This window comes from Alistipes sp. (assembly GCF_048465635.1).
Taxonomy (GTDB): domain Bacteria; phylum Bacteroidota; class Bacteroidia; order Bacteroidales; family Rikenellaceae; genus Alistipes.
Genome location: NZ_DBFWLF010000016.1, coordinates 1 through 57,209 on the forward strand (window position 1 = coordinate 1; position 57,209 = coordinate 57,209).

The 57,209-nt window shown below is 62.8% G+C and carries 51 protein-coding genes and 1 pseudogene (1 of these 52 running past the window's edge); 40 read left to right on the forward strand and 12 right to left on the reverse strand.

Annotated elements, in window-relative coordinates; genetic code table 11:
* Window positions 1-644, reverse strand: a 644-nt coding sequence (lptB, locus tag ACMO9O_RS05800) for an LPS export ABC transporter ATP-binding protein (RefSeq protein ID WP_418982787.1), incomplete at its 3' end; no start/stop codon positions are given.
* Between the two features lie 99 nt (window positions 645-743).
* On the opposite strand from lptB, the gene recQ reads away from it, so the two are divergent.
* The 5 genes from recQ to rsmA all read left to right on the forward strand — a co-directional run bounded on the left by recQ (window position 744) and on the right by rsmA (window position 4,669).
* Window positions 744-2,936: a DNA helicase RecQ gene (gene recQ / locus ACMO9O_RS05805; protein WP_418982788.1), complete on the forward strand. Its 2,193-nt coding sequence runs from the start codon at window positions 744-746 to the stop codon at window positions 2,934-2,936.
* A gap of 164 nt (window positions 2,937-3,100) precedes the next feature.
* Window positions 3,101-3,319 carry a hypothetical protein gene (locus ACMO9O_RS05810; protein WP_418982790.1) on the forward strand — a complete coding sequence of 73 codons (219 nt, stop codon included), beginning with the start codon at window positions 3,101-3,103 and terminating at the stop codon, window positions 3,317-3,319.
* 1 nt (window position 3,320) lies between these two features.
* Window positions 3,321-3,515 carry a hypothetical protein gene (locus tag ACMO9O_RS05815; RefSeq protein WP_418982792.1) on the forward strand — a complete coding sequence of 65 codons (195 nt, stop codon included), beginning with the start codon at window positions 3,321-3,323 and terminating at the stop codon, window positions 3,513-3,515.
* A gap of 1 nt (window position 3,516) precedes the next feature.
* Window positions 3,517-3,762, forward strand: a complete 246-nt coding sequence (locus tag ACMO9O_RS05820; protein WP_418982794.1) for a hypothetical protein — start codon at window positions 3,517-3,519, stop codon at window positions 3,760-3,762.
* Window positions 3,763-3,883: 121 nt separating this feature from the next.
* The gene (rsmA, locus tag ACMO9O_RS05825) at window positions 3,884-4,669 is read left to right on the forward strand and encodes a 16S rRNA (adenine(1518)-N(6)/adenine(1519)-N(6))-dimethyltransferase RsmA (protein WP_418982795.1); all 786 of its coding nucleotides are present in this window, start codon (window positions 3,884-3,886) and stop codon (window positions 4,667-4,669) included.
* A 691-nt stretch (window positions 4,670-5,360) separates the two neighbouring features.
* Here rsmA and ACMO9O_RS05830 read toward each other — a convergent pair.
* Window positions 5,361-6,650: a M16 family metallopeptidase gene (locus tag ACMO9O_RS05830; RefSeq protein ID WP_418982797.1), complete on the reverse strand. Its 1,290-nt coding sequence runs from the start codon at window positions 6,648-6,650 to the stop codon at window positions 5,361-5,363.
* On the reverse strand, window positions 6,647-7,885 hold the full coding sequence (locus tag ACMO9O_RS05835; RefSeq protein WP_418982798.1) for a M16 family metallopeptidase: 1,239 nt from the start codon (window positions 7,883-7,885) through the stop codon (window positions 6,647-6,649). The genes ACMO9O_RS05830 and ACMO9O_RS05835 overlap by 4 nt, the downstream gene beginning before the upstream one ends.
* A 355-nt stretch (window positions 7,886-8,240) precedes the next feature.
* Here ACMO9O_RS05835 and nifJ point away from each other — a divergent pair, with 355 nt between their 5' ends.
* From nifJ to ACMO9O_RS05860, 5 genes are all read left to right on the forward strand, one after another.
* Entirely contained in the window at window positions 8,241-11,783 is a 3,543-nt protein-coding gene (gene nifJ / locus ACMO9O_RS05840; protein WP_418982800.1) for a pyruvate:ferredoxin (flavodoxin) oxidoreductase, read from the forward strand.
* A 190-nt stretch (window positions 11,784-11,973) separates the two neighbouring features.
* On the forward strand, window positions 11,974-13,095 hold the full coding sequence (locus ACMO9O_RS05845; protein WP_418982801.1) for a hypothetical protein: 1,122 nt from the start codon (window positions 11,974-11,976) through the stop codon (window positions 13,093-13,095).
* A 180-nt stretch (window positions 13,096-13,275) separates the two neighbouring features.
* Entirely contained in the window at window positions 13,276-14,046 is a 771-nt protein-coding gene (locus ACMO9O_RS05850; RefSeq protein WP_418982803.1) for a S1/P1 nuclease, read from the forward strand.
* Between the two features lie 16 nt (window positions 14,047-14,062).
* Entirely contained in the window at window positions 14,063-14,494 is a 432-nt protein-coding gene (locus ACMO9O_RS05855; RefSeq protein ID WP_418982805.1) for an META domain-containing protein, read from the forward strand.
* Window positions 14,495-14,889: 395 nt separating this feature from the next.
* Window positions 14,890-16,080: a glycosyltransferase family 87 protein gene (locus tag ACMO9O_RS05860; protein WP_418982807.1), complete on the forward strand. Its 1,191-nt coding sequence runs from the start codon at window positions 14,890-14,892 to the stop codon at window positions 16,078-16,080.
* A 459-nt stretch (window positions 16,081-16,539) separates the two neighbouring features.
* Here ACMO9O_RS05860 and rpmA read toward each other — a convergent pair whose 3' ends face one another.
* Window positions 16,540-16,800: a 50S ribosomal protein L27 gene (rpmA, locus tag ACMO9O_RS05865; protein WP_418982808.1), complete on the reverse strand. Its 261-nt coding sequence runs from the start codon at window positions 16,798-16,800 to the stop codon at window positions 16,540-16,542.
* Between the two features lie 20 nt (window positions 16,801-16,820).
* A complete protein-coding gene (rplU, locus tag ACMO9O_RS05870; RefSeq protein WP_418982809.1) occupies window positions 16,821-17,132 on the reverse strand; it encodes a 50S ribosomal protein L21 in 312 nt (103 codons plus the stop codon).
* Between the two features lie 151 nt (window positions 17,133-17,283).
* Between rplU and ACMO9O_RS05875 the strand changes: the two genes are divergently transcribed.
* The 4 genes from ACMO9O_RS05875 to ACMO9O_RS05890 are packed head-to-tail and all read left to right on the forward strand — an operon-like array spanning window position 17,284 to window position 20,440.
* Window positions 17,284-17,655, forward strand: coding sequence for a response regulator (locus ACMO9O_RS05875; protein ID WP_418982810.1), 372 nt, complete (start codon window positions 17,284-17,286; stop codon window positions 17,653-17,655).
* Window positions 17,652-18,596: a hypothetical protein gene (locus ACMO9O_RS05880; RefSeq protein ID WP_418982811.1), complete on the forward strand. Its 945-nt coding sequence runs from the start codon at window positions 17,652-17,654 to the stop codon at window positions 18,594-18,596. The genes ACMO9O_RS05875 and ACMO9O_RS05880 overlap by 4 nt, the downstream gene beginning before the upstream one ends.
* Window positions 18,593-19,537 (forward strand): glycosyltransferase family A protein, encoded by a 945-nt coding sequence (locus ACMO9O_RS05885; RefSeq protein ID WP_418982813.1) that lies wholly within the window; start codon window positions 18,593-18,595, stop codon window positions 19,535-19,537. Before ACMO9O_RS05880 ends, ACMO9O_RS05885 begins: the two co-directional genes overlap by 4 nt.
* Before the next feature lie 57 nt (window positions 19,538-19,594).
* Window positions 19,595-20,440, forward strand: a complete 846-nt coding sequence (locus ACMO9O_RS05890; protein WP_418982814.1) for a 3'(2'),5'-bisphosphate nucleotidase CysQ family protein — start codon at window positions 19,595-19,597, stop codon at window positions 20,438-20,440.
* 842 nt (window positions 20,441-21,282) lie between these two features.
* Here the strand turns inward: ACMO9O_RS05890 and ACMO9O_RS05895 are convergent.
* Entirely contained in the window at window positions 21,283-21,555 is a 273-nt protein-coding gene (locus tag ACMO9O_RS05895) for a hypothetical protein (RefSeq protein ID WP_418982816.1), read from the reverse strand.
* Window positions 21,556-21,687: 132 nt separating this feature from the next.
* On the opposite strand from ACMO9O_RS05895, the gene trkA reads away from it, so the two are divergent.
* The 18 genes and pseudogenes from trkA (at window position 21,688) to ACMO9O_RS05985 (ending at window position 39,185) form a co-directional block, all read left to right on the forward strand.
* Entirely contained in the window at window positions 21,688-23,028 is a 1,341-nt protein-coding gene (gene trkA / locus ACMO9O_RS05900; protein ID WP_418982817.1) for a Trk system potassium transporter TrkA, read from the forward strand.
* A gap of 7 nt (window positions 23,029-23,035) precedes the next feature.
* Window positions 23,036-24,526: a GH3 auxin-responsive promoter family protein gene (locus tag ACMO9O_RS05905; RefSeq protein ID WP_418982818.1), complete on the forward strand. Its 1,491-nt coding sequence runs from the start codon at window positions 23,036-23,038 to the stop codon at window positions 24,524-24,526.
* Between the two features lie 12 nt (window positions 24,527-24,538).
* Window positions 24,539-25,153 (forward strand): deoxynucleoside kinase, encoded by a 615-nt coding sequence (locus ACMO9O_RS05910; RefSeq protein ID WP_418982819.1) that lies wholly within the window; start codon window positions 24,539-24,541, stop codon window positions 25,151-25,153.
* A 3-nt stretch (window positions 25,154-25,156) separates the two neighbouring features.
* Window positions 25,157-26,722 (forward strand): methyltransferase RsmF C-terminal domain-like protein, encoded by a 1,566-nt coding sequence (locus tag ACMO9O_RS05915; protein WP_418982820.1) that lies wholly within the window; start codon window positions 25,157-25,159, stop codon window positions 26,720-26,722.
* Window positions 26,723-26,732: 10 nt separating this feature from the next.
* On the forward strand, window positions 26,733-27,305 hold the full coding sequence (locus ACMO9O_RS05920; RefSeq protein WP_418982821.1) for a MerR family transcriptional regulator: 573 nt from the start codon (window positions 26,733-26,735) through the stop codon (window positions 27,303-27,305).
* Between the two features lie 679 nt (window positions 27,306-27,984).
* Window positions 27,985-28,785 (forward strand): Nif3-like dinuclear metal center hexameric protein, encoded by an 801-nt coding sequence (locus tag ACMO9O_RS05925; RefSeq protein ID WP_418982962.1) that lies wholly within the window; start codon window positions 27,985-27,987, stop codon window positions 28,783-28,785.
* A 22-nt stretch (window positions 28,786-28,807) separates the two neighbouring features.
* Window positions 28,808-29,569: a zinc ribbon domain-containing protein gene (locus tag ACMO9O_RS05930; RefSeq protein ID WP_418982822.1), complete on the forward strand. Its 762-nt coding sequence runs from the start codon at window positions 28,808-28,810 to the stop codon at window positions 29,567-29,569.
* A gap of 187 nt (window positions 29,570-29,756) precedes the next feature.
* Window positions 29,757-31,337, forward strand: a complete 1,581-nt coding sequence (locus ACMO9O_RS05935; RefSeq protein ID WP_418982823.1) for an NAD+ synthase — start codon at window positions 29,757-29,759, stop codon at window positions 31,335-31,337.
* 5 nt (window positions 31,338-31,342) lie between these two features.
* Window positions 31,343-31,759, forward strand: coding sequence for a SoxR reducing system RseC family protein (locus ACMO9O_RS05940; RefSeq protein WP_418982825.1), 417 nt, complete (start codon window positions 31,343-31,345; stop codon window positions 31,757-31,759).
* Window positions 31,759-32,694: pseudogene (locus ACMO9O_RS05945) on the forward strand (Fe-S cluster domain-containing protein); the annotation flags it as partial. The gene ACMO9O_RS05940 and the pseudogene ACMO9O_RS05945, both read left to right, overlap by 1 nt.
* A gap of 332 nt (window positions 32,695-33,026) precedes the next feature.
* Complete coding sequence (gene rsxC / locus ACMO9O_RS05950; protein ID WP_418982826.1) at window positions 33,027-34,376, forward strand: electron transport complex subunit RsxC; 1,350 nt, start codon at window positions 33,027-33,029, stop codon at window positions 34,374-34,376.
* A gap of 172 nt (window positions 34,377-34,548) precedes the next feature.
* A complete protein-coding gene (locus ACMO9O_RS05955; RefSeq protein ID WP_418982828.1) occupies window positions 34,549-35,514 on the forward strand; it encodes an RnfABCDGE type electron transport complex subunit D in 966 nt (321 codons plus the stop codon).
* Window positions 35,515-35,527: 13 nt separating this feature from the next.
* A complete protein-coding gene (locus tag ACMO9O_RS05960) occupies window positions 35,528-36,181 on the forward strand; it encodes an RnfABCDGE type electron transport complex subunit G (protein ID WP_418982829.1) in 654 nt (217 codons plus the stop codon).
* Complete coding sequence (locus tag ACMO9O_RS05965; RefSeq protein ID WP_418982831.1) at window positions 36,174-36,758, forward strand: RnfABCDGE type electron transport complex subunit E; 585 nt, start codon at window positions 36,174-36,176, stop codon at window positions 36,756-36,758. The genes ACMO9O_RS05960 and ACMO9O_RS05965 overlap by 8 nt, the downstream gene beginning before the upstream one ends.
* Window positions 36,759-36,760: 2 nt before the next feature.
* A complete protein-coding gene (gene rsxA / locus ACMO9O_RS05970; protein WP_418982832.1) occupies window positions 36,761-37,339 on the forward strand; it encodes an electron transport complex subunit RsxA in 579 nt (192 codons plus the stop codon).
* A gap of 373 nt (window positions 37,340-37,712) precedes the next feature.
* Entirely contained in the window at window positions 37,713-38,255 is a 543-nt protein-coding gene (gene hpt / locus ACMO9O_RS05975) for a hypoxanthine phosphoribosyltransferase (protein WP_418982833.1), read from the forward strand.
* Window positions 38,252-38,884 carry a 7-carboxy-7-deazaguanine synthase QueE gene (locus ACMO9O_RS05980; protein ID WP_418982834.1) on the forward strand — a complete coding sequence of 211 codons (633 nt, stop codon included), beginning with the start codon at window positions 38,252-38,254 and terminating at the stop codon, window positions 38,882-38,884. The genes hpt and ACMO9O_RS05980 overlap by 4 nt, the downstream gene beginning before the upstream one ends.
* A gap of 25 nt (window positions 38,885-38,909) precedes the next feature.
* Complete coding sequence (locus tag ACMO9O_RS05985; protein WP_418982836.1) at window positions 38,910-39,185, forward strand: FtsB family cell division protein; 276 nt, start codon at window positions 38,910-38,912, stop codon at window positions 39,183-39,185.
* A gap of 120 nt (window positions 39,186-39,305) precedes the next feature.
* Here the strand turns inward: ACMO9O_RS05985 and thiL are convergent, their stop codons facing one another.
* Entirely contained in the window at window positions 39,306-40,244 is a 939-nt protein-coding gene (thiL, locus tag ACMO9O_RS05990) for a thiamine-phosphate kinase (protein WP_418982837.1), read from the reverse strand.
* 322 nt (window positions 40,245-40,566) lie between these two features.
* Between thiL and aroQ the strand changes: the two genes are divergently transcribed.
* The 3 genes from aroQ (at window position 40,567) to ACMO9O_RS06005 (ending at window position 44,389) form a co-directional block, all read left to right on the forward strand.
* Window positions 40,567-40,998: a type II 3-dehydroquinate dehydratase gene (gene aroQ / locus ACMO9O_RS05995; protein ID WP_418982838.1), complete on the forward strand. Its 432-nt coding sequence runs from the start codon at window positions 40,567-40,569 to the stop codon at window positions 40,996-40,998.
* A 441-nt stretch (window positions 40,999-41,439) separates the two neighbouring features.
* Window positions 41,440-42,912, forward strand: coding sequence for a pyruvate kinase (pyk, locus tag ACMO9O_RS06000; RefSeq protein WP_418982839.1), 1,473 nt, complete (start codon window positions 41,440-41,442; stop codon window positions 42,910-42,912).
* A 4-nt stretch (window positions 42,913-42,916) separates the two neighbouring features.
* Window positions 42,917-44,389 carry a lipopolysaccharide biosynthesis protein gene (locus ACMO9O_RS06005; protein WP_418982840.1) on the forward strand — a complete coding sequence of 491 codons (1,473 nt, stop codon included), beginning with the start codon at window positions 42,917-42,919 and terminating at the stop codon, window positions 44,387-44,389.
* Between the two features lie 527 nt (window positions 44,390-44,916).
* Here the strand turns inward: ACMO9O_RS06005 and buk are convergent.
* From buk to crcB, 4 genes are all read right to left on the reverse strand, one after another.
* Window positions 44,917-45,990: a butyrate kinase gene (gene buk, locus ACMO9O_RS06010; RefSeq protein ID WP_418982841.1), complete on the reverse strand. Its 1,074-nt coding sequence runs from the start codon at window positions 45,988-45,990 to the stop codon at window positions 44,917-44,919.
* A 47-nt stretch (window positions 45,991-46,037) separates the two neighbouring features.
* Window positions 46,038-46,943: a phosphate acyltransferase gene (locus ACMO9O_RS06015; protein WP_418982842.1), complete on the reverse strand. Its 906-nt coding sequence runs from the start codon at window positions 46,941-46,943 to the stop codon at window positions 46,038-46,040.
* A gap of 156 nt (window positions 46,944-47,099) precedes the next feature.
* Complete coding sequence (locus tag ACMO9O_RS06020) at window positions 47,100-48,302, reverse strand: acetate/propionate family kinase (RefSeq protein WP_418982843.1); 1,203 nt, start codon at window positions 48,300-48,302, stop codon at window positions 47,100-47,102.
* Between the two features lie 5 nt (window positions 48,303-48,307).
* Window positions 48,308-48,688 (reverse strand): fluoride efflux transporter CrcB, encoded by a 381-nt coding sequence (crcB, locus tag ACMO9O_RS06025; RefSeq protein WP_418982844.1) that lies wholly within the window; start codon window positions 48,686-48,688, stop codon window positions 48,308-48,310.
* Window positions 48,689-48,877: 189 nt separating this feature from the next.
* Between crcB and ACMO9O_RS06030 the strand changes: the two genes are divergently transcribed.
* Complete coding sequence (locus ACMO9O_RS06030) at window positions 48,878-49,981, forward strand: acyltransferase (RefSeq protein ID WP_418982845.1); 1,104 nt, start codon at window positions 48,878-48,880, stop codon at window positions 49,979-49,981.
* Here ACMO9O_RS06030 and ACMO9O_RS06035 read toward each other — a convergent pair.
* Complete coding sequence (locus tag ACMO9O_RS06035; RefSeq protein WP_418982847.1) at window positions 49,950-50,621, reverse strand: response regulator transcription factor; 672 nt, start codon at window positions 50,619-50,621, stop codon at window positions 49,950-49,952. The two genes, ACMO9O_RS06030 and ACMO9O_RS06035, sit on opposite strands and share 32 nt — an antisense overlap.
* 124 nt (window positions 50,622-50,745) lie before the next feature.
* Between ACMO9O_RS06035 and ACMO9O_RS06040 the strand changes: the two genes are divergently transcribed.
* From ACMO9O_RS06040 to yidC, 4 genes are all read left to right on the forward strand, one after another.
* Complete coding sequence (locus ACMO9O_RS06040; protein WP_418982849.1) at window positions 50,746-52,803, forward strand: DEAD/DEAH box helicase; 2,058 nt, start codon at window positions 50,746-50,748, stop codon at window positions 52,801-52,803.
* 186 nt (window positions 52,804-52,989) lie between these two features.
* A complete protein-coding gene (locus ACMO9O_RS06045) occupies window positions 52,990-55,536 on the forward strand; it encodes a DUF349 domain-containing protein (RefSeq protein WP_418982850.1) in 2,547 nt (848 codons plus the stop codon).
* Window positions 55,537-55,547: 11 nt separating this feature from the next.
* Window positions 55,548-57,164 carry a CTP synthase gene (locus ACMO9O_RS06050; protein ID WP_418982852.1) on the forward strand — a complete coding sequence of 539 codons (1,617 nt, stop codon included), beginning with the start codon at window positions 55,548-55,550 and terminating at the stop codon, window positions 57,162-57,164.
* A 29-nt stretch (window positions 57,165-57,193) separates the two neighbouring features.
* Window positions 57,194-57,209, forward strand: partial view of a membrane protein insertase YidC gene (gene yidC, locus ACMO9O_RS06055; RefSeq protein ID WP_418982853.1) — the 5' end (the start) only. It continues 1,949 nt past the right edge of the window; 16 of the gene's 1,965 nt are visible here — the first part of the coding sequence; the start codon lies at window positions 57,194-57,196; its stop codon lies beyond the right edge, outside the window.

Genomic DNA, 57,209 nt, shown 5'->3' on the forward strand with positions numbered 1-57,209 from the left:
TCGTAGAGCAGGTAGGTGCGGTCGGTGATGGCCAGCGTCTCGTCGACGTTGTGGTCGGTGATGATCACGCCGATATTCTTGTGCTTGAGCGTGGCGACGATCGACTGGATGTCCTCCACGGCGATCGGGTCCACGCCGGCGAACGGTTCGTCCAAAAGGATGAACGCCGGGTTGATGGCCACCGCGCGGGCGATCTCCGTACGGCGTCGCTCGCCGCCCGATAGCTGGATGCCCAGGCTGCGGCGCACCTTCTGCAGGCGGAACTCCTCGATGAGCGCCTCGACCCGCTCGGCCTGATACTCCTTCGAGAAGGAGGTCATCTCCAGCACCGCCCGGATGTTGTCCTCGACCGAGAGGTGGCGGAAAACCGAAGCCTCCTGCGCCAGATAGCCCACGCCCAGCTGCGCGCGCTTGTAGACCGGCAGGTCCGTCAGCTCGGTCACCTGCCGCTCGTCGTTTTCCAGGTAGATGCGCCCCTCGTTGGGCTTGATCAGGCCCACGATCATGTAGAACGTGGTGGTCTTGCCCGCGCCGTTGGGACCCAGCAGGCCCACGATTTCGCCCTGTTTCACGTCGATCGAAACGTGGTTGACCACCGTCCGGGCCTTGTATTTTTTGACGAGTTCGCTGGTGTAAAGGCGCATGGGTTTTCCGCAATAAAATTTTTACAAAGTTATGCTTTTTTCCGAAAAGTTTTTTATCTTTACGTTGAATTTTGATAATTTAAGAGCAGAAACGACGAAATGAAACAAAACGAATCGTCCCTGTTGCACGCCAAACTGAAAGAGTATTTCGGTTTTTCGTCGTTCAAAGGGAATCAGGAAGCCGTGATCCGGAATGTGCTGGAGGGGAAGGATACGTTCGTGCTGATGCCTACCGGCGGCGGAAAATCGCTTTGTTATCAGCTGCCCGCCCTTCTGATGGAGGGGGTGGCCATCGTCATTTCGCCGCTGATCGCCCTGATGAAGAATCAGGTCGACGCCATGCGCACCTTCTCGGCCGAGTCGGGCATCGCCCACTTCCTCAACTCATCGCTCAACAAGACCGCCGTGGCGCAGGTCCGTCAGGACGTGCTCGACGGCAAGACCAAACTGCTCTACTTCGCCCCCGAATCGCTCACCAAGGAGGACAACGTGGCGTTCCTGCGCAAGATCAAGGTGTCGTTCTACGCCATCGACGAGGCGCACTGCATCTCGGAGTGGGGCCACGATTTCCGTCCCGAGTACCGCCGCATCCGCCCGATCATCAACGAGATCGGGTCGGCGCCGCTGATCGCCCTCACGGCCACCGCCACGCCCAAGGTGCAGCTCGACATCCAGAAGAATCTGGGCATGTCCGACGCCTCGGTGTTCAAGTCGTCGTTCAACCGCCCCAACCTCTACTACGAAATACGGCCCAAGCACGACGTCGACCGCGACATCATCCGCTTCATCAAGCAGAACGAGGGCAAAAGCGGCATCATCTACTGCCTGAGCCGCAAGAAGGTCGAGGAGCTGACCGAGCTGCTCGCCGCCAACGGCATCCGCGCCCGCGCCTACCACGCGGGCATGGACGCGGCCACGCGCGCCGCCAACCAGGACGACTTCCTGATGGAGCGCGTCGAGGTGATCGTGGCCACGATCGCCTTCGGCATGGGCATCGACAAGCCCGACGTGCGCTACGTGATTCATTACGACATTCCCAAGTCGCTCGAGGGGTATTATCAGGAGACGGGCCGTGCGGGCCGCGACGGGGGCGAGGGATACTGCCTGACCTTTTACAGTTATAAGGATATTCAGAAACTCGAGAAGTTCATGCAGGGCAAGCCCATCGCCGAGCAGGAGATCGGCAAGCTGCTGCTGCTGGAGACGGTCTCTTACGCCGAAAGTTCGATGTGCCGCCGCAAGACGCTGCTGCACTACTTCGGCGAGGAGTACACCGAGGAGAACTGCGGCAACTGCGACAACTGCCGCAACCCCAAGCCCCGGATCGACGCCAAGGCTGCGCTGAAGATGGCGCTGGAGGCGCTGCGCGACATCGGCGACAAGTTCAAGGCCGATTATCTGGTGTCGGTGCTCACGGGCAAGACCACGGCGCTGATCAAGAGCTACGGTCACAACAAGTCTAAGTGGTTCGGCGCGGGGGCCGACCACGACGCCCGCTTCTGGGGCGCGGTGCTGCGGCAGGCGCTCATTCTGGGGCTGGCGGACAAGAACATCGAGAACTACGGACTGATCTCGATTAACCGCAAGGGCGAGAATTTCATCGCCATGCCCTTCCCGGTGACCGTGACCCTCGACCACGACTACGACGAGGAGGAGCGCGAGGCCGAGGCCGTGGCCCCGATGGGCAAGGGCGGCGCGGCCGACGAGGAGCTGTTCTCCATGTTGAAGGACCTGCGAAAGAAGGTGGCCAAGAAGCACGGGCTGCCGCCGTTCGTCATCTTCCAGGACCCCTCGCTTGAGGATATGGCCGTGCAGTACCCGGTCACTATCGAGGAGATGCAGAACATCACGGGCGTGGGCGCGGGCAAGGCGCGCAAGTTCGGCGAGGAGTTCATCCGCCTGATCAAGGCCTACGTTGAGGAGAAGGAGATCATCCGCCCGCAGGACATGATCGTCAAGGGCGTGGCCAGCAAGTCGGGCAACAAGATCTTCATCATCCAGTCCATCGACCGCAAGATGGATTTCGAGGACATCGCCCGGGCCAAGGACCTCGACTTCGACGAACTGCTCACCGAGATCGAGGCCATCGTCAACTCGGGTACGAAGCTCGACATCTCCTACTACCTGCGAGAGTTCATGGACGAGGATAAGGTGGAGGACATCTACCTCTACTTCAAGGAGGATGCCGAGAGCGATTCGCTCGACGCAGCCATCGAGGAGCTGGGGGCCGACTATACCGAGGAGGAGATTCGGCTGGTGCGGATCAAGTTCATGTGCGAGCAGGGGAACTGATTCCCCGGTGCGCAGTCGCCGGCCCCAACGGCCGGACGCGGTTGGTCGAAAGCGGATGGAGGAAAGTTGGCCGGAGGCAGACGGACGCAGCGGGCCGGAAGCGGATGCAGAGATACGGTATAAACCGGAATTTTGGGAAGGAATCATCGACTAAACCATAGCCTATGAACAAGAAGACTTTTACGCTTGCATTGCTTTTTCTAATCGTGACGCTCGGCTGGCTCGGGGTGAACATCTACTGGGACTGCACCGGAAATGCGCATATTTTCGACACGTTCCTGGCGGTGCTGTTCGTGCTCTTTGCGGCCGCCATGGTCCACAACGAGTTCCACAAGAAGCGCTGCCGCCATCTGGACGAAGTGAACAAACACAAAATACCCTGAAATGACAACAAGACTCGGACGCTTCATGTCGATCATGGCCTTCGTATTTTTCGTGACGGCGATCCTTGCGGCCTGGCGGGTGACCGTCGCCGGCGGCGAGGAGATTTGGTATGTGCCGCTGGTGCTCGCGCTGGCGGCTGCGGCGATGACCGTCGGAGCGCTCCGGCAGCGCAAACGCAGGGAAGAGAACACGTGATATGAATACGAACCTAATGCAGATCATCCGGCTGGTGGTCATGATCCTGGCCGTCGCAGGCATCATCTACGCCATCGAATACATGGAGCGCGGCATCGCCGTGTGGTTTTGGGTCACGCTGCTGGGCGTGGGCTTCGTGGGACTGCTCTATACGTTCCGCGTGACGCAGCGCCGCCTGCGCCGCGAACGCCGCGCGCGGGAGGAGCAGCAGCGCAGGAAAAACCGCAAATCGGGCCGCAAGGGATGACGCTGGTAAGATTGCCGCAGAGATTGGACCGGGTCGGAATCGGGCTTCCGGGGATGGTGCAGATAAAACCGCGGCGGGGATTGAGCGTGATTGGAATTGGGCTGTGGATCGGAGGTGGAAGATGACGGAGGTAAGGGCCAAAAAGGCGCTGGGACAGCATTTCCTGGTCGATCTGAACATAGCACGAAAAATCTGCGACGCCCTGGCGGGCGGCACGGCCGAGGCGCCGGCCGACGTTCTGGAGGTGGGGTGCGGCATGGGGGTGCTGACGCAGTTCCTGCTGCGGCGCACCGACGTCGTAACCTACGGGGCCGAGATCGACGCGGAGAGCGTCGAATACCTCCATGCACACTATCCGGAGTTTGCGCCGCGGCTTCTGGCGGGCGACTTCCTGCAGATGGACCTGCGCGCACGGTTTCCGCACGGGGTGCGGGTTATCGGCAACTTCCCCTACAACATCTCCTCGCAGATATTTTTCAAGATACTGGAGTACCGCGACCTCGTGCCGGAATGTGTCGGCATGATCCAGAAGGAGGTCGCCGTGCGGCTGGCCGAGCCGCCCGGATCGAAGGAGTACGGCATCCTCTCGGTGCTGTTGCAGGCGTGGTACGACATCGAATACCTCTTCACGGTGAACGAGACCGTCTTCAACCCGCCGCCCAAGGTCAAAAGCGCCGTCATCCGCCTGCGCCGCAACGGGGTGGAGCGGCTCGGGTGCGACGAACGGCTCTTCGTACGCGTGGTCAAGGCGGCCTTCGGCCAGCGGCGAAAGATGATCCGTAACGCGCTGAAAGCCGCATTCGGCGATTTCGGCGGCGAGGAGCACCCTTTCTTCACGCGCCGCGCCGAGCAGCTCTCCGTAGCCGAGTTCGTCGCCCTGACCGACTGGGTGGCCGCGAGGATATAACCTTCCCGCTTGTCTTGAACCGAAATTCTGCCCCTGCCTTTTGGCAAGGGCCTTTGAACTGCGCATGTGACGCAGTTTTTTCTTTCTGGAACGTAAGGAAGTGCTTTATTCGGACCGCGGTCAGCGGCGGGGGGCGTTTTGGAAAAGTGTTTGAACGGACAGGAGTTTCGGGCGGCAGCTGGACGTGGGACGCGTTTACGACCGATGTCTGTACGGACAGCTGCGTGCGGACATGGCCTTGGGAGAGCAGGCAGCGAATGGTTTCTTTAAATTGTATTCGGGCGGCAGCCTGCGGAGGAACGCGCCTGAGCGGGCCTCCGCCGCGGGAGGCTGCGGCCCGCCGACCTAGAGGTCGAAAACACATGAGATAAATCGGCCCGCACGGTTCGGAAGCCGCAATCCGGACAAGCCAGCAGGCCGACAACCGAAGAGACCCGACAGGGCCCTTTCCGCCGCAGGCGAATATAAGTCCCCTCCGAGGAGGGGATTTAGGGGAGGGTCAGATTTGTAAATGCGGCGGCACGCCGCAAGGAATCGACGGTCAGGAGCGGACCTGCGTTATCGGGACGCGAGACCGTTCGTATTTTCGAATCTTCCGGGCCTCCGCCGCCGGAGGCTGCGGCCCGCCCGACCTAAAGGTCGAAAAGAAAACGACGCGAATTTTGATTCGCCGCCCTGTCCGCGGTCCGGATCACGCTCCGCCGTGCCGATGGTTCGGGTAGCCCGACCGATCACCGGCCACCACCGTCACCAGCTCCTCGCGCGGCAGGTATTTGCGGGCCAGCTCCTGCACCTCGCGGGCGGTCATGGCTCGGATGCGGCGGATGTTCTCGCCGATGATGCGGTTGTCCGTGCCGCAGAGGATGTTTTCGATCGTAACGTCGGCGATGCCGAACGGCCCGTCGAGAATGCGCATCATCTCGCCGACCATCATGTTCTGAACCAGTTCCAGCTCTTCGGCGGGCATCGGCTCGCGGCGCAGGCGTTCGATCTCGGCGTAAATCTCCCCGAGAGCCGCCTGCGTGACGTCGGTTCCCACCTGGGTGGCGACGGCGAAGTAGCCGGCTCGTTCGAGGTTGACCATCGCCGCCACCGCGCCGTAGGTGTAGCCGTGCCGTTCGCGCAGGTTCTGCATCAGGCGCGAGCCGAAGTAGCCGCCCAGCGCCGTGGCCACGACCTGCATGCCCAGAAAGTCGGGATGCTGGCGCGGGAAGAGCAGCCGTCCGATGCGCAGCGACGACTGCACCGCGCCGGGGTGGTCGATGAACGCCGTGCGCTGCGTTTCGGGCACCGGAAATTCGATCGGGACCGTCTCTCCGGCGGGCAGCTGCGCGGCGATGCGGGCGACGGTTTGCAGTTCGTGCTCCCCGACCCGTCCGCTGCACACCGCGAAGCAGTTGCGGGCGGTGTAGAACCGCTCGTAGAACGCGGCGATCTGCGCGCGGGTCAGGCGGTCGTACTCCTTTTCGTCGGACGAGATGCCGTAGGGGTGTGCCGGCCCGAAGAGCGCCTGTGCGAATGCTTCGCGGGCCTGCGTTTCGACCTTCGTGCGTTCGATGGCGAGCCGCTGGCGGCGCTTGGCGCAGTAGGCGCGGACCTCCTCCTCGGGAAAAACCGGATGGAGAAGCAGCTGTTCGGCGACCTCCATCGTCGCGTCGAAGAAACGCGACAGGGAGGCGAAACTGATATAGGCGTAGTCGCGGTCGACGCTCACGTCGAACCACGAGCCGTAGTAGTCGAGCCGCTCGGCGATCTGCTGCGCGGTCATGTCGCGCGACCCTTCCGCCAACAGATTGGCGGCCGCCGAGGCCGAAAAGGGCGCTTGCTGTCCGGCCGATCCGGCGCGGAATACGAATGTCACGCGCAGCACTTCGAAGTCGTCGGCCGCGAGCGAATAAAGCTCCACGCCGTTCGGAAGCGTGGTCCGGGCGGCATCCGCAAGTTCGACCGCCGCGGGATGGATGAGGGGTGGCTGCATCATTTGCCGGCTCGGTATATAAGGGTGGAACTGTTTTCGGGACGGAAGGTGCGGCGGCAGAAATCGCGGATTTCCTCCACGCCGACTGCGCGGTAGAGCGCCACTTCACGGTTTATGAGCGAAAGGTCGCCCAGCATCTCGTAGAAGCCGAGGTTCATGGCCTTGTTCATCACGTTCAGTTCGCCGAACAGGGTGTTGGCTTCGAACTTGTTCTTGACCTTCTCCAGTTCGTAATCGGTGGCGGGATGCGCTTGCAGCGCTTCGATCTCGGCGAGGAACGCCGCTTCGGCCGCTTCGGGTGTCGTATCGGGCAGCAGCTGCCCCGTGAAGACGAACAGCCCGGGGTCCGCGTCGCCCGTGACGTAGGCGTTGACCGACGAGAGCAGCCGCCGTTCGCGGACCAGCCGCCGGTAGAGCCGCGACGAGTCGCCGCCCGAGAGCAGGTCCGAAACCAGATCGGCCGTATAGAAGTCGGGCGCGGTGCGTCCGCCCATGTGGTAGGCGACGGTGAGCGTCGTGGCCGGCACGTCGCGCACCACCTCCAGCCGGCGCGCCTGTGTCTGCGGCGGTTCCGCGGGCGGTGCGGGCGCGGCGCAGGGACGGTCGGGCAGCGCTCCGAACCACTTTTCGGCCAGCTCGATCATCCGTTCCTCGTCCAGATCGGCCGAGATCGAGAGGATGGCGTTGGAGGGGTGGTAGTGGTCGCGGTAGAAAATGCGCACGTCGTCGAGCGTGGCCGCGGCGATGTGGTCGGGCGTGAGGCCGATGGTCGCCCAGCGGTAGGGGTGCACGCGGTAGGCCAGTTCGCGCAGCAGCATCGACTGGTCGCCGTAGGGCTGGTTGAGGTAGCGCTGGCGGAACTCCTCGATCACCACCTTCTTCTCGGTTTCGAGCTTTTGGGGGGTGATGTCCAGCCCCTCCATGCGGTCGCTCTCAAGCCAGAGGGCCGTCTCGACGTTGTCGCGCGGCAGGGTGATGTAGAAATCGGTGTAGTCGTTGTTCGTAAAGGCGTTGTTGTCGCCCGAAGCCATCTGCACCGGCAGGTCGAAGACCGGGACCTGCCGCGTCCCGCGGAACATGAGGTGTTCGAACAGGTGGGCGAAGCCCGTGCGCGCGGGGTCCTCGTTGCGGGCCCCGACCCGGTAGAGGATATTGACCGCCGCCAGCTTCGAGGTGCGGTCGCGGTTGACCGCGACCCGCAGACCGTTGCCCAATATTTTTTTTCGGTATTCGATCATGGAACGCAAAGATAGTGCATGCCGGGAGCAAAACCAAGCGCCGGAGCGTGTTTTTGCCTGTTGCCGGCCGCGTGGAAAATCCGTTGCCGAACCGTTGCAAAAACCGTGCTCCGCGATTAACTCTTTATTGGTTAACCATTTTTGCAACTCGGTGATCCTGCGCGCATTTGCTGTTAAAGGAATAACAGAATAACTGTTATTTCAATAACATGCGAAAAGTCAAAAAATCACATTTATTTGTACAAAAGTTAAGGTGTTTTCTCGGGCGAAATGCCTATCTTTGCATCGCATATTTTTCGTCCGGAGACCAAAAATGATAGAAACACACACAAATATTCTCTAAATTTCAACAAAAATGGCAGAAAAGAAATTTATCACCTGTGATGGTAATTACGCTGCGGCTCATGTAGCCTACATGTTCTCGGAAGTTGCGGCGATCTATCCCATCACGCCGTCGTCGACGATGGCCGAACTGGTGGACGAGTGGGCTGCGCAGGGCCGTAAGAACATCTTCGGCGAGACCGTCAAGGTCGTCGAGATGCAGTCGGAGGCCGGTGCTGCCGGAGCCGTACACGGTTCGCTGCAGAGCGGCGCGCTCACCTCGACCTTCACCGCGTCGCAGGGCCTGCTGCTGATGATCCCCAACATGTACAAGATCTCGGGCGAACTGCTCCCGGGCGTCTTCCACGTTTCGGCGCGTGCGCTGGCCGCACAGTCGCTGTCGATCTTCGGCGACCATCAGGACGTGATGGCCACGCGCCAGACGGGTTTTGCCATGCTGGCCACCTCGTCCGTGCAGGAGGTCATGGACCTCGCGGGCGTCGCACACCTCGTCTCGCTCCGCTCGCGCGTGCCGTTCCTGCACTTCTTCGACGGCTTCCGCACCTCGCATGAGATTCAGAAGATCGAGCTGATCGACGAGGCTTCGCTCACCGCACTGCTCGACCGCGATGCGCTGAAGGCTTTCCGCCAGCGCGCGCTCAACCCCGAGCACCCCGTAACGCGCGGTACGGCGCAGAACCCCGACATCTATTTCCAGACCCGCGAGGCTGCCAACAAGTTCTACGACGCCGTGCCCGACATGGTGGCCGAGACCATGCAGCAGATTTCGAAGATCACCGGCCGCGAGTACAAGCCGTTCGTCTACTACGGAGCAGCGGATGCCGAGCAGATCATCATCGCCATGGGTTCGGTGACCGAGACCATCAAGGAGACGGTCGACTACCTGAACGCCAAGGGGGAGAAGGTCGGCCTTGTGACCGTTCACCTCTACCGTCCTTTCTCGGTGAAGTACCTGGGGCAGGTGCTGCCCGAGACGGTGAAGCGCATCTGCGTGCTGGATCGGACGAAGGAGCCGGGGGCCAACGGCGACCCGCTCTACCTCGACGTGGTGGAGGCTTTCGCCACCTGCAACGAAATTCCGGCCGACCGCAAGCCGCTGATCATCGGCGGCCGTTACGGCCTCTCGTCGAAAGACACCACCCCGGCGCAGATTCTCGCCGTCTTCGAGAACCTCAAGGCCGCCCAGCCCAAGAACCAGTTCACGGTGGGCATCGTCGACGACGTGACGATGCGCTCGCTGCCCGTGGGCGAGGAGATTTCGCTGGCCAAGCCCGGTACGTTCGAGGCCCTCTTCTTCGGTCTGGGTGCCGACGGTACGGTGGGAGCCAACAAGAACTCGATCAAGATCATCGGCGGCACGACCGACAAGTATTGCCAGGCCTACTTCTCCTACGACTCGAAGAAGTCGGGCGGCTACACCTCGTCGCACCTGCGCTTCGGCGATCTGCCCATCACCTCGCCCTATCTGGTGACCACGCCCGACTTCGTGGCGTGCCACGTACCCTCGTACGTCGACAAGTACGATGTGCTGAAGGGGTTGAAGAAGGGCGGTTCGTTCCTTTTGAACTCGGTGCACGACGCCGCCACCACCTGCGCCACGCTGCCCGACCACATGAAGGTCTACCTGGCCAAGAACCGGATCAATTTCTACATCATCAACGCCACGAAGATCGCCGCCGAGCTGGGGCTGGGTTCGCGTACGAACACCATCATGCAGTCGGCCTTCTTCAAGATCGCCAACGTGATTCCGTTCGAGAAGGCGGTCGAGGAGATGAAGCACGCCATCCTCAAGTCCTACGGCAAGAAGGGCGAGGATATCGTCAACATGAACTACGCGGCCGTCGACGCCGGCGGCAACGCCGTCGTGAAGGTCGAAGTGCCCGCCGAGTGGGCTTCGATCGAGGTTAAGGAGTGCGCGCACTGCGCCGATGCCGAGCGTCCGGCGTTCGTGCGTCAGATCGTCGATCCGATCAACGCCCTCAAGGGCGACCAGCTGCCCGTATCGGCCTTCAACGGCCGAGAGGACGGCACGTGGGACAACGGCACAGCCGCCTATGAGAAGCGCGGCATCGCGGTCAACGTTCCGCAGTGGATTCCCCAGAACTGTATCCAGTGTAACCAGTGCGCCTATGTCTGCCCCCACGCCGTGATCCGTCCGTTCCTGGCCACCGAGGCCGAGGCGGCCGCTTCGGGGCTGGAGTGGAAACAGGGCCTGGGCGAGACGAAGGAGTACAAGTTCCGCATCCAGCTTACGCCGCTCGACTGTACGGGCTGCGGCAACTGCGTCGATGTCTGCCCGGCCAAGGAGAAGGCGCTGGTGATGCGTCCGCTGGAGGAGCAGATGCCCCAGCAGAAGAACTGGGAGTGGATCAACGCCAACGTGGGTTACAAGGAGGTGGTCGACAAGACCAAGTCCGTCAAGAACCTCCAGTTCGCCCAGCCGCTCTTCGAGTTCTCGGGCGCCTGCGCCGGCTGCGGCGAGACCCCCTATATCAAGGCTATTTCGCAGCTGTTCGGCGACAAGATGATGGTGGCCAACGCCACCGGCTGTACCTCGATCTACTCGGGTTCGGCCCCCTCGACGCCCTACTGCACCAACGAGCGCGGGCAGGGTCCCGCCTGGGCGAACTCGCTCTTCGAGGACAACGCCGAGTTCGGCATGGGTATGCACATCGGCGTGGAGAAGCTCCGCGACCGCATCGAGGCTACGATGCAGGAGGCGATCGCCTCCTGCACGAAGTGCTCCGACGAGCTGAAGGGCGCGATGAAGGAGTGGATCGACAACCGCGGTTCGTCGGCCCGCTCGGCCGAGGTGACGGCCCGCCTGCTTCCGATGATGGAGGCGTGCGGCTGCGACTACTGCCAAAAGATTCTCGAGATGAAGGAGTGGCTGGTCAAGAAGTCGCAGTGGATCATCGGCGGCGACGGCTGGGGCTATGACATCGGTTACGGCGGCGTGGACCACGTCCTCGCATCGGGTGCCGACGTCAATATTCTGGTCGTGGACACCGAGGTCTACTCCAACACGGGCGGTCAGTCGTCCAAGTCGACGCCCGTGGGTGCGGTGGCCAAGTTCGCCTCGAGCGGCAAGCGCATCCGCAAGAAAGACCTGGGCGCGATGGCGATGACCTACGGCTACGTCTATGTGGCGCAGGTTTCGATCGGCGCTTCGCAGCAGCAGCTCTTCAACGTGCTGAAGGAGGCCGAGGCCTATCCCGGGCCGTCGCTGGTGATCGCCTACGCTCCCTGTATCAACCACGGCATCAAGGGCGGCATGACCCGCACGCAGACCGTGGGCAAGGAGGCCGTGGCCTGCGGCTACTGGCATCTGTGGCACTACAATCCGCAGCTGGAGGCGCAGGGCAAGAATCCGTTCGTGATGGATTCGAAGGAGCCCGACTGGTCGAAGTTCCAGGACTTCCTCAAGAAGGAGGTGCGCTATACCTCGCTCCAGAAGGCGTTCCCGGCCGAGGCCGAGGAGCTTTTCCAGGCCGCCGAGCAGAACGCCAAGTGGCGTTACAACGGCTACCGTCGCCTCGCTGCGATGGAGTACTAAACCGGAAAGGTATCTCTTAACCGGGCCGCGGCAGCAATGCCGCGGCTTTTTTTGCGGGGCGCCGAAAAGGGTTCGTTGTAAAATTTTCCCTGTCTGTCTGTCGGTTCGCGGCGTCGGTTGAATTTATTTGCAGGGGGCGGGGTAAGGGCTTAGTTTTGCGGTGAAACTGAAACACTAAACAGAAAGCAATATGAAAAAGACTTTGACCGAAGCGGCCCGGCTCCTCTGCCTGCTGCTGCTCATTACCCCCCCCCTTACTTCGTGCAGCAACGACGATGATGAAACCGTGCCCATGATCGTGCCGCAGGCCGAGAAGATGAGTTTCACCAGCGGCAACTACGCCAAGCGCCTGCCGTTGGAAATAAGCGGCGTTGCGGAGTGGAACGCCGACGTAGCCTACACCGGATCGGAAACGGGGTGGGTGAGCGTAAAAAAGGAGGCAGCCGCCGTGCTCCTGACCGTGGAACCCAACACCGGAGCCGCCCGTTCGGCCGCGCTGCGCATCTCCGCGCCGGGCGTTGCCGACATTCTGATTCCCTTGAGCCAGAAGGCGCAGTTCTCGTCGGAGCTGATCGGCAGCTATGTGCCCGACGACGCGATCAACGAGTATTACGGTGCACACTTCGTTACGGAGTGGAACGAGAAGGGCGCTCCCAATCTCACCCTGGCCGGAACGGAGCTTCCCTGGATGCTGATCGAAGCGATGGTCCCGACGCTGCTGGGTGCGTACTATTCGCAGGGGCTGGCGGGTCTCGAGCTGATGGACGACGGACGCATCGGTGTCAAATACCACTCGGTGACCCTTCCCAACGGTATCGAGAGCATTCTCGACCCCGTCTTCGGCAAAGAGGAGCTTGCCTTCCCCGACGCGGTGACGATGCCGACGGTTCCGCTGGATGTGGTGACCTACTATACGAAGGACGGGAAGATCTACCTGGCAGCCGACAAGCGCTTCATCGCGCAGGTCGACCCCGGAACGCTCGGAGCGCCCATCTGCACGATGATCGACGGTATGATCGCCAAGTATTCGCTGCCCGTGGTGAACGATGCGGACATCTACGCCCTGCCGTTCAAGTACACGCTCGACGGGGAGAGCCTGCTGATCTATGTCGACCGCTCGATGATCCTGCCCTTCAAACAGCTGCTCACCGACCTGATCGGCCAGTTGCTGCCGGCGGTCGATGCCGACGGCGACGGCAAGCCCGATGCGGGGGCGGTCGACCCGGCTGCGATCGTGCAGTTCGTCAACGACGTTTTCGACAACTCCACCCGCTTCGAACTGGGTATTTATCTCAAGAAGCAGGCTGCCTGACACCGGATGGTCCGCGAGAACGGCGCCGCGCTCATGGGTATTTACCTCAAAAAGCAGGCTGCCTGACACCCGACCGAACCGATACGAAGCCGCCGGACACGCTCCGGCGGCTTTTTTGCGCCGGTCGGTTGTGCATCCCGATTCCTTTCCGTATCTTTGCAACTACTGATTCCCGAACCGATGAAAAAACACCTCTTCCTGCTTCTGGCCGCGCTCGCAGGCTGCTGCTCCGCTTTCGCGTGGGGTCCGACCGGTCACGACGCCATCGCCCACATCGCCGAGCGCAACCTTACGCCGCGTGCCCGCCGCACGGTCGAGCGCCTGCTCGGCAACCACTCGATCGTCTACTACGCCTCGTGGATGGACAACGTGCGCTTCCTGCCCGCCTACCGCGCGACCTCGTCGTGGCACGGTGCGGACGTGGACGACAGCGGCCGTTATGTGGCCCGCGAGGGCGGCGATGCGGTGCAGTGCATTGAGCAGGCGATCGCGCAGCTGAAGGAGTACCGTTCGCTGGACGACTCGACCACGGCCGTGGCGATCCGCTTCCTGGTCCATCTGGTCGGCGACCTGCACTGCCCGGTGCATGTGAAACACCCGGGACGAAAGGACTTCACTTTCGTGCTGGTCAACCGCGAGTACCGTTTCCACAGCTTTTGGGACGCCGCGTCGCTGGAGTTGACCCACCACTGGTACTACACCGAGTACGGCGAGCAGCTCGACCGCTGCACGAAAGCCGAGCGGGAGGCGATCGCCGCGGGGACGCCCCGCGAGTGGCTGGAGCAGAACGCCTGCGACTGCCGCATGATCTACGACTGGATCAAGCCCGGGCAGCAGATCGTCAAAAAGGATTCGAACGGGCTGCTGCTGGAGGTGCGCGCAGTGGCCGAGCAGCAGGTGCTCCGCGCGGGGTATCGTCTGGCGCGCATTTTGAATGAATTGTTCGGTTAACGTTTAACTTATCGCTATGAAAAAGTATTTTGCAGCCGCAGCGCTGCTTTTGGGGCTGGTCGCATGCGGCGGCCACAACGATGCCAAGCTGGATGGCAGGAACTGGAAACTCGCCTCGATGGACGGCATTCCCGCTCAGGCCATCGACGGCGAGGCCGACTATTTCACGCTCGAATTTACCGCCGCCGATATGAGCGTCGCCGGGCGTACGAACTGCAACCGCTTCTTCGGCAAGTACAAGACCGACGGGCGCAAGCTCGATTTCGAGAATCTCGGCATGACGCGGATGGCGTGCCCCGACATGCAGTACGAGGATGCGTTCGTGAAGATGCTCGACGAGGTGGACCGCTACGAAATCCACGGCTCGGAGCTGACGCTCTACGACGATTCGAAGAAGCTGGCGACCTTCCGCTCCGCCGATGCGGACAAGGGCGCTCACCGGAAGTAATCCGGGCGAACCGTTTCGACGACGAAAGCGACCTCTTCGGGGTCGCTTTTGTCGTGTCCGGCCGCTTTCGTGCAGCGTTCCCACCGGGCAGGGCTGCTTGACGCTTCCCGATATGTGCCGGTCGTTTCCCGATTCGCACATCCCGGACGGATAGGTATTGTCGTTTCGGCCAAATTGCCTATCTTTGCACCACCGGCCTGGACAGGATGCGGTCCGGACAGGTCCGAACGAGTTCGGCCTGCCGCTCCCTCCGGGACTTCGCCGGGTCGATCCGCCCGAACGCTGCACCGATACCGGCTTGCGCAGTCGGTTGCGGCCGACTGTTTTAACCCGAACCCGAACTTAACCCGTAACCTCCCATCGTTTTGACCCTCTCCGATCTAAAAAACAGGCTTTTGGACCCGCGCGTGGTGACGGCCGTATGGACCGTCGCCACCCTCTACGCCGGCATCATGAAGGCGTTGCACGGTCCGCTGAAGTACAACAACTTCATGATCTTCCGCGGCGTGGCCGACCATTTGTTCGCCTCGCTGCCGCTCTACGAGCCTTATCCGCTCGAATACGGCGACCTGAACCACTACGGTCCGATCTTCGGCTTTATCATAGCCCCCTTCGCCGCCCTGCCGCCCTGGCTGGCCATGCCGCTCTGGGTGGCGGCGCTCTCCGCGCTGCTCTACTGGGCCGTGCGCAGCCTGCCGCTTCCGGTCCGGTTGACGACGCTGGTGATGTGGCTGGCAGCCAACGACCTCTATACGGCTGCGCTGATGCAGCAGTTCAACATCGCCGTCGCGGGGCTGCTCATCGGATCGCTCGTCATGATCCAGCGGCGGCACGAGGGGTGGGCCGCGCTGTTCATCGTCATCGGCACGTTCGTCAAAATCTACGGGGTGCTGGGGCTTGCCTTCTTCTTTTTCGTTCGGCGAAAAGGACGCTTTATCGGTTACATGGCCCTGTATAGCGCCGCCGCACTGCTCCTCCCGCTGCTCTTTGTGACGCCCGAATACCTGGTGACGCAATACCTGGCCTGGGTGGCGGACATCGCCGACAAGAACGCGCAGAACATGTTCTGCGCCTATACCAATATCTCGTTCGTGGGTTTCGTGCGCAAGGCCACCGGATCGACCGCCTATTCCGATCTGTTGATTCTGGTTCCGGCCGTGGTGCTCTTCCTGCTCTCGTATCTGCGCATCAAACAATATCGCTACACGGCATACCGTCTGACAATGCTCGCGTCGCTGCTGCTCTTCATCGTGATCTTCTCCAGCGGCAGCGAGAACAGCGGATACGTCATCGCCTCTTTGGGCGCAGGCATCTGGTGGGTAACAGTGGCCCCCCCCCGACGCGGTAGGCTCGAGTGGTCGCTGCTGGCGTTGATGCTCGCCGCCAGTTTCGCCAACCACCTGATGCCGCGGGCATTCTACCTGGATATTTATACGGGCTACGCATTGCGGTCGCTGCCTTACCTCTTTATCTGGCTGCACTGCATCGGCCGGCTCTGGTTCGAGGACTTCGCTGCGACGGACCGCGCGCTGGCGTGTGAGCCGCTTCCGGCGATAGGAACTTCCGAAGCGGCAGTGGCGGAGTAGGGCGTACCGCTGCGGATCGCGGCCGGCAAGACCGACGATCGGCAGTACCCGAGACGGTTTGTCGCTGAGCGCGGCGTCCGGCCGGGGTGTGCTTCGGCCTCTTCTCCCGTGTCGTGGTTGACGGCGGCTTTTCGAATCGTGCCGTATCGGGTCGCTGCCTTCGTCCGGGTTCGCTTCGGCGCATTCTTCCGGATCGTTTTTGACGGCGGCTTTTCGAATCGTGCCGTATCGGGTCGCTGCCTTCGTCCGGGTTCGCTTCGGCGCATTTTTCCGGATCGCTTTTGGCGCGGCTTTCCGAATCGTGCCGTACCGGACCGCAGCCTCACCCCGCATTTCACATCCGCGCCCTCGCCCGGCGAAGAGCTGCGGGAGCATATCTCCGCAGACTTCCCCGGAGACATATCCGACAAAAAAGCGGCCTCCCGAAGGAAGCCGCTTTTTTATTTCCGGTCGTGTCGCCTACTCGCTCAGCGGAGTGACGCTCACGTAGGATTTGCCTTCGCTTTTCTTGCAGAACGTGACCGTTCCGTTCACCAGGGCGAAGAGCGTGTGGTCCTTGCCCATGCCGACGTTCTCACCGGGGTTGTGAACCGTGCCGCGCTGACGAACGATGATGTTGCCCGCCTTTGCGAACTGGCCGCCGAACAGTTTGATGCCGAGTCGTTTGCTCTCCGACTCACGGCCGTTCTTCGAACTACCTACACCTTTCTTGTGTGCCATGTTTCTTCGTTTTTAAAGGTTTATGCAACGATTTCCTCGACAAGGATCTGCGTCAGCGACTGACGATGACCATTGCACTTCTGATAACCCGTGCGGCGCTTCTTCTTGAACACCAGAACCTTGTCGTCCTTGAGGTGTTTGAGAATCTTGCACTTCACCTCGGCGCCTTTCACAACAGGTGCGCCGACTTTAACCTGACCGTCGTTGTCTGCGAGCAGGACCTTGTCGAAACTTACGGACGAGTTTTCCTCGCCCTGGAGACGGTGAACATAAAGTTTCCGACCTTTCTCAGCTTTAAATTGCTGACCTGCAATCTCTACTATAACGTACATTTAAGTCGATAATATGTATTAGAACATAATTCGGAGTGCAAATATACGCATATTTATCGTTAAAACAACACAAGCGGTAAAAAAAATCGGGCATCGTGCCTTTGGCATGGTTTTAGGCAGGGTTCGCGGGCCGGGCCAATCCGGTCAGCGAATGATGCACCGCATACTGATAGTTTCCGACGATACGTTCCTGCGCGATCTGGTCCGGCTGACGCTGGCCGATCTGGGGGCCGAGGTGCGTTGCACGGCGGATGCGCAGGGGATGCGCACGCTGTGCCGGCGCATGCTCTTTGATCTGGTGATCGTGCTGCGCGTGGGCATCTTCCTGGGCGGCGACGAGCCGGTGCGCCGGCTGCGCCCCGCCGGGCTGCGTCGTCCGGCGGTCTACGTGCTCTCGTGGCAGCAGGCCGAACAGACGGTCCTCAGCCTGCTGGAGGCGGGCGTGGACCAGTATATGACTTTTCCGGTGAGCCTGCAGCGGCTGCGGCGCAAGGTCTCCGACGAACTGAACCGACAACTATGAATGCCGAGCCTTACGTGATCTATTCGGCCGTAGCGGCCGCCGTGACCTGCCTGCTGCTGGGCATGCTCGCTGCCGCTACCTTCCGCGAGCGCCGCCGCCGGGGCCGCGACGCCGCGCTGCGCACCAAATACCTCCATATCCTGATGCTGTCGCTGACCGCCCCCGCTCCCACGCCGCCGCTCTTTCCGCAGCTGCGCCGTCCGGGGGCGCGGCTGCTGCTGGCCGAAGCCGTGGCGGGCGTGGTCGCCGTGACCTACGGGCTCGATCCGGCCCCGCTGCGGCGGGTGGTGGCCCGCTACGGGATCGACAGCTGGCTGATGACCCGGGCCCGCCGCCGGCGGGGGTATCGCCGCGCCCGCTACCTCGCCCTGCTCTCGCGGCTTCCCGTCGACGGGGCGGTCGCCGAGGCCGCCGGACGCTATGTCCGCAGCCGCAACCGCTACGTCCGTTTCTATGCGCTGGCCGTCAGGCTGGCCGCCGATCCGGCCACCGCGCTGCGGCAGATGGGCGAATATCCCTACCCCTTCTCCGCTGCCGAGGTGGCCGAGATCATGGCGCTGCTACGGCGGGGCATGCTCCCCGTGGCTTACGGACCGCTGATGGCCTCGCCGCTGAGCAACCTGCGCAAGGTGGGGCTGTGCATCGTCCGCCAGTTCGGCATCGAGGAGGCCGAGGCGCAGCTGCTGCGCATCGTAGCCGAAGACGAGGTTGAGGAGCTGGGGCTGGAGGCGCTCTACACGCTCTGTTCGATGCGCCGCCCGCTGGGACGCGGGGAGGTGGCGGCGCGCGTCGCCCGGCTCACGCCCGCCCAGCGCAAGGCGCTGCTGCGGCACATGGCTTTCGAGGGGTATACGCCCGGGGCGCTGCGGCGACTGTTCGATCCGGCCGACCGTCCCTATTACGAATCGCTCGTACGCTCCTATAAACGTTCCCTGGCATGACTTTCCTGTTACTCGGCTTTCTGACTGCGGTCGCGGCGACGGCCTGCGCGGTGCTCTACCGGATCGTCCGCTCCCGCAACAAACGGCTGCTCCTTGCCGAGGCCCGCGGCATCGCGTGCGACGCTCCGGAGGGGATCGGCATCTCGGTGCTGTGCAGCGGACCGTGCGATCCGGCGCGCATCGAGGAGCTGCTGACGGTCGAATACGCCCGTTACGAAGTGGTCGTGGTGCTCGACGCGAGGCGCCATCCCGTCGAGTTCGAGGAGCTGGTGGCGCGCTACCGGATGATCCGCGTGGAGTGGAAACCCTCGGAGGAGTTCCCCGACGTGGGGGTGCGGACGCTGGGCCGTTCGCGCAAGCGCTGTTACCGGCGGCTGGTGCTGGTCGACCGTCCGCAGGATACGGCCGAGGGGGATTTGAACGCCGCCGCGGCCGTGGCCACCTACGACTACGTGTTCCCGCTCTGTGCCGGCATGCGTCTGCTGCCCGGAGCCGTGGAGCGGCTGGCCGCCGAGCTGAGCGAGCATCCGCTGGGGAAGGTGGCGATGATACGCACCTGGGTCGGAGGGCACGCCGTGCTCGTGAGCCGCGAGGCGGTGGCCGCGGCCGGGGGATTCTCGGCCCGGATGCTGCGGAGCATTCCGCGCCGCAGGCGGCTGATCCTGTGGGAGCCGCTGCTCTGTGCCGCCTCGCCGCGCCGTCGTCTGCCGCCTTCGGGCGTGCTGTCGGCGGCGTTGCTGCTGCTGGGGGCCGTCGTGGTTGCGGCGGCGGCCGGGGTGTGGCCGCTGGTGGCCGTCCTGCTCACCGCCGCAGTGGTCTGGAGCGCTGCGGCCTGCGCTTCGCTGGCGGTGGCTTCGGCCGACGGCGGGGCGGGCGCAAGGCTCTTCGGACGGCTGCACCGCGCGTGCAAATTATCTGTTAAAAATTTCACAATGTCATAATTTCTTGTTACCTTTACGATGGCAACCGCAACTGCCCAGTTCAAAACACGCGAAACGATGATAAACGATAAGGTGCGCATGTATCTGCTGCCGCCGCTCTTCAATGCGGCAGTCCGAGCCGGAGCCTCCATCATGAACGTATACAAGCATAGCGACGATTACGACATAAGCCTCAAGAACGACCGAACCCCCATCACCGTCGCTGACCGTCTGGCGCACCGCACCATCCGCGAATATCTGGGTCCCACCCGCATCCCGATTCTTTCGGAGGAGGGGCGCGAAATGCTTTACGACGAGCGCCGCAACTGGGAGCTGTACTGGCTGGTCGACCCGCTGGATGGCACGGTCGAGTTCATCAAGGGCAACAACGAGTTCACGGTCAACATCGCCCTGATGGAGAACAACGTCTGCATGGGGGCGGTGATTTACGTCCCCTATTTCGAGAAGATGTACGTGGCGGGCCGCGGGGCGGGAACCTTCCTCAAGGAGCACGTCTCACCGGATGCGGAGGCCGAATATACCTACGAGCAGATCATGGAGGGCTGCCTGCCGCTGCCGCTGGCCTCGGAGGCCGGACACGCGCATCCGCGCATCGCCGTGTCGCGGTCGCATCAGACCCCCGAAACCTACGCGCATATCGAGCGTCTGCGCGCCGTGCGGCCCGACCTGGAGATCGTCGAGCAGGGCAGTTCCTACAAGTTCTGTCTGCTGGCCGAGGGGCGGGTCGACTATTACGTACGCACGACGCAGACCTACGAGTGGGATACGGCGGCCGGGGAGCTGATTCTCTCCGAGGCGGGCGGGCGCACCGAGGCGCTGCCCGGCGGTGAGCCGCTGCGCTACAACGAGGAGGACCTGCGCAATCCGTGGTTCGTCTGCCGGTCGAAGTATTGCGAGTTGTGAGGCAGGGGCCCGGAACTCGCCGGAATCTGTAATTCTTGGAGGATTGTGGTATAGCCTGCAAAGGGACGCGTTTAAACGGGTTCCTTTGTCGCTTTTTTGAGTGCCTGAATCGTAGTTTTGCGGGCGGCAGTCTGCGGAAGACACGCGCTAAGCGGGCCTCATCGTGGGAGGAGGCTGCGGTCTATCGGTTTTTCGAATTGATAAATAAGGAAGCATCCTAATCCTTTTGGGCGGCAGCCTGCGGAGGACAGCGAATGCGGGCCTCCGCGGGGCGAGGCTGCGGCCCGCCGGCTCTTCGAGCCGAATTTGTAAGTGGCGCGAAGCGTTGCAAATTATGATTTTAAGGACGCAGCCTGCGGAGGACAGCGAAAGCGGGCCCCCGCGGGGCGAGGCTGCGGCCCGCCGGCTCTTTGAATCGACAAATAATAAAGTAAGCGCTCGTCGCGGCCGCATTTCCCGCCGTTTCCAGAACTGCGCGATGGAATAAGCTATCGCTTAGCTTTGATAAAATTGAGGCGCGTTGCCGGGAACTCGGTTTAGGGACGCAGCCTGCGGAGGAACGCGGTAAGCGGGCCTCCGCACCGGGAGGCTGCGGCCCGCCGGCTCTGCGAGCCGAGGGAATAATAGGTCTCTTTCCACGTTAGACTGCGTAATGCAAGCCTCCGCTGCCCCGGCTGCGAAGGGACGCGACAAGCAGGCTTTCGCAGCTGCACCCTATCTATGCCGCGTAGTATCGCATTAAACCCGACAAAGGGAGGAGCCAAAACCCTCCCTTTGTTTTTGATACGACGTATTTTTAGCTGATCTGCCCCATCCCATCAGGCGGCCACCATCATCCCCGTCTATTTCTTCGGTTCGGCATGCCCCTCCACGTCGCAGGCCGAGCAGTTGCCCGAGCAGCCGGCCGCGCCGCTTCCGTCAGAGCAGTCGGCCGTGCCGTCCGCCTCGCGGGTCTGCTGCACGGCGCATTTGATGCCCAGCCGCTGCATGTTTTTGTTGGTGGATATCTCCGAATCGATGTGATGCCCCTTCAGCATCAGCGTCAGCGACATGCCGACGACGAACAGCCCTACGGCCGCGACGGAGCAAAGGACGACGATCAACCAGGTTGGCATAATATTCTCTGTTTTTAGTTCCGAAATTTGGGTGTTCGCCGGCAAATGTATACATTTGTAAGATAATTTGCAAAAATGCTGCCCGGCCGCAAGACCGGGTGCTGAGCGAACCGTAAACAGCGTATTGCAACCATGAAAATCGTCATAGCGGGTGCGGGGGAGATGGGCAGCCACCTGGCCCGGATGCTGAGCGGCAACGGCCACGACATTACGGTCATCGACGCCGATCAGAAACTGCTTTCGGAGGTGGCCAGCCTAGCCGACGTGATCGTCGTCGAGGGCGACTCGACCACCTTCGAGGTGCTGCGCCGGGCATCGGTGCGCAAGTGCGACCTGTTCATCGCCGTGAATCACATCGAGAACGACAATGTCGTGGCAGCGATGCTGGCCAAGAAGCTGGGGGCCCGCAAGTCGATCGCCCGCATCGACAACAACGAATACCTCGAACCCAACAACAAGGAGATGTTCATCGACATGGGCATCGACTACCTGTTCTATCCCGAAAAGGTCGCCGCCCGCGAGGTGATCAACCTCCTGGGACACACCTCGACCACCGAATACGTCGATTTTTCGAGCGGGAAGCTCTCGCTGGTGGTCTTCCGTCTGGAGCCTTCCTCGCCGCTGGTGGGGCAGCTGCTGACGGGTTTCGACGAGGATCAGGCCCAGCTGAGCTACCGCACGGTGGCCATCACGCGCGGAGGGCAGACGATCATTCCCCGCCGCGAGGAGCACTTCATGGAGGGCGACGTGATCTACGTCATCGCCCGGCAGGACGCCGTGAAGGAGGTGATGGAGTATTCGGGACAGACCAATATCGAGATCAAGAACATGATGATCCTCGGCGGTTCGCGCATCGGCATCCGCATCGCCACCGAGCTGCAGAATGAGGTGAATATCAAGCTGGTCGACTACAACGCCGAGAAAGCCTACCGCCTGGCGGAGATGCTCGACAAGACGCTGATCATCAACGAGGACGGCCGCAACACCGAGGCCATGATGGAGGAGGGGCTGTCGAACATGGACGCCTTCGTGGCGGTCACGGGCCGCAGCGAAACGAACATTCTGGCGGCCATGTTGGCCAAGCGCATGGGCGTGAAGAAGGTCATCGCCGAAGTCGAAAACCTCAACTACATCAATCTGGCCGAATCCATCGGCATCGACACGATCATCAACAAGAAGCTGGTCACGGCGTCGAACATCTTCCGCTTCACCATGTCGACCGACGTGCAGGCCATCAAATGCCTCACGGGCAGCGACGCCGAGGTGCTGGAGTTCATCGTCAAGCCCAACTCCCCGGCCACCAAGTCGCGGATCCGGGACCTCGGACTGCCCGAGGACACGATCATCGGCGGCATCGTCCGCGGCGACAAGGTATTCATCGCCGTGGACAACATGGAGATCAACGCCTACGACCGCGTGGTGGTCTTCGCCATGCCCGAATCGGTGGGCCGGGTGGGTTACTACTTCAACTGACGCGTACATGTCGGTGAAGAACACGATACTCAAGGCCTACTTCTCGCAGCGCATGCGGGCCATCGACCGCTTCCGCCGCCACCCCGTCCAGACGCAGGAGCGCATGCTGCGCCAGCTCGTCGAGCGGGGCCGACGCACGGAGTTCGGGTGGCGCTACGACCTGAAGAACGTGCACGGCGTCGAGCAGTTCCAGGCGCAGGTCGAGACCTTCGACTACGAGACGTTCAAGCCCTACATCGAGCGCATGCGCGCAGGGGGCCGCAACATCACGGCTCCGGGCCGCGTACGGCTGTTCGCCCGCTCGTCGGGCACGACCTCCGATCGCTCGAAATACATCCCCGTCACGCGCGAGTCGATCCTGTGGAACCACACGCTCGGCATGCGCGACGTGGCGGCGGTCTTCGCGTCGAACAACCCCCGAACGCGGGTTTTCGACGGCAAGACCCTCACGCTGGGCGGTTCGTGCAGCGAGCAGGAGGGCAACCTGGTGGGCGACCTGTCGGCTTTGCTGATCCGCGAAATGACCTTCTGGAGCGGCTGGTTCCGCGCCCCGCGCACGCAGACGGCCATCATTCCCGATTTCTGGCAGAAAGCCGACGCCATCTGCCGGGAGTGCGCCGGGGAGCGGATCACCTCGTTCGCGGGCGTGCCGTCGTGGAACCTGGCGCTGATGCGCCGCGTGCTGGAGTATACCGGAAAGCAAAACCTGCTGGAGGTGTGGCCCGACCTCTGTCTCTTTGCCCACGGCGGGGTGGAGTTCACCCCCTACCGCCGTTCGTTCGAGGAGCTGATCCCCTCCGAGAAGATGCAGTACATGGAGACCTACAACGCTTCGGAGGGCTTCTTCGCGCTGGCCGACGACCCGCAGCGGGACGACATGCTGCTGATGCTCGACTACGGGACTTTCTTCGAATTTCGTGACGGGGAGAGCATCGTTCCGCTCGAAGGGGTTGTGTGCGGACGGCCCTACGCGCTGCTCATCACCTCGAACAACGGCTTGTGGCGCTACGAGATCGGCGACAGGGTGGAGTTCACCTCGGTGAACCCCTACCGCATTCGCTTCGCCGGACGCACCAAGCAATATATCAACGTCTTCGGCGAGGAGCTTATCGTCGATAATGCCGACCGCGCTTTGGCCGAGGCGTGCGCCCACACGGGGGCGGTGGTGGGGGAGTACACGGTCGCGCCGTGCTATATGTCCCTGCACGAGCGGGGGGCGCACGAGTGGATCGTCGAGTTCGACCGCGAGCCGGACGACCGGGAGCGGTTCGCCGCGGAGCTGGACCGCGCGCTGCGGGCCTCGAACTCCGACTACGACGCCAAGCGCAACACCACGCTCGAGCGGCAGCGGCTGACCGTGGTCGAACGGGGCCGCTTCCTCGACTGGATGCGCGCCCGCGGCAAGAACAAGGTTCCGCGGCTGGTCAACGACCGGCGCGTGGCCGACGACCTGCTCGAGAACCGACAGCCGGTTCCGTCCGGAGCAAAAACGAACTAACCGAACACTACCATGTATATAGCCATCGCAGGAAATATCGGAAGCGGCAAGACCACGCTCACGCAGATGCTTACCGCGCGTTACCACGCCAAAGCCTACCTCGAGGAGGTCGACAACCCCTATATCGGCGACTTTTACGAAGATATGAACCGCTGGTCGTTCAACCTCCAGATCTACTTTCTGGGCAGCCGCATCCAGCAGACGATGGATATGTTGCGCGACGGCGGCTCGGGGGTGATCTTTCAGGACCGCACCATCTACGAGGATGCGCACATCTTCGCGGACAACCTCCACGAGATGGGGCTGATGCCCACGCGCGACATCGAGACCTACATGAAGATTTTCCGGCTGATTACGACGCTGATCCCCAAGCCCGACCTGCTGATCTACCTCAAGGCGAGCGTCCCGACGCTCATTTCGCAGATTCGCCGCCGCGGCCGCGAATACGAGATAAACATCGACGAGCTGTACCTCAAGCGGCTGAACGACAAGTATAACCACTGGATCGAAAACCTCTACGAAGGCGAGGTGCTCGTGATCGACAAGGACCACGAGGATTTCGTCTCCGATGAGGCGGTCTTCGAGAAGATCTGCGCACGGCTCGATGCGCTCAAGGCGAAGCGATAGCCCATGACGCTGCCCGAAGAGTTCACCGCCCGCGTACTGCGCGAGCTGGGCCAGACCGAGGGGCGGGCGCTCTGCGAAGCGCTCGACGGCGAACCGCCCGTTTCAGTGCGCCTGAATCCGGCCAAAGTGTTTATGGACGGAGAGCGGGCCGGGGCGGCAGGAGCGACTGATGCGGTCGAAGCGGCTGTTGCAGCCGATGCGGTCGGAGCGACTGTGGGGGCCGGGGCGACCAAGACGGTCGGAGCGACCGAAAGGGCTGAGGCGATTGCGGCGACTGGAAGCTCCGGAGCGAAGATAAGTCCCCTGCCGGGGCTGAAGCTGACCGATTCTGTGCCGTGGTGCGAGGAGGGTTATTACCTCGCTGCGCGGCCGTCGTTCACGCTCGATACCGACTTCCACGCCGGAGCCTACTACGTGCAGGAGGCCGCGTCTCAGTTCGTGGGGCGGTTGCTGCCGCGGGAGGAGTTCCGCGGGGCGCGCATCCTCGACCTGTGCGCCGCGCCGGGCGGAAAGACGACCCTCTACGCTTCGCTGGCGGGGCCGGAGGGGCTGGTCGTGGCGAACGAAATCGACCGCCGCCGCGCCGGTATTCTGGCCGACAACGTGCGCAAGTGGGGCACGGGCAACGTGGCCGTCACGGCCTGCGACCCGCGGCTGTTGGGCGAGCAGGCGGGGTGGTTCGACGTGGTGGCCGTGGATGCCCCCTGCTCGGGCGAGGGAATGTTCCGCAAGGACCCGGCCGCGCGCGGGGAGTGGAGCCAAAACAATGTGCGCATGTGCGCCGCGCGGCAGGACGCGATTCTGCGCGATGCGTGGTGGGCGCTGCGCCCCGGCGGGACGCTGATATACAGCACTTGCACCTTCAACCGCGACGAGGACGAGGGGACGTTGGAACGGATGCTCGCCTGGGCGGGCGAGGAAGTGACGGAAGCCGCGCAGGTTGCGGTCGGGACCGATTGGGGCATCGTCTGCGGGGCGGTCGGACCGTTCCAGACCTTCCGGTTCTATCCCCACCGGGCGCGCGGCGAGGGTTTCTTCGCCGCCGTGGCCCGCAAGGCGTTCGACGCCGGAGGCCGCAAGCGGTCCGAGACCGGAAGCCGCCGGGAGACTGTACGCAGGGTGCGCCGCTCGCCGATCGCTCCGGCGGACCGGGGCACGATCGCCGAAGTGAGCCGCTGGATCCGGGAACCGGAGCGGATGCACTTCGCCGCGGTGGCTGATACGCTTTACGGCTGGTACGCGGCGCAGGCCGATGCCGTCCGGGAACTCTCCGCCGTGCTGCCCGTGATCTATTCGGGCGTGGCGCTGGGGCAGTTGTTCAAGGGACGGCTGAAACCCGATCCTGCGCTGGCGTTCTTCGCCGGACTGAACCGTGGGGCGCTGCCCGCGGCGGAGCTGGACGCGGAGCAGGCGCTGCGCTACCTCAGGCGGGAGGAGATCGCCGCCGCACCGCTTACGGAAGGGCTGAATCTGGTGTGTGCCCGGGGACGTGCGCTGGGCTTCGCCAAACGCATCGGAGCACGGGTGAACAACATGTATCCCAATTCGTTACGAATATTGATGAAATAACCGATACGCTATGGCCGAGAAACTTTTCTATTCGATGGGCGAGGTGGCCGAGATGTTCGATGTCAACCAGTCGCTGATCCGCCATTGGGAGTCGCAGTTCAGCGTGCTGCGCCCCAAGCGCAACAAGAAGGGCAACCGCCTCTTTTCGCCGCAGGACGTTGAGAACCTCAAGCTGATCTACCACCTGGTCAAGGAGCGCGGTATGACGCTCGAAGGGGCGAAAAAGGCGCTCCGGCAGCCCCGTGCGGAGGGGGGCGTGAAGCGCGATGCGGAGCTGATGGAGCGCCTGCAGCGCATCCGAGCGCTGCTGGTCGAGGTCCGCGAGGACCTGAAAGCCGGTCCGGGCGAGCTGGTGGACGACACCTCTGCGGCGGCGGAACCGGCCGCGGCCGTAACCGAGGCGGGGAGCGAAGCCGCTCCCGCGCCGCGCCGGGGCCGCAAGGCGGTGGTGAAGCTCGAGGAGGCGGAGGCCGCCGCGGAACCGAAGGAGAAGCCCGCCAAAACGCCCCGCAAGCCGCGCCGCAAAAAGGAGGAAGCCGAACACAAGGAGCTGTTCGCCTTTTACGAACAGTCACTTTTTTAACGCAAGCCCCCTCCGGGAGGGGCGGGACTTACGGCGCTTGGTGTAGCATCGATGGTGCGCCCTGATGCGGACGGTGATTCCGCGGCCTGAGCAACCCTTCGGTGCAGCCGTGGGAGCGGGGCTCCGGTCGCAGCCTGCTGAAGGACGCGGTGAGCGGTCCTCCGCAGGGCGAGCCTGCGGCCCGCCGGCTTAACAGCAGAAAACACGGCAACCGAATCGCGGCTTGCGGAGCCTATAGGTCGCAAAACAAATGCAAGAAATAGTGTAATCTATAGGCTAAAACGAATGTACTTGTCAGTCCGCAGCCGGCGGAGGGACACATTCGAAGCCAAAGGCTGAGATGCAGCCCTCCGCACCCGGAGGCTGCGGGCTGCCGGCTCTTCGAGCCGAATCTTTCGCCCTTTCTTCTAAGAAAGGACGAAAGAACCGCGCCCGCCGTTTCCAGAAGTGCGCGATCGAGGTGCAAAGCTGGTGCTTTGCTTATAACATAGCGGGTTATGGCTGGTAAGTTGCGGGCCGCCGCAAACAGGTGACTTTCATGGCGGACCGAATCGTACGCTATCTCCCTCCCTGGGAAAGGGCCTGGGTGGGGCAGAATCGCGGGCCGCGAGCGACGATGGCCGGCTTCCGATGAAACAAAACAGGAATCAAAATTCGCTGCGTGCATATGAACAATACCATTCAGATCAAACAGATCACCGACCTGATCGAGCGTTTCGCGCCGCTCGCGTGGCAGGAGTCCTACGACAATGCGGGGCTGATCGTCGGCCGCCCCGACCAGGAGGTGCACGCCGCGCTGCTGGCCGTGGACGTAACCGAGGAGGTGCTCGACGAGGCCGAGCGCACGGGGTGCGATCTGGTCATCACGCACCATCCGATCGTTTTCCATGCGCTCAAACGCTTCAACTCGGCCGATGCCGTGCAGCGCTGCGTCGAGCGGGCCATCCGGCGCGGCATTGCGCTCTACGCCTGTCACACCAACCTCGACAGCGCCCCCGGGGGCATGAGCTGGCGGCTGGCCGAGCTGCTGGGCGTGGGCGGTCTGACCGTCCTGCAACCCGCCCTGTTGCAACCCGCCGGGGAGGAGGCGCAGGTGGGTTTCGGCGTGGTGGGCGATCTGGCGCAGCCGGTCGGAACCGTGGAGTTCATGCGCCGCATGCAGCGGAAGCTCGACGTGCGCGTGGTGCGTTACAGCGACCCGGCCACGCCGGAAGTGCGGCGCGTGGCCGTCTGCACCGGGGCCGGGGCGTCGCTCATCGGCGAGGCGCGCCGCGCCGGAGCCGATCTCTACGTGACGGCCGATCTGAAATACAACGACTTCATGACCCCCGACAAAGCCCTGACCGTGGCGGATATCGGCCATTTCGAGAGCGAATATTGCGCAATTCAGTTATTATTTGATATTTTATCGAAAAATTTGATTACCTTTGCGGTTCGCAAGAGTGAGGACTCGCGCAATCCGGTAAACTATCTGGTTTAAGTCTAAACTAAGAACACATTATATGGCAACGCAAAAGAAGACAGCCGAGGTCGATTATTCGATGCAGGAGAAGATTCTGGCGCTCTACGAGCTTCAGAAGATCGACAGCCGGATCGACGGGATCAACAAGGTGAAGGGAGAACTGCCGCTCGAGGTGCAGGACCTCGAGGACGAGATGACCGGACTGAAGACCCGTATCGACCACATCAGCGGCGAGATCGAGGAGCTAAATACGCTCACCAAGCAGCGCAAGCGCGAGGTCGATCAGGCCAAGATTCTGATCGGCAACTACAAGGAGCAGCAGAACAACGTGCGCAACAACCGCGAGTTCGACGCCATAACCAAAGAGATCGAATACCAGGAGCTGGAGATCGAGCTGGCCGAGAAGCGGCTGAAGGAGTACTCCGCCGGGATCAAGGCCAAGAAGCTGCAGCTGGAGGAGGCCGAGCAGGTGGTCGCCGAACGCGCCGCCGACCTGGAGGCCAAGAAGAACGAGCTGGCCGGCATCGAGGCCGAAACCGCTCCGCAGGTGGCCCAGTTCGAGGAGCAGGCCGACCGCGCGAAGGCGAAGATCGACGAGCGGCTGCTGGCCGCCTACGAGCGTATCCGCCGCAACGTGCGCAACGGACTGGCTGTGGTCACCGTGCGGCGCGACGCCTGCGGCGGCTGTTTCAACCGCATTCCCCCGCAGCGTCAGGTGGATATCCGCCAGGGCAAGAAGATCATCATCTGCGAATACTGCGGCCGCATCCTGGTCGCCGACCCCGAAGAGGGACGCGAGTAACAGCCAAACGGTTACGAACAGCCGGAGCAGCCGATCTGCTCCGGCTGTTTCGCGTTTCGGACCGTGCGTGCCACGTTGCCGCCGCAGGGGAGCATGTTAATATATTAACACCGAATTTTTTTCCGACTTTTGCAAATAATCCTTAACTTTGCAAAGTTGTAATTTTCCGACTAAAGTTGCTATCCGAATGAAAATAGCCATTGCCCAGTTGAACTACACCATCGGTGACGTGGACGGCAACGCCTCGAAGATCATCGACTCGATCAACAAAGCCAAGGCACAACATGCCGACCTGGTGATCTTCGCCGAGCAGGCGCTGAGCGGAACCCCCGCTTTCGACCTGCTGCGCAAAACGACTTTTCTGGAGTTGTGCGAAGACGCGCTGGTCGAAATCGCGTCGTGCTGCGACGGGATCGCGGCCATCGTCGGACTTCCGATCCTCACGGCGGACGGCACGATCAGCGCCGCCGCGCTGATCCAGGACCGCAAGGTGCTGCGCTACGTGGGCAAGAAATACATCACGGCGCGCCGTGAGATGGGCTTCCTCGTCCCCTCGAAAGGGTGCGAATACGCCACCATCAAGGGGCACAAATGCGTCATCATCGTGGGCGACGACCTGAGCCGCGAGCGCGACTTCGACAAGTCGGTCGAGACGATCATCTCGATCAACGCCCGCAAATACGGCAAGGGGACCATGTCCTACCGCTACGACCTGATGCGCCACCTGGCCTTCGTCGAGGGCAAGAACCTGGTGATGGTCAACCAGGTGGGCGGATCGACCGATCTGGTTTACGACGGCACGTCGGGGGCGATGAACGCCCGGGGCGAGTTGGTGCTGCTGATGAAGCACTTCGAGGAGGACTTCCAGATCTTCGACACGCGGGCCGAGGCGACCCCCGTGGCCGTTCCATCGACCAACAACGCCCGCACGCACATGATCTTCGAGGCGGCCTGCTGCGGCCTGCGGGACTTCTTCCGCAAGAACGGCTACCGCAAGGCGTGCGTGGGCCTTTCGGGCGGTATCGACTCAGCCGTCGTGGCCGCGATTGCAGCCCGGGCGCTGGGGCCGGAGAACGTGCGGGCGCTGATGATGCCTTCGCCCTTCTCGTCGGACGATTCGGTGGAGGACGCCCGCAAGGTGGCCGAGAATCTGGGCATCGAATACAACGTCATTCCCATCACGGAGATCTACCGGAGCGTGGTCGACACGCTCAAACCCGTCATCGGCGGCACGGAGTTCGACGCCACGGAGGAGAACATCCAGACCCGTATCCGCACGGTCCTGCTGATGGCCCTGCAGAACAAGACGGACTATATCCTGCTCAACTCCTCGAACAAGAGCGAGAACGCGCTGGGTTTCTGTACGCTCTACGGCGACACGGCGGGCGCTTTCAGCCCCACGGGCGACCTCTACAAGAGCGAAATGTACGACGTGGCCCGCTACATCAACCGCGTCTACGACAACCCCATTCCCGAGAGCATCCTCGACAAGGAACCCTCCTCGGAGCTTCGGCCCGGACAGAAGGACAGCGACATACTGCCTCCCTACGAGGTGGTCGACGCCATCCTCTACCGCATGATCGAGGAGGGCCAGCACCGCGAGGAGATCGTCAACGCGGGCTTCGATTCCGAGGTCGTGGAGAAGATCCACGGCATGATCATGCGCAACGAGAAGAAGCGCTACCAGTTCCCGCCGGTGCTGCGGCTGTCGATGTGCTCGTTCGGGCACGAGCGGCTGATGCCGCTGACGAACAAATACGGAGATTGAGGCCGATGGCGCAGATCGAACATAGCGGCGTGGTGGAACGCATCGCCGGCGATACGGTCTACGTGAAGATCACCTCTTCGAGCGCCTGCGGAACCTGCCGGGCGCGGCAGGCGTGCGGCCTGGCCGAAGCCCAGGAGAAGATCGTCGCCGTCCGGACGCGGGAAGCGGCGGCGTTCGCCGCGGGCGAAGCGGTCATGGTCGGCGTGCGCCGCAGTGCGGGCGCAGCGGCGGTCGTGCTGGCCTATGTCGGGGCGCTGGCCGTGTTGCTGGCGGTGCTCTTCGCGGGCATCGGCCTGTTGGGGTGGAGCGAAGGCGTCAGCGCGCTGGCCGCGCTGGCGGGCGTGGCGCTCTATTACGGCGCGATGGGGTTGTTCCGCCGCAGGATCGAACACACAATTCAATTTACCATAACAAAAATCTGATGGAAGTATTATTTTACACCGTCCTGACGCTGTGTGCGTTGGGAGTACTCGCAGCGGTGATTCTCTACTTCGTGGCCCGCAAGTTCCACGTCGAGGAGGACCCCCGCATCGACGAGGTGGAGAAGATGCTGCCCGGCGCGAACTGCGGCGGCTGCGGATTCGCCGGCTGCCGCGGCATGGCCGATGCGCTCGTGAAACGGGACGATATTTCGGCGCTCTTCTGCCCGGTGGGCGGCGGCGATTGCATGAAGGCCGTGGCGGGCTACCTGGGCAAGGCCGCGGCCGAGAAGGAGCCGATGGTCGCCACGGTGCGCTGCGGCGGTACGTGCGAGAAGCGTCCCCGCACCAACGAGTTCAACGGGGCCAAATCGTGTGCCGTCGCTTCGTCGCTCTACGTGGGCGAGACGGGGTGTGCGTTCGGCTGTCTGGGCTTCGGCGACTGCGTGACGGCCTGCGCGTTCGATGCCATCCATATCAACCCCGCGACGGGGCTTCCCGAGGTCGATCCCGACAAGTGTACGGCGTGCGGCGCCTGCGTCAAGGCGTGTCCCAAGCTGATTATCGAGCTGCGCAAGAAGTGGCCGAAGAACCGTGCGGTCTACGTGTCGTGCGTGTCGAAGGACAAGGGCGCGGTGGTGATGAAGGCGTGCAAGGCAGGGTGTATCGGCTGCGGCAAGTGCGTCAAGGTCTGCCCGTTCGGAGCGATCACGCTGGAGAACAACCTGGCCTATATCGACCCGCAGAAGTGCAAACTCTGCCGCAAGTGCGTGAACGAATGTCCCACGGGAGCCATCAGGCTCGTGGGTATGGAGCCGCTGCCCAAGGAGCCGAAAGCTCCGGCCGCCGCTCCGAAACCGGCTGCGACGCCCGCTACACCGAAGGCCGCGGCGCCCGCCGCTCCGGCTGATGCGGGTAAGGCTGCTCCGGCGGCAACCGCCGCTCCCACCGCTGCTGCACCGAAACCCGCTGCTCCGGCAACCGCTCCTGCCGCGGCTACAACTACTGCCCCGCAGGCAGCAACGGCAACCGCCGCACCGGCTGCTCCCGCGGAAACCGCCGCTCCGGCCGCTCCGAAAGCCGCTGTCCCGGAAGCTGCCGCCCCGAAACCGGCCGTTCAGCCCGCCGCTTCCGAGAGTGCTCCGGCTGCCAAATCCGACCAGGAGGCGTAAAGCCCTGAAGCGGTCGGCCGCGCCCGGCTCCGGACCTCTCCCGTGCCCCGCGTCGTGCGCATCGACCTCCGAAACGAAAAAAACGAATCTACATAGCTATGAAGACATTTCCAAGAGGCGGAGTCCATCCGTCGGAAAATAAGCTGAGCTGCGCCCGGCCCATCGAGACGCTGCCGCTGCCCGAGGTGGTGACGATTCCCCTCGCGCAGCATATCGGCGCTCCGGCCACGGCGAAGGTCGCCAAGGGCGACCGGGTGCTCACCGGGCAGCTGATCGCCGAGGCGACCGGTTTCATGTCGGCCAATATCCACGCACCCGTCTCGGGTACGGTGATGGCCGTGGACCTCGTGCCCAACGGGCAGGGGCTGCGCCAGATGATGATTACCATCAAGCGCGAGGGCGACGAGTGGGCCGAGGGCATCGACCGCTCCGGGACGCTCGTGCGCGAATGTACGCTCTCCGCGCAGGAGATCATCGCCCGCATCAAGCAGGCCGGCATCGTCGGCATGGGCGGCGCGACGTTCCCCACGCACGTGAAGCTCTCGATCCCTCCCGGCAAGAAAGCCGAGGCGTTGATTATCAACGGGGTGGAGTGCGAACCTTACCTCACCTCCGACCACCGAACGATGCTCGAACGCGGCGAGGAACTGCTGGTCGGCGTGACGATCCTGATGAAGGCCGTCGGCGTTGAGCGCGCCTACATCGGCATCGAGAACAACAAGCCCGATGCGATCGCCCATCTGAGCGAACTGGCCCGCAACTACCCGGGCGTGGAGGTGACGCCGCTGAAGGTGAAATACCCGCAGGGCGGTGAGAAACAGCTGATCGCCGCCGTCACGGGCCGCGAGGTTCCGCCGCCCCCGGCCCTCCCGATCGACGTCGGTGCGGTGGTCTGCAACGCCTCGACGACCGTTGCGGTCTACGAGGCCGTGCAGAAGAACAAGCCGCTGATCGAGCGCGTGGTGACCGTCACGGGCAAAGGCATCCGTGAGCCGAAGAACCTGCTCACGCGCATGGGTACGCCCATCGAAACGCTGCTCGAAGCCGCCGGCGGCCTGCCGGCCGACGCGGGCAAGGTCATCAACGGCGGCCCGATGATGGGCCGTGCGATGGTCAACCTCGCATCGCCCGTCACGAAGGGGTGCTCGGGCATCACCGTCATGAGCGGCCGCGACGCCGAGCGCCGCGAGCTGTCGCAGTGCATCAAGTGCGCCAAGTGCGTGGCCGCCTGCCCGATGGGACTGGAGCCTTACTACCTCTCGAAGATGACCCAGAAGAAGAACTGGGACGAGATTGAGGCGCAGATGATTACCTCGTGCATCGAGTGCGGCTGCTGCCAGTCGTCGTGCCCCTCGTACCTGCCGCTGCTTGACTGGGTGCGTCTGGGCAAACAGACCGTCATGGGCATCATCCGCCAGCGGGCGATGGCCGCCGCGCCCAAAAAGTAATCGAACGTGCACGAATCCGTACATTCCGCCCCGCGGCCGCAAGCGGCCTGAAGGCTCTCCCAAGGGAGACCACGACGGGACCGGACCGAACGCCGCGGGCTGTGGCAGCGTCGGCCGCCGGAATGAACGGAACCTGCAATTCAACACAAGACGATAAACTACAACAAAACTTATGGCAAACAAACTAATTGTCGCCCCCGCGCCCCACGTGCAGACGGCTCAGTCGACGGCCCGGATCATGCGCGACGTGGTCATCGCCCTGATGCCCGCGCTGGTCGTCTCGACCGTGGTGTTCGGATGGAACGTGCTCTTCGTGACGCTCCTTTCGGTGCTCTCGTGCGTCGGGTTCGAGTACCTGATCCAGAAATTCCTGGTCCGCGGGCCGCTGACCGTCTGCAACTGGTCGGCCGTGGTGACGGGCGTGCTGCTGGCTTTCAACCTGCCGGCGACGATTCCGTGGTGGATCGTGGTGATGGGCGCTTTCGTCGCCATCGCCGTGGCCAAGATGACCTTCGGCGGGCTGGGCAAGAACCCCTTCAACCCCGCGCTGGTGGGCCGTGTCTTCCTGCTGATCGCCTATCCGGTGCAGATGACCTCGTTCCCGATGCCCGTCAACGGGGCGTTCGACGCCCTGTCGGGTGCAACGCCGCTGGCAGCCGTCAAGCACGGAGCCGGCTTCGATGTGCTGGGCCTGCAGGACCTCCTGTTGGGCAACATGCCCGGTTCGCTGGGTGAGGTGGCCGCCGCGGCCCTGCTCTGCGGCTTCGTCTACCTGCTGTGGCGGCGCGTCATCACGTGGCACACGCCCGTGGTGATCTTCCTCACGATGGCGCTCTTCGCCTTCGTCGTGGCGCTGGCGACGGGCATGACCGGAGCGGCGCTGTGGCAGTTCCCGCTCTTCCACATTCTGGCGGGCGGTGCGATGCTCGGCGCGATCTACATGGCCACCGACTACTCGACCTCGCCGATGACCGTCCGCGGCTGCGTGATTTACGCCGTGGGCATCGGTGCGATCACCATGTGCATCCGCCTGTGGGGTGCTTACCCGGAGGGTATGTCGTTTGCGATCCTGATCATGAACGCCTGCGTGCCCCTGATCAACAAGTATGTCAAACCCAAGCGCTTCGGCGTAAAATAAGGAGGACGAACGGATGAAAAGTACACTTCTCAACATGACTGTTGTCCTGCTGGGCATTACGCTGGTCGCTTCGGCCGGGGTCGGCGTGGTCAACATGATCACCGTGGAGCCGATCGCCGCCGCCAAGCAGGCCGCGACCGTTGCGGCGCTCAACGAGGTGCTGCCGGCGTTCGACGAGACCGCCTCGCAGGAGCTGACGATCGACCAGCTGCCCATCACGGTCTACACTGCCACGCGCGGCGGCGAGGTGGCCGGATATGCCGTGCAGACGATGACCAAACAGGGCTTCGGCGGCGTGGTTCGCCTGATGGTGGGCTTCACCCCCGAGGGTGAAGTGGTCAACGTCAACGTGCTGGAGCAGACCGAAACCCCGGGTCTGGGAACCAAGATGGCCGACGAAGGCAACCCGCTCGTGGCGAGCGTCAAGGGCCAGCGGCTCGAACAGAAGAAGCTCGTCGACGGCAAACTGGCCGTTACGAAGGACGGCGGCGACGTGGATGCGCTGACCGCCGCGACCATCTCTTCGCGCGCCTATGTCGACGCGATCAACCGGGCCTGGATGGCCTACAAGAGCGTGGCGACGGGCAGCGAACCGTCGGACGCGGCATCGGGCGCGACGCAGCCCGCAAACGAGCCGGAGGCTCAGGAAGGAGGTCACAATGAATAAGATGCAAATCATTCTGAGCGGCATCGTCCGCAACAACCCGACGTTCGTGCTGGTGCTGGGCATGTGCCCTACGCTGGGAACCACGACCTCGGCCGAGAACGGTATGGGCATGGGCCTGGCCACGATGGCCGTGCTGGTGATGTCGAACCTGGTGATCTCGCTCATCAAGAACCTCATTCCGGACAAGGTCCGCATCCCAGCGTTCATCGTCGTGATCGCCTCGTTCGTGACCATCATCCAGATGCTGATGCAGGCCTTCGTGCCGGCGCTCTACGCCGCACTGGGCGTCTTCATTCCGCTGATTGTGGTGAACTGCATCATCCTGGGCCGCGCCGAGGCGTTCGCTTCGAAAAACTCGGCGCTCGACTCGGTGTTCGACGGCGTGGGCATCGGACTGGGCTTCACCGCTTCGCTGACCGTCATCGGCGCCGTGCGCGAAATTCTCGGCAGCGGCTCGATCTTCGGACTGAGCTTCGGCATCGCCGATTATACGCCGTTGATCTTCGTGCTGGCGCCGGGTGCGTTCCTGGTGCTCGGGTACATTATGGTGTTATTTAACAAATTAGCCAAGAGATAGTTATGGAGCTTTCCTATTTCGCAATCATCATCGGCGCCATCTTCGTCAACAACGTCGTACTGGCGCAGTTCCTCGGCATCTGTCCCTTCCTGGGCGTGTCGTCGAAGGTCGAGACCTCCATGGGCATGGGCGCTGCCGTAACGTTCGTCATGGCGATCGCCGCCGTCGTCGCGTGGCTGATTCAGACCTATGTGCTCGTGCCGCTGGACATCGTTTACATGCAGACCATCGTCTTCATCCTCGTGATCGCGGCGCTGGTTCAGATGGTCGAGATCATGCTCAAGAAACTCTCGCCATCGCTCTATCAGGCGCTGGGTATCTTCCTGCCGCTCATCACGACCAACTGCGCCGTGCTGGGTGTGGCGATCCTGATGATCCAGAAGGAGTTCAACCTGCTGCAAAGCGTCACCTACTCGGTGGCCACGGCCATCGGTTTCGCGCTGGCGCTGGTGCTCTTCGCCGGCATCCGCGAGCGCCTCGAATTCGAGGACATGCCGCGCGCGTTCCGGGGCATCCCCATCGCGCTGATCACGGCCGGCATACTGGCCATGGCGTTCATGGGCTTCTCGGGACTGGTATAGTCTGCGAGCGTATCCGATTGGGATTCGCCCCGGACGGTTTCCGCCGTCCGGGGCGAATCGTTCGACGGAGCGGCCGGAGGGGCGTTCCGAAGAAACGGCAAACGGAGCAGGGGTGCATGGGCGGGAGTTTTGCCGCCCGGAACTTCCGGCGGGTGCATGGGGAAAGTATGTCGTTGGGAACTTCCGGCGCGTCCAGGCGTAAGTTTCCCTTTAGAGACTACCTGCGGGAGCGATCGTCGGAGGGGCGTTTCCGTCCGGTGGCGGGCAGACAGGCGGAAAGTGCATCGGCCGCCGATTATTTTGGCCGAAAGATTCTTTTTCTTGGCGGCAAATCGCTATTTTTGCAAATCAGAGCTGAAAATCCGAACCCGATATGAAGGATATCATACAACTTCACGACAAGAAGTTCCGCATCATGATCCCCGCCGAGCAGATCGACCGCGCGGTCGAAGCCGTGGCGGAGCGGATCAACGCCGACTACAAGGAGAAGGAGACCCCCCTGTTCCTCGGCATCCTCAACGGCTCGTTCATGTTCATGAGCGATCTGATCAAGAAGATCGAATTCAACAACGAACTCTCGTTCGTCAAGCTGGCTTCCTACGAGGGAGACCACTCCACGGGCGAGGTCAAGACGCTGATCGGGCTGAGCGGCAGCATCAAGGGCCGTCACGTAATCATTGTTGAGGATATCGTCGACACGGGCGAGAGCATCGAACAGATGCTCCAGCAGCTGGAGCCCTACGAGCCGGCCAGCGTGGCGGTCTGCACGCTCTTCTTCAAGCCCGGTTCCTACCGCAAGCAGATTCCGATCCAGTACCGCGCCATGGAGATCGGCAACGAGTTCATTGTGGGCTACGGACTGGACTACGACCAGCTGGGCCGCAGTCTGAAGGATATTTACGTCGTGACCGAATGATAACTCCCGACAGCGCGCTCTTCGACGGCGGGCGGCGGCTGCCGCTGGTCGAGGATTTCTATACGATCCAGGGCGAGGGATTCCACGCGGGCAAGCCCGCCTACTTCATCCGCCTGGGCGGCTGCGACGTGGGCTGCCGCTGGTGCGACGCCAAATATACGTGGAATCCGAAGCTCTATCCGCCCGTCGACGTCGAAACGATCATCGAACGCGCCGCGGCGTGCCCGGCGCAGGCGATCGTCATCACGGGCGGCGAACCGTTGCTCTATCCGCTGGGCGTGCTGACCGAAACGCTGCGCGGGCGGGGTTTGCAGCTCTTTCTGGAGACTTCGGGCACGCACCCTTTCAGCGGCGTTTTCGACTGGGTGTGTCTCTCGCCCAAGCGGCAGCAACCTCCGTTGGAGGAGGCGTTTGCGCGGGCTGACGAGCTGAAGGTGATCGTCGAATCGGAGGAGGATTTCGCGTGGGCCGAGAGCAACGCCGCGCGGGTGCGCTCCGGGTGCATGCTCTACCTGCAACCCGAGTGGAGCGTCGCCGGGCGGGTGATGCCGGCGATTGTGGAGTACGCCAAGGCGCACCCCCGCTGGAACATCTCGATCCAGACGCACAAGTACATGCATATTCCCTAATGGACGCGGCTCGTCCGTACCTCCGATGAAAATCCGGCTCGGCAGAAAGTTCTGGATGGCTGCAACGGCGGCCATCGTCCTGCTCACCGCAATCGTGGTGGGGCGCAATGCGCTGCATGCCGTGAAGATCAAGCGGCAAATCAACGCCTTGGAACGCGAGCGCGACCGCTACCGGACGCGGATCGACCAGGACAGCACGCTGCTGGAGCGGCTGCGCTACGACGACTATCTGGAGGAGTACGCCCGCGAGAACTACCACCTGCAGCGGCGGGACGAACACGTGTATATTATCGAAGAATAGGCTGGGTTATTCCCTGATTTTACCCCTGCTGCGGATTCGGCAGGGGTTTTTGATTTTCAGGGGGGCGTCTCAAGAGGGGAGGGCTTCGTGGATTAGAGGGGGTCTTCGTTGAACGGATATTCAGTAATGCCTGAACCCCTGCCAGTCCAGCTCGACGGGCCGTCCGTCCTGCAGCCAGACCAACCCGCCGTCGCGGGTGATGCGGCCGAGGGGGTAGAGCGGCGATCTGAACGTTTGCCGGAACGCAGCGGCCAGCTGCGCAGCCGCATCGGCATCGGCCGTCAGCAGCAGTTTGTAGTCCTCGCCCCCGCAGGCGGCGGTCCGCAGGTCGGAACCCGCAGCGACGGGAATGAGCGCCGTGTCGATTTCCGCCCCGACCCCCGAGCGGTCGAGGATGTGGCGCATGTCCGAGGCCAGTCCGTCCGAAAGGTCCATCATGGCGTGCACCTCCGGGCGGCCTGCGAGCCAGCGTCCTTCGGCCACCTGCGGCTGGGGATTGCGGTGTAGGGCGGCAGCGGGGGTGTCGCAACGCCCCTCCAGCAGATCCCGCAACCCCGTGCCCGAGGCTCCCAGCTCCCCCGCGGTGAAGATCACGTCGCCCGGGCGGGCGTCGCTGCGGCGTTTGATCCGATCGTCCGCCGCGCGGCCGATGGCCGTGACGTTGATCGTGATGCCCGAAGCCGAGCGGGTCGTGTCGCCGCCGACAAGTGCTGCGGAGAACTCTTCGGACATCTCCCGGTAGCCCTGCATGAACTCCTCGGCCCACTCCCCGGTGGCATCGGAAGGCAGGGCCAGCGACAGCAGTGTGGCGACGGGCTGCGCGCCCATCGAGGCTATGTCGCTCAGGTTTACGGCAAGGGATTTGCGCCCCAGCTCCCGGGGCGAGGTCCGGTCGCGCAGAAAATGAACCTCCTCGGTCAGCAGGTCCGTCGTGAAGAGCAGCGACTCCCCGCTGCCGAGCGGAAGAACGGCGCAGTCGTCTCCGATCCCCTCGAACCCGTTGGCGGGAAGCCCGGAGAAGAGCTGCGCGATGCGTTCGATAAATCCAAATTCGGTCATGCTTTCGGGCGGGTTTCGGCGCAGTCCTGCACCCGGTTGAACTCCGGCTGTCCGGCCCGGTCTTGAACCGGGGCTGGAAGCAGCGGCGACGGGCGGGCGGCGCGGATGCGGCAGGGCGGAGCGTATGGAACGGATGTCGCTGGCATAAATTCGATCGGAGTGAAAACAAAGGTACGAAAAATTCCGAATTATCGCTATCTTTGCCTGCGGATCGGCGCCGGAAGCGACGGCGCGGAAAGTCCCGGGCTGCAAGCCCTTCGGCCGGGGCGGACCGGAGCAGCGGCATTCGCTTTCAGGTTCGGTCCCTCGAACACTTTTGAAAATGAAACTATTGATCCTCAACGGCCCGAACCTCAATTTGCAGGGGCGGCGCGATACGCAGGTATACGGTACGCAGACTTTCGACACCTTGATGGAGACGCTGCAGAGAGCCTATCCGCAGGTCGGATTCGGTTATTTTCAGTCCAATGTCGAAGGGGAGCTGATCGACGCCCTGCAACAGGCCGAGGGTGCATACGACGGGGTGGTGCTCAACGCCGGGGGTTACACCCATACCTCGGTGGCATTGCGCGATGCGGTGGCCGCCATCGACGTGCCGGTGGTCGAGGTGCACATCTCCTCGATCCTCGCCCGTGAGGAGTTCCGCCACGTCTCGCTGCTGGCTCCGGTGGCCGTGGGGTCGATCATGGGCTTCGGCCTGGATTCCTACCTGCTGGGGGTGGAGGCGCTGCTGATCCGCCTCGAGGGGGTATAATGGAGCGGCCAGCAGCCTGCGGAGGGGCGCAGGATGCGGGCCTCCGCGGAGATTAGGCTGCGGCCCGCGCGGCTCAAAAGCCGCTAAACGAGACGCAGGAATAAAAACGATTGTATCTCGGTCCGTAGCCGGCGGAGGGATATCGAAGCCGGAGACTGAGATGCAGCCCTCCGCAACCGACGGTTGCTGGCTGCCGGCTTAACAGCCCAAAACAAGACAAACCGGACAGCCCGCGCGGTTCCGAGAAGCACAGCAAGAGCGAATACGACGAAGGGCTTAATTTCATACATGAGGCTTTTCTCCCTCCCTGTGTGAGGGCTGGGGGCAGATTTGAAGACGCGGCGGTACGCCGAGAGGTTCAACGGTCGGGGCTGGATATACTGGATGAGACAAGAGACCGAGTGGTTAAAACATAACGAATAACAATAAATTTCCCTGGATATGTACAGAATGAAAAAAACCAAGGTCGTGGCAACGATGTCCGATTTCCGTTGCACCGAGGAGTTCGTCGCCAAGCTCTACGATGCCGGCATGGACGTGGTGCGCGTCAATTCGGCGCACGTGACCGAGCAGGGCGCCACGTCGATCGTCGAGACGGTCCACCGCGTAAACCCCTCGATTCCGATTATGATCGACACGAAGGGGCCCGAAATCCGAGTCACGACCATCGCCGAGGAGTACGGCAACAGCATCAATTTCCAGGCGGGCGACCGCGTGGTGGTGCGCGGCTCCGACGGCAAGGATTTCACCACGCGCAAGGTGGTCTACATGAACGTGCCGACGATCGTGACGGACATTCCGGTCGGTGCGCGGATGCTGATCGCCGATGGCGAGCTGGAGATCCGCGTGGTGGAGAAGAGCGGCGAGGAGCTGGTCTGCGAGTTCGTCGTGGGCGGTGCGATGCGTTCGCGCAAAAGCGTCAACGTCCCCGGCATCTGCGTTGCCCTGCCGTCGGTCACCGAGAAGGACCGCCGCTTCATCGAGTGGGCCATCCGAAACGACGTGGACTTCATCGCCCATTCGTTCGTGCGCTCGGCCCGCGACATCAAGGCCGTGCAGGATATTTTGGATGCGCACGGCAGCAAGATCAAGATCATCTCCAAGATCGAGAACCAGGAGGGGCTGGACAATATCGACGAGATCATCGAGGCGTCGTACGGCATCATGGTCGCCCGCGGCGATCTGGGGGTCGAACTTCCCGCCGAGGCGATCCCGAACACGCAGCGGCGCATCGTCGAGAAGTGCATCGCCGCCAAGCGTCCGGTCATCATCGCCACGCAGATGCTCTACTCGATGGTCCACTCCCCGCGTCCGACACGCGCCGAGGTGAGCGACGTGGCCAGCGCGATCTACGAACGCGTCGACGCCGTGATGCTGAGCGACGAGACCGCCATGGGCGACTATCCCGTGGAGTCGGTCGAAACGATGTCGCGCATTGCCCGCGAGATCGAGCGCGACGAGACCCATTTCAAGCCGATGATCGACATGGACATGGTTTCGGTCAACCACGAAATCACGGCCCAGCTGGCCCGTTCGGCGGTCCGCGCCTCGACCAACCTGCCGATCAAATACGTGGTGCTCGACACCAAGACGGGCCGCACGGGGCGTTATCTGGCCGCGTTCCGCGGTCGCAAGACCGTGATGGCGGTCTGCTACCAGCGGCATGCCCAGCGTATTCTGGCCCTCTCCTACGGGGTGGTTCCGATTCTGAGGAACCAGGAACTGAGCGACCGCTACCATTTTCTAACCGATGCGCTGGAGTTCATCGAGCGTTTCCGTAAACTTGCCGACGACGACCTGCTGGCCATCGTGGGCGGCAGCTTCGGACCCGACGGGGGCGCTTCGTACGTCGAAATCGCCAACGTGAAGAATATCCGCATGCGCAATGCGGAGATCGCCGGGAAACGGTGTTAGCGGCGTGAACGGGAAGCCTCGGGAGCGGCCGGGCGGCGAACTGAAGGACAAGGTCGCGCGCGGCGTGGCGTGGAGCATGGCCGAGAAGATCGGCTCGATGCTCCTCCAAATGGCCGTGAGCCTGACGATCCTGCGCCTATTGACGCGTGACGACCTGGGTATCATGGCCATCCTGACGGCCGTCTCGGCCGTGGCGCTGGTGATCGCCGACAGCGGTTTCTCGCAGACGCTCATCCGCAAGGCGGAGCCTGCGCAGGGCGACTACAAGTCGGTCTTCCTCTTCAACATCGTCGTTTCGCTGCTGCTCTACGTCCTGTTCGTGGCGCTGGCTCCCGTGGCTGCACGCTACTACGACATGCCCTCGCTGACGCGGCTTGCACCGGTTTTCTTCCTGCTGCTGCCCATTAATGCGTTGTGTACGGTCCAGAATACACTCTTTGTCCGACAGTTCCGCTTCGCATTGCTGTCGAAGGTGACCTTTGCCGCGGCACTCGTGAGCGGGCTGGCAGCCATCGGGTTGGCGCTGGCGGGCTTCGGCGTGTGGAGCGTCGTGGCGCAGCGCGTGTTGCAGATGGCGGTGCGGGCCGTGCTGCTCTGGTGGCTCAGCGACTGGCGGCCCGCAGGGCGTTACGACGGGGGTGCGCTCCGACGGATGGCCCCGTACAGTTTCAGCCTGATGTCCACCGATCTGATCTCGACCTTCTACAACAAAATTCCGCAGTTTTTCCTGGGCCGCCTCTATCCCGCCGATACGCTCGGCGCGTTCGACCAGGCCGTCAAACTCAAGGATCAGCCCGTGACGTCGGCCATGCAGGCTGTCCAAAGCGTGACTTTCCCCGCCCTTTCGAAGATCGGTGACGATCCGCGGAAGTTCGCCGAGAGCTACCGGCAGGTGGTCATGGTCGTGGCCTATATCCTCTTCCCGATCATGCTCGGCATGTCGGCCGTGGCGCACGACCTCTTCGCGGTGCTGTTGGGCGAGGAGTGGATGCCGACGGTTCCCTATTTCGAGGTGGTCTGTCTGGCCGGACTGTTCTATCCGGTGGCGATGATCGCATTCAATGTGCTGAAAGTCAAAAGTGAGGGCGGTATCATCGTCCGGATTGAAATCATTAAGAAGGCGCTGATGACCGTGATCTTCGCGCTGACGATCCCGTTCAGCGTGCAGGCCGTGGTGTGGGGCCTGGTCGCCATCGCGTTCTGCGAGATGACGGTCAATGTCGCCGCGTCGCTGCGTTTCACGGAGCTGACTGTCGCCCGGCTGCTGCGAACCTTGCTGCCCGTGGCGCTGGCGGCCGGAGGAATGTATGCCGCCGTCCGGCTGACGGGGTGGGCCTTCACGGGCAATGCGTGGCTGCGGCTGGCCGCGCAGGTCGCGGTCGGCGTGGGCGGCTATACGCTCCTGTCGGCCCTGTTCCGACTCGAAGCGTTCCGGGAAGTGACGGCCATCGTCCGCAAACAGCTCCTGCGCCGGTAGCTGAACCTTCATGCAAGCAGGTGAGATGCCTTTCACCAACCCGTTTTTTCGGCCTGTCCTTCTGCGGCTCACCCTCTGCGTCTCACTTTTCTCCGTCTTACCTTCTCTGGCTCCCGCTGTTTCCAGAAATGCGCGAGCAGATGCGTCGCGATGCGCCGCTGAAGTCGATTTTGGTCGAGACGTGAAAAGTCTCGGGCAGCAGCCTGCGGAGTGCACGCGTTAAGCGGGCCTCCGCCGGGGGAGGCTGCGGCTCGCCAACCTAAAAGTCGAGAACAGAGCGACACGAATTTCGGCCCGCCGACCTGCCGGTCGAAAATAAACAAACTCATTGCGGCCACAGTCGTGGAGACACAAAACGGACAAGAAAGGACTGAACTTCATACCTGAGGTTCTTCGCCCCGCCTCTCGTAGGATGACAGCGGCCGAAGCGGGAAATAACCTCGGTCCCGTCTCTTCCCGCCCTTCCGAAACAACGCCGCCCGATCCTTCTGCAAGGATCGGGCGGTTGTCGTTCGGGGAGGGCGACCTCAGGAGTAGACCTTCGGGGTGATGATGCCCCGCAGGACCACCAGCGCGTTGGCCGCCAGCGATTCGAGTTCGTTTTCGCCGGGATAAACCGTTAGCGGGGCGATGAACGAACAGTGATTTTCGATGTAGTCGACCACCACCTGGTTGTAGGCGATGCCGCCCGTGAGCAGGATGCCGTCGACCCTGCCTGCAAGCGCTCCGGCCATGGCCCCGATCTGTTTGGCGATGTTGTAACACATCGCTTCGAGCATTTTCTGGGCGCGCTGGTCGCCCTGGTCGATGCGTTCGAGAACCTGAATCACGGAGTTGGTTCCCAGGTAGGCGACCAGACCGCCCTTGCTCGAAATGAACTTGAGCAGCTCGTCGCGCGTGTACTGTCCTGAGAAGCAGACCTTGATCAGTTCGCTCGAGGGGATGCTGCCCGCGCGGTCGGGGGCGAACGGACCGTCGCCGTCCAGCGCGTTGTTCACGTCGACGATGCGGCCCTGCCGGTGCGCCGCGACCGAGATACCGCCGCCCATATGGGCCACGATCAGATTCGTCTGCTCGTAGACCGTACCCGTACGGTCGCAGTGCAGCCGGGCGATCGCCTTCTGATTCAGGGCGTGGAAGATCGGCTTGCGCGTACACATCGGCATGCCCGTGATGCGCGCCACGTCGTCCATCTCGTCCACCACGGGCGGATCGGCGATGTAGGCTTTGACCTCCCGGCCCGCCATGTGGGCGATCTGCGCGGCCAAGAGGCCGCCCAGGTTGCAGGCGTGCTTCATCTGCGCGTGACGCAGGTCGTAACGCATGCGCGAATTGACCTCGTAGACGCCCGCCGGAACGGGCCGGATCAGTCCGCCGCGGCCGATGACCGCCGAAAGCTCTTTCAGTTGCAGCCCGTGCTCGCGCAGCGCCGCCAGAATCAGCCCCCGCCGCCAGTCCAACTGGTCGATGATGTCGGCATAGGCGGCGATCTGTTCGGCCGTGTGGCGCAGGGTGAGGTCCAGCAAAGGCCGCTCCTCCTCGTAGAGGGCGACCTTTGTGGACGTAGAGCCGGGATTTATTGCTAAGATCTTGTAGCCCATAAAGTTCTCGGTTCGGTTTAGTAGGTTTCAGGTTGTCGGTCGGTTGCCTATTTTGCGGCCAGGCAGGCCAGGGCGATCGAGTAGAGCTTGGTCTTGCTCGAATCGCCGCGCGAGGTCAGCACGCAGGGAACCTTCGTACCCATGACCATCGCGGCCAGTTCGCCCTTGCACAGGTGCGTCGTCGACTTGAAGAAGACGTTGGCCGATTCGAGGTTGGGGAAGAGCAGGCAGTCGGGGTCCCCGGCTACGGACGAACCCTTGACCTTCTTGTGCTCGGCGACCTCCTTGTAGAGCGCCACGTCGAGCGACAGGGGACCGTCGACGATGACGTTGCCCAGCTGTCCGCGGTCGCCCATCTTGGCCAGCAGCGCGCCTTCGGTCGAGGAGACGACGTTGGGCAGCACCTGCTCCGAGGGGGCGATGCAGGCGATCTTCGGGGTCTTGATCCCCAGCAGGTTGGCCGTCTGGGCCAGGTAGCCGATCAGCTTCATCTTCTGCTTGAAGTCGGGCAGCGGAATCACGGCCACGTCCGACATAATCAGCAGCTTGTGGTAGCAGGGCATCTCCGAGATCGAGACGTGGCTCAGCACGCCCTTCGGCGGGAACAGCCCGGCCTCTTTGTTGAGGATGCCGCGCATGTACTTGTCGGTCGATACCAGTCCCTTCATCAGCACGTCGGCGTTGCCCGAAGCGACGGCGGCCACGGCCTGCTGCACGCACTTGACGTCGCTGGACTCGTCGACGATGTTGAACGCCTTGATGTCGATGCCGTTCGCCTCGCAAACCTGGCGGATAACCTCCTTGTCGCCGTAGAGCGTGGGTTCTACCAGCCCCTCCTTGTACGCCTCGTAGACGGCTTCCAGCGTGTGCGAATCCTGGCCGTAGGCGACGGCCAGCCGTTTTTTACCTCTTTTTCTCGCCTCTTCGACGATCTCCGTAAGATGTTGGATCATATGCAATTAAGAATTAAAAATTAAAAATTAAAATATTCCGCAGCGCGGCGGACGGTTGCGGTCCGCAGGTGGCGTCCTACGGGTGGCGTCCTCAGGCAGCGTCCGGCGGGTGTGCCGGCTGCGTCATCAGCCCCGAGGGCAGGCGACGGATGGCCCCTATTTGACCAGGTTGTACGTGTCGGTGGCGATAACCAGCTCCTCGTTGGTGGCGACCACGGCGATCTTGACCCTGGAATCGGAGGCCGAGAGGATCTTGTCGACGCCGCGGGCGCCCTTGTTGGCTTCGCGGTCGAACTTCATACCCATGAATTCCATGCCGGAGCAGACCGCCTCGCGCATTTCGCACGAGTTCTCGCCCACGCCGCCCGTGAAGACGACAAGGTCGACGCCGCCCATCTCGGCGGCATACTCGCCGATGAACTTCTTGATGCGGGCGTAATACATGTCGCGGGCAAGGATGGCGCGTTCGTTGCCCTCCTCGTAGGCGCGGTCGATGTCGCGCATGTCGCTCGAAAGGCCCGAGATGCCCAGCACGCCCGACTGCTTGTTCATCATGGCATTGACCTCGGGGTAGCTCATGCCCTCCTTCTCGCCGATGAACGTGATGGCGCTCGCGTCGACGCTGCCGCAGCGCGTGCCCATCACCAGTCCGTCGAGCGGCGAGAAGCCCATCGACGTGTCGTAGGACCTGCCGTTCCAGACGGCCGTCACCGAACCGCCGTTGCCGATGTGGCAGGTGATGATCTTCGAATGGTCGATGTCCAGCCCGGCCAGCTTCGCACCCACGCGGGCCACGAACTTGTGGCTCGTGCCGTGGAAGCCGTACTTGCGCACGCGGTACTTCTCGTAGTAGGCGTAGGGCAGAGCGTACATGAAGTTGACCGCCGGGATGGTCTGGTGGAACGACGTGTCGAATACCGTGACCTGGGGAACGCCGGGAAGCACCTTTTCGATCGAGAGCACGCCCTCCAGGTTGGCGGGGTTGTGCAGCGGGGCGATGTCGAACAGCGAGCGGATTTTCGCCTTGGTGTCCTCCGTCACGATGCAGCTCGCGGGGAAGAACTCGCCGCCGTGCGCCACGCGGTGGCCGACGGCCTTCACCTCGTCCAGCGAACGGATCACGCCGTGTTCGGGGTCCGTCAGGGCTTTGAGCACCAGACTGATGCCGGTTGTGTGGTCGGGGATGGGCTGGTGTAGCTCGTAAGGCTGCCTGCCTACGGGTTTGTGCGTCAGGTCGCCCTCCGGCTGACCGATGCGCTCCACAAGTCCTTTTGCGAGCAGTTTGCTCGATGCGTCCTCCATGTCGATCACCTGATATTTGATCGACGACGAGCCGCAGTTGAGTACCAGAATTACCATGTTTTTTATGCAGTTAGTTTTGTAATAGTCGTTCCCGTCCAAAGTCCCAGCGCAGTGAACAAGAGGCAGATCCCGACGCTGAGGACCACGTAGAGCGTCGCGGAACCCCACTCGCCGGCGCGCAGCAGCCGCACCGCATCGGCCGAGAAGGTGGAAAAGGTCGTGAATCCGCCGCAGAAACCCACCACCAACAGCCAGACGGCCGTCTCGGAACGGAGCGCAGTCAGCAGAATGCCGATCAAGAGCGATCCGGCGGCGTTGACCGCGAACGTCCCGGCGGGGAATCCGAGCAGCGTATGCCCGGCCAGCAGGCCGCCTGCAAGGGCATAGCGGGCGATAGAACCCAAAGCGCCGCCTGCACCGACCGCCAAAAATTCACGAATCATAAGATAAATATAGGAATTATTTTACATTCGTGCAAATATACGAAAAAATAAGTTACGATTTATTTTATCCGGCGTCCGAATTTCCCCGCCTCGAAGCGGGATGAACCGCTTTGCGCCCGACCGGAAACGGGATATATTTGCACAGGAGCCGGAAAAGATGTAGCTTTGTTCAACTTTTCGGCAAACTTCATGGATAATTCTTCCCGGCTCTCCCGGCAGTCCAACCTGGAACTGTTGCGCATCGTGGCGATGCTGCTGGTGCTCGTCGTGCACGCTGATTTTCTGAGCTTCGGACAGCCCGCGCTTTCCGATCTTCACGCCCGGCCGCTGCCGGTCTACTTCCGTTTCTTCGTGCAGTCGTGCTCGATCGTCTGCGTCGATCTGTTCATTCTGATCTCGGGCTATTTCGCCATCCGCTGGAAAGCGCGGTCGCTCCTGTCACTGCTGTTCCAATGCTGGTTCTACTACGTGGGCTGCGGGTTGGTGCTGATGGGCGCGGGCGTCGTCCCGTTCGACCTGAAAGCGCTGGCGGGCGGGGTGCTCTTCACGCGGCCCGAAATGTGGTTCGTGCGCGACTACCTGGGGCTGTACCTGCTTGCTCCGATGCTCAACGCTTTTTGCGAAAACACCTCCGCGCGCCTGCGGGGCTGGCTGATCGTCGGGTTCTTCGCCTACCAGTCGTTCTACGGCTGGCTGGCGGGGGGCCTCGAATTTCTGGGAGGCTACTCGCTGATCTCGTTTATCGGGCTTTACCTGCTGGGACGCCATATCCGTCTGCAAAGTGCCGACGCAAAAGTGCGGAGCCGGTGGTTCGGACTGGGCCTTTACGGGGGCTGCGTCGCTCTGAGCCTGCTTGCCGTGGGGGTGATGGGTGCACTCTTCGCGCATAAGCCGGGCGTGTTCGACGGCTCCGTCATGAAACTCTATGCCTACAACGCCCTGTGGGTGGTCGCCGCCGCGGTCGGGCTGTTCCTCTTTTTTACGAAGTTCGACCTGCGAAGCGCTGCGGTCAACCGCATCGCTGCTTCGGCCTTCTCGGTCTACCTGCTCCACGCCAATCCGTTCGTTCTGCCGTGGTACACGGCGCTGATGAACGGGTTGTATGCGCGAATCTCCCCCCCCCTCGCATTCGGAGCTGCCGTGCTGGCGGCGTGCGTGGCGATCTTCCTCGGAACGGTGCTGGTGGATCAGGTGCGTATCTGGCTTTGGGGGCGGTTGCAGCCAGTGGCGGAGCGGATTGCGGAACGTATTGCGGCGTTTGTCACGGTTCGAAGCGGTAACCTACGCCCTTGACCGTGGTGATGCGCCTCTCGCCGATTTTCTGCCGCAGTTTGCGGATGTGCACGTCGATCGTGCGGTCGCCGACCACCACCTCCGAACCCCAGATACGGGCGTAAATCTCCTCGCGCGGAATCAGCCGCCCGGGCGATGACCAGAGTAGCTCTAGCAGGGCGAACTCCTTGCGCGGCAGGGTGATGCGCCGTCCGTCGCACGTCACCGTATAGCTCGCGCGGTCGATGTCGATGCCGCTTTTCGCTTTCGCGGCGGCGGGCGCTCCGGCGTCGATGCGTTTGAGAATCGCCTGCACGCGGCTCACCAGCAGCTTCATCTTGATGGGTTTGGTCAGGTAGTCGTCGGCCCCCACGCCGAACCCCGCCAGCTGCTGCTGCTCCTCGCCCAGCGCCGAGAGGAAGACCACCATCGTATCCTTCAGTTCCGGATTCTCACGGATGGCGCGGCATGTCTGCGCCCCGTCCATCACGGGCATCATCATGTCCAGCAGAATCAGGTGGGGACGGCATTGGGCGGCGAGCGTCAGCGCCTCCGCGCCGTTCTGGGCCGTGAAGACCTCGTAGCCCTCCCTGACCAGGTTGTAACGCACGAATTCGAGGATGTCGACCTCGTCGTCGACCAGCAGGATGCGGTGTTTCATGGCGGTTGTTTCAGCTTCGGCGGCCCGGAGCGACGGGCGGCCGGGCTGTTCGTTGGGCGAAGATAGCAAATTTCCGGCTAAATGCCGATTATTTGTCGTACCTTTGCGCTTTAAATTCTCTCTTATGACCAACGAAGTCGATTTCAGCGCCTTGGGACTCTCCGGGCAAATGCTCGAAGCGGTGCGGACCAAGGGGTTCGAAACGCCCACCTCCATCCAACGTCTTACCATCCCGCTGCTGCTCGCCGGGGCGAACGACATCATCGCCCAGTCGCAGACCGGCACGGGCAAAACGGCGGCCTTCGGGCTGCCGATCCTCCAGCAGATCGAACCCGGAGCGGGCGGCGTGCAGGCCATCGTGCTGGTTCCCACGCGTGAACTGGCGCTGCAGGCCGCCGAGGAGCTGCTCTCGTTCAACGCCGAGCGGCGGTTGTCGATCACGGCGATCTACGGCGGTGCGGCGATGAGCGAGCAGCTGCGCCGGCTTTCGCGGGGCGTGGACATCGTGGTCGGAACCCCGGGCCGCGTGCTGGACCATATCCGCCGCGGCACGCTGCGGCTCGAGGGGGTGCGCTACCTGGTGCTGGACGAGGCCGACGAGATGCTCAACATGGGCTTCGTCGAGGACGTGGAGGAGATCATGAGCCACACGGGCGACGACCGCCGCGTGATGCTCTTCTCGGCCACCATGCCCGAACGGATCATCCGCCTGTCGGAGAAGTACATGCGCGATACGCAAATCGTGCGCGTGGAGGCGCAGCAGCTCACCGTCGACCGCACGAACCAGATCTATTTCGAGGTCCGCGAGGCGGACAAGTTCGACGCCCTGACGCGCATCATCGACGTGGAGCCGGAGTTCTACGGCATCGTCTTCTGCCGCACGAAGGTGAGCGCCGACGAGATCACCACGCGCCTGGTGGCGCGCGGGTACGCCGCCGAGTGTCTGCACGGGGACGTGACGCAGGCCATGCGCGAGAAGATTCTGCGCAAGTTCCGCGACCGGCAGATCAACATTCTGGTCGCCACGGACGTGGCGGCGCGGGGTATCGACGTGAGCGATCTCACGCATGTGATCAACTACGCCCTGCCGCAGGACTCGGAGAGCTACGTCCACCGCATCGGCCGCACGGGACGCGCCGGACGCGAGGGCACGGCCATCACGTTCATTACCGGCTCCGAATTCCGCCGCTTCAGCGGCATGATGCGCGACATCCGCGTGGAGATTCACAAGGAGCAGCTCCCCTCGCCGGAGGACATCGTGGCCACGAAGCGCGCTAAGATTAAGGACGATCTGGAGGAGATCGTGGCCGCCGAAACCCATACCGCCTACGCCGATATGGCCGCCGAACTGCTGGCCGCGCATACGCCCGAGGTGGCGTTGAGCGCCCTGCTGCGGCTGGCGTTCCGCAGCGAGCTGGACCAGTCGAGTTACCCCGAGATCCGCTCGTTCTCGGTCGACCGCAAGGGCAAGACGCGGCTGTTCCTGGGCCTTGGCGCGCGCGACGGCTACACGCCCCGCAAGCTGGCCGACTTGTTGAAGCGGCGGTGCGGCCTGCGGGACAAGAATATCGACGACCTGCGCGTGTTCGACAACTTCTCGTTCGTGAGTGTGCCGTTCAGCGACGCCGAAGCGGTGGTGGGGCGGTTGAACGCTTCGTCGCGCGGCCGGCGCATCGCCCGGATCGCCACGCCCGAAGGGGAGGAGCGGCCCGCGGGAGAACGCTCCGGGGAGCATCCGACGGGAGAGCGCTCCGCCGCTGACCGTCCCCGCCGGGCAACCGCACGGACGGAGCACGGCGCCGAAACGGAGGGGAGTATGCGTACCGCTGCCCGGCCGAAGCGCAAAGCCGTCGTTGCACCGGTTGAGCCGGAGAGGCCCGCCGCCGTTGAGCAGAGGCCGGAGGATGCACAGCCGGAGAACAGGCAGCCGGAGCACCCGGCGGAAGCGTATCCCGCCGCGTACCGCGCACCCAAACCGGGCCGCAGGATCGCCGCCCCGAAGTGGAACGCCGAGCCGAAGAGCAACGAGACGTTCGACTGGGAGGCGTTCCAGCGCTTCGAGGACGCCTCCGCCTGGGAGCGGCCCAAAAAGACGACGCGCAGCGCCCGCAAGGGATCGGCTCCCGTCTCCACGGGGCGCAAGGCCGCGGCGAAGCGGGTGGCGGCCAAAGGCAAACGCTGATCCGCAGCCCGGAAACAGTCGCAGCCCGACGTCCGGAACGGATTCCGGGCGTCGTGTTTGTGCGGCGGGCAGCCGAAAATTCCGTTGCAGGTTTCGGCGGTTTCATTTCCGGGTTTTGCATAAAATGGTTATATTTGCGAGATTTATATAATTCCGTATCTGCGGGAACCAAAAACGAGAACTGAGATGGCTACTGAAAAACCGACACTTCCTGCTCCCGAGGAGCAAGTCAGCCCTGCGGCTGAAGATGTGCAAGCGACCCCTCCCGTGACCGATGTCACCGAACCCCAAACCCCCGCTGAGGCGGAAGCGTGCCCTGCGCCGACCGCCGCGGATGCTGCCGCCGACGGATCGGCGGAACCTGTGGCCGAAACGGCTGCGGAGCCTGCCGCCGCTGAGGCGGCGGACGATGCGGTCGGCGTGACGGCCGGGGAAAACGGAGAGCGTGCGGGAGCGGTGGATGTGCTCCCGGAGTCGTCTGCGCAGGTAGCCGAAGAGAATAATGCGCCGGAAGCTGCGGTACAACCCGCCGCGGCGGAAGAGCCTGTCCGGCCCGCCGCGGAAGCAAACGCCGAAACGGTCGCCGCGCCGGAATCCGAAGCGGAGGCGGAACCCGCACCAGAACCCGAAGCGGAAGCAGAACCCGCACCGGCTCCGGAAACGGCCGCGCAGCCCGCCGTACCGGAAGCAGAACCCGTACCGGATGCCGAAGCGGAAGCAGAATCCGCACCGGCTCCGGAACCGGCCGCGCAGCCCGCCGTACCGGAAGCCGAAACTGAACCCAAATCCGAGACGGAACCCGAAAAGGAGCGGCCCAAACGCGCTCGGGTACAGGCCGCCGTAGCCGTCGGAACGACGGACGACGGGCAGCCCTCCCCACAGGTCGATTTCTCGGACGAGGAGGCAGCTCTTGCGGCCCGCGATGCCGGGCTGGAGCTGGAGGAGGAGACCTCGGAGGAGGCCGACGGCCCCGCCGGAGAGGAGCCTGCCGCCGAGGACCGCTTCGCGGGCAGGAGCAAGGAGGAGCTGGTGGCGCTGTTCGCCGAGATGCTCTCCACGCAGCCCGTGCAGTCGCTGCGCCGCGACGTGGAGGCGATCAAGATCGCCTTCTACCGCCTGCGCCGCGCCGAGGTCGAGACCGCCCGCCGCGCCTTCTTGGAGGAGGGGGGCGCCGAGCAGGATTTCCTGCCCGCGGTCGACGGGGCCGAGGTGCAGTTCAAGGAGCTGTTCAGGGAGTACCGCCGCCTGCGCGACGAGTTCATCGCCAACCTCGAAGCCGAGAAGGAGCGCAACCTCGAGATCAAGCTCGGAATCATCGAGGAGCTGAAGGAGCTGGTCAATTCGGACGAGACGCTCAACCATACCTTCAACAAGTTCCGCGAGCTGCAGCAGCGCTGGAAGGAGACCGGTATCGTCCCGCAGCAGAACGTCAAGGATTTGTGGGAGACCTACAACCTGCACGTCGAGAATTTCTACAGCTTCATCAAGATCAACAAGGAGTTGCGCGACCTGGACCTGAAGAAGAACTACGAGCAGAAAGTCCTCCTCTGCGAGCAGGCCGAGGCCCTCGTGCTGGAGCCGTCGGTGGTCGAGGCGTTCCACAAATTGCAGAAGCTCCACGACCAGTGGCGCGAGACGGGTCCCGTCGCCAACGAGTTTAAGGAGACGCTTTGGGAGCGTTTCAAGGCGGCGTCGAGCCGCATCAACAAGCAGCATCAGGAGCATTTCGAGGCCCTGAAGGAGGAGCAGGTACGCAACCTCACGCTCAAGACGGAGCTGTGCGCCGCCGCCGAGGAGCTTTGCGCCCAGCCGCTGACCACGCGCAAGGAGTGGAACCGCGCCAGCGACCGCCTGCTGGAGATTCAGAAGACGTGGAAGACCATCGGCTTCGCGCCCCGCAAGGACAACAATCGCATCTACGAACGCTTCCGCACGGCGTGCGACAAGTTCTTCGAGGCCAAGCGCGGCTTCTATACCGGGGTAAAGACCGAGATGGAGCACAACCTCCAACAGAAAACCGAGATTTGCGAGGCCGCCGAGTCGCTTTCGGGCAGCGAGGAGTGGAAGAAAACCACCGATGAGCTGATCGCCCTGCAGGCCCGCTGGAAAGAGATCGGGGCCGTGCCGCGCCGCCACTCGGACGCCATCTGGAAGCGCTTCCGCACGGCGTGCGACAAGTTCTTCGAGCGCAAGGCCGCCCACTTCTCGGGCGTGGACAGCGAGCATGAGGAGAACCTGCGGCGCAAACAGGCCCTGCTGGAGGAGATGGAGGCGGCCGATGTCCGCAGCGGCGGTTACGAGGTGATCCGCGACTTCCAGCGCCGCTGGGGCGAGATCGGCTTCGTGCCCATCAAGCAGAAAGACGCCATCCAGAAGCGTTACAAGGCCGCCGTCGACGACCTGTTCGACACGCTGCGCGGTTCGGAGCGCGACCGCTCGATGAACCGCTTCCGCGACAAGGTCTCCACGCTTCGCACCGCGGGCGGCAGCCGCCTGCGCTCCGAGCGCGAACGGCTCTACAACAAGGTGCGGCAGATGGAGCAGGAGATCGCCCTGCTGGAGAACAACATCGGTTTCTTCGCCAAGTCGAAGAACGCCGAGGCGCTCGTGGCCGACGTGAAGGCCAAGATCGACCGCGCCCGCGAGGAGATGGCCGCCGCGGTGGAGAAGGTCAAGCTGATCGACCGGCAGGCCCGCGAGCAGCACGAATCGGAAAACAACGAAAACAAATAGTCTGTAACGTAATGAAACTCTCGAAACCCAAGTACATATTCGTTACGGGCGGCGTCGCCTCGTCGCTCGGCAAAGGGATCATTTCGGCCTCGATCGCCCGCCTGCTGCAGGCGCGTGGGTACTCGGTGACCATCCAGAAGCTCGACCCCTACATCAACGTCGACCCCGGAACGCTCAATCCCTACGAACACGGCGAGTGCTACGTGACCGAAGACGGCGCCGAAACGGACCTCGACCTGGGCCACTACGAACGCTTCACCAACCAGCCCACGTCGAAGGCGAACAACGTCACCACGGGCAAGATCTACAAGAGCGTCATCGAGAAGGAGCGCAAGGGCGAGTATCTGGGCAAGACCGTGCAGGTCATCCCCCACATCACCGACGAGATCAAGCGCCGCATCCAGCTGCTGGCCCAGCGCAAGGAGTACGACGTGATCATCACCGAGATCGGCGGCACGGTGGGCGACATCGAGTCGCTGCCGTTCATCGAATCGGTGCGCCAGCTGCGCTACCAGCTCGGGTACAAGAGCACGGCGCTGGTCCACCTGACGCTGATCCCCTACATGACCGCTTCGGGCGAGCTGAAGACCAAACCCACGCAGCACTCGGTCAAGGCGCTGCTGGAGAACGGTCTGCAGCCCGACATCCTGGTGCTGCGCACCGAACATCCGCTCTCGACGGCGCTGCGGCGCAAGGTGGCGCTCTTCTGCAACGTCGACGCCAACGCCGTGATGGAGTCGATCGACGTGCCGACGATCTACGAAGTGCCGCTGCGCATGCACGAACAGCATCTGGACGAGGTGGTGTTGGACAAGCTGAACCTCCCGTCGGAGCAGGAGCCGGACATGGCCGCTTGGAGCGCCTTCGTCGAGCGGGTCAAGAATCCCTCGAAGAAGATCGAGATCGCGCTGGTGGGCAAGTACACCGAGCTGCCCGACGCCTACAAGTCGATCTGCGAGTCGTTCATCCACGCCGGGGCGGTCAACGACTGCAAGGTCAAGCTGCGCTACGTCAACTCGGAGAAGATCGACGCGCAGAACGTCGCCGAGAAGCTGGGCCGCATGGCCGGTATCGTCGTGGCCCCGGGCTTCGGCAACCGCGGCATCGAGGGCAAGATCGAGGCCGTGCGCTTCGCCCGCGAGAACAACATCCCCTTCCTGGGCATCTGCCTGGGCATGCAGTGCGCCGTGATCGAGTTCGCGCGCAACGTGCTGGGCATCTCCGACGCCAATTCGAGCGAGATGGACGCCACGCCCCATCCCGTGATCGATTTGATGGAGGAGCAGAAGGGCGTAACGGCTAAGGGCGGCACGATGCGGCTGGGGGCCTATCCCTGCACGCTGAAGAAGGGGTCGAAAGTGGCCGCGGCCTACGGCAAGCTACAGATTTCGGAGCGCCACCGCCACCGCTACGAGTTCAACAACGACTACCTCCCGCAGTTCGAGGCCGCCGGCATGCAGGCCGTGGGCATCAACCCCGACACGGGGCTGGTCGAGGTGATCGAGATCGCCGGCCACCCCTGGTTCGTCGGCACGCAGTACCACCCCGAGTACAAGAGCACCGTGGAGCGCCCTTCGCCGCTGTTCGTGGCGTTCGTGGCTGCGGCGCTGGCGCATGAAAACAAGTAATCACCGCAAGAAGTACCGAAACAAAGTACATGGATAAAAAATCGA

Excerpts from the sequence above, each read along its gene's own strand:
- recQ (WP_418982788.1), top strand. The coding sequence starts at position 744 with ATGAAACAAAACGAATCGTCCCTGTTGCACGCCAAACTGAAAGAGTAT.
- ACMO9O_RS05810 (WP_418982790.1), top strand. The coding sequence starts at position 3,101 with ATGAACAAGAAGACTTTTACGCTTGCATTGCTTTTTCTAATCGTGACG.
- ACMO9O_RS05815 (WP_418982792.1), top strand. The coding sequence starts at position 3,321 with ATGACAACAAGACTCGGACGCTTCATGTCGATCATGGCCTTCGTATTT.
- ACMO9O_RS05820 (WP_418982794.1), top strand. The coding sequence starts at position 3,517 with ATGAATACGAACCTAATGCAGATCATCCGGCTGGTGGTCATGATCCTG.
- rsmA (WP_418982795.1), top strand. The coding sequence starts at position 3,884 with ATGACGGAGGTAAGGGCCAAAAAGGCGCTGGGACAGCATTTCCTGGTC.
- ACMO9O_RS05830 (WP_418982797.1), bottom strand. The coding sequence starts at position 6,650 with ATGATGCAGCCACCCCTCATCCATCCCGCGGCGGTCGAACTTGCGGAT.
- ACMO9O_RS05835 (WP_418982798.1), bottom strand. The coding sequence starts at position 7,885 with ATGATCGAATACCGAAAAAAAATATTGGGCAACGGTCTGCGGGTCGCG.
- nifJ (WP_418982800.1), top strand. The coding sequence starts at position 8,241 with ATGGCAGAAAAGAAATTTATCACCTGTGATGGTAATTACGCTGCGGCT.
- ACMO9O_RS05845 (WP_418982801.1), top strand. The coding sequence starts at position 11,974 with ATGAAAAAGACTTTGACCGAAGCGGCCCGGCTCCTCTGCCTGCTGCTG.
- ACMO9O_RS05850 (WP_418982803.1), top strand. The coding sequence starts at position 13,276 with ATGAAAAAACACCTCTTCCTGCTTCTGGCCGCGCTCGCAGGCTGCTGC.
- ACMO9O_RS05855 (WP_418982805.1), top strand. The coding sequence starts at position 14,063 with ATGAAAAAGTATTTTGCAGCCGCAGCGCTGCTTTTGGGGCTGGTCGCA.
- rpmA (WP_418982808.1), bottom strand. The coding sequence starts at position 16,800 with ATGGCACACAAGAAAGGTGTAGGTAGTTCGAAGAACGGCCGTGAGTCG.
- rplU (WP_418982809.1), bottom strand. The coding sequence starts at position 17,132 with ATGTACGTTATAGTAGAGATTGCAGGTCAGCAATTTAAAGCTGAGAAA.
- ACMO9O_RS05875 (WP_418982810.1), top strand. The coding sequence starts at position 17,284 with ATGATGCACCGCATACTGATAGTTTCCGACGATACGTTCCTGCGCGAT.
- ACMO9O_RS05880 (WP_418982811.1), top strand. The coding sequence starts at position 17,652 with ATGAATGCCGAGCCTTACGTGATCTATTCGGCCGTAGCGGCCGCCGTG.
- ACMO9O_RS05885 (WP_418982813.1), top strand. The coding sequence starts at position 18,593 with ATGACTTTCCTGTTACTCGGCTTTCTGACTGCGGTCGCGGCGACGGCC.
- ACMO9O_RS05890 (WP_418982814.1), top strand. The coding sequence starts at position 19,595 with ATGATAAACGATAAGGTGCGCATGTATCTGCTGCCGCCGCTCTTCAAT.
- ACMO9O_RS05895 (WP_418982816.1), bottom strand. The coding sequence starts at position 21,555 with ATGCCAACCTGGTTGATCGTCGTCCTTTGCTCCGTCGCGGCCGTAGGG.
- trkA (WP_418982817.1), top strand. The coding sequence starts at position 21,688 with ATGAAAATCGTCATAGCGGGTGCGGGGGAGATGGGCAGCCACCTGGCC.
- ACMO9O_RS05905 (WP_418982818.1), top strand. The coding sequence starts at position 23,036 with ATGTCGGTGAAGAACACGATACTCAAGGCCTACTTCTCGCAGCGCATG.
- ACMO9O_RS05910 (WP_418982819.1), top strand. The coding sequence starts at position 24,539 with ATGTATATAGCCATCGCAGGAAATATCGGAAGCGGCAAGACCACGCTC.
- ACMO9O_RS05915 (WP_418982820.1), top strand. The coding sequence starts at position 25,157 with ATGACGCTGCCCGAAGAGTTCACCGCCCGCGTACTGCGCGAGCTGGGC.
- ACMO9O_RS05920 (WP_418982821.1), top strand. The coding sequence starts at position 26,733 with ATGGCCGAGAAACTTTTCTATTCGATGGGCGAGGTGGCCGAGATGTTC.
- ACMO9O_RS05930 (WP_418982822.1), top strand. The coding sequence starts at position 28,808 with ATGGCAACGCAAAAGAAGACAGCCGAGGTCGATTATTCGATGCAGGAG.
- ACMO9O_RS05935 (WP_418982823.1), top strand. The coding sequence starts at position 29,757 with ATGAAAATAGCCATTGCCCAGTTGAACTACACCATCGGTGACGTGGAC.
- ACMO9O_RS05940 (WP_418982825.1), top strand. The coding sequence starts at position 31,343 with ATGGCGCAGATCGAACATAGCGGCGTGGTGGAACGCATCGCCGGCGAT.
- rsxC (WP_418982826.1), top strand. The coding sequence starts at position 33,027 with ATGAAGACATTTCCAAGAGGCGGAGTCCATCCGTCGGAAAATAAGCTG.
- ACMO9O_RS05955 (WP_418982828.1), top strand. The coding sequence starts at position 34,549 with ATGGCAAACAAACTAATTGTCGCCCCCGCGCCCCACGTGCAGACGGCT.
- ACMO9O_RS05960 (WP_418982829.1), top strand. The coding sequence starts at position 35,528 with ATGAAAAGTACACTTCTCAACATGACTGTTGTCCTGCTGGGCATTACG.
- ACMO9O_RS05965 (WP_418982831.1), top strand. The coding sequence starts at position 36,174 with ATGAATAAGATGCAAATCATTCTGAGCGGCATCGTCCGCAACAACCCG.
- rsxA (WP_418982832.1), top strand. The coding sequence starts at position 36,761 with ATGGAGCTTTCCTATTTCGCAATCATCATCGGCGCCATCTTCGTCAAC.
- hpt (WP_418982833.1), top strand. The coding sequence starts at position 37,713 with ATGAAGGATATCATACAACTTCACGACAAGAAGTTCCGCATCATGATC.
- ACMO9O_RS05980 (WP_418982834.1), top strand. The coding sequence starts at position 38,252 with ATGATAACTCCCGACAGCGCGCTCTTCGACGGCGGGCGGCGGCTGCCG.
- ACMO9O_RS05985 (WP_418982836.1), top strand. The coding sequence starts at position 38,910 with ATGAAAATCCGGCTCGGCAGAAAGTTCTGGATGGCTGCAACGGCGGCC.
- thiL (WP_418982837.1), bottom strand. The coding sequence starts at position 40,244 with ATGACCGAATTTGGATTTATCGAACGCATCGCGCAGCTCTTCTCCGGG.
- aroQ (WP_418982838.1), top strand. The coding sequence starts at position 40,567 with ATGAAACTATTGATCCTCAACGGCCCGAACCTCAATTTGCAGGGGCGG.
- pyk (WP_418982839.1), top strand. The coding sequence starts at position 41,440 with ATGTACAGAATGAAAAAAACCAAGGTCGTGGCAACGATGTCCGATTTC.
- buk (WP_418982841.1), bottom strand. The coding sequence starts at position 45,990 with ATGGGCTACAAGATCTTAGCAATAAATCCCGGCTCTACGTCCACAAAG.
- ACMO9O_RS06015 (WP_418982842.1), bottom strand. The coding sequence starts at position 46,943 with ATGATCCAACATCTTACGGAGATCGTCGAAGAGGCGAGAAAAAGAGGT.
- ACMO9O_RS06020 (WP_418982843.1), bottom strand. The coding sequence starts at position 48,302 with ATGGTAATTCTGGTACTCAACTGCGGCTCGTCGTCGATCAAATATCAG.
- crcB (WP_418982844.1), bottom strand. The coding sequence starts at position 48,688 with ATGATTCGTGAATTTTTGGCGGTCGGTGCAGGCGGCGCTTTGGGTTCT.
- ACMO9O_RS06030 (WP_418982845.1), top strand. The coding sequence starts at position 48,878 with ATGGATAATTCTTCCCGGCTCTCCCGGCAGTCCAACCTGGAACTGTTG.
- ACMO9O_RS06035 (WP_418982847.1), bottom strand. The coding sequence starts at position 50,621 with ATGAAACACCGCATCCTGCTGGTCGACGACGAGGTCGACATCCTCGAA.
- ACMO9O_RS06040 (WP_418982849.1), top strand. The coding sequence starts at position 50,746 with ATGACCAACGAAGTCGATTTCAGCGCCTTGGGACTCTCCGGGCAAATG.
- ACMO9O_RS06045 (WP_418982850.1), top strand. The coding sequence starts at position 52,990 with ATGGCTACTGAAAAACCGACACTTCCTGCTCCCGAGGAGCAAGTCAGC.
- ACMO9O_RS06050 (WP_418982852.1), top strand. The coding sequence starts at position 55,548 with ATGAAACTCTCGAAACCCAAGTACATATTCGTTACGGGCGGCGTCGCC.